Origin of the sequence: Bariatricus sp. SGI.154, from assembly GCF_050313795.1 — a bacterium.
In the GTDB taxonomy this organism is placed as follows: Bacteria; Bacillota; Clostridia; order Lachnospirales; family Lachnospiraceae; genus CAMBRQ01.
In genome coordinates, this window is the sequence record NZ_JBNPMC010000028.1 from 1 (window position 1) to 47,754 (window position 47,754).

The window sequence follows — 47,754 nt, forward strand, 5'->3', positions numbered from 1 at the left end:
AAGTTATTTATATTTGTGTCGTCCTCAACGATTAGTATATTGTTCAATATAAATTACTCCTTTGTCTGATGTTATCGTATAAAATGTGTAAAAACGTGTTCTTCCAATCCCGGAAATCCATATTTTTCTTTTCCCAAAGCAATACTTTTTATGAGAAAGACCATATTCCTTGCCAGAACACGCATTGTCTGCAATCCTTCTTCGTCCTGCTTTGCCTCGCCTACATTTCTTCCATGCACACTATTCCAATATTGGCTGGATGCTACGGGCATTCCTGTAATAGTAAAATACTTATTCAATTCATCAAACGTCGCAGAACAGCCTCCACGCCTTGCAACTGCCACGCTTGCCCCAACCTTCATCGTCTTATCAAATGGTGTACTGTAAAACAGACGATCAAGACATGCGATCAAAGTCGCGTTCGCAGATGCATAATACACAGGGCTGGCAATCACAAGCCCGTCCGCCTCCTTAAACCTGGCTGCAATCTGATTCACCTCATCATCAAATACGCAACATCCCTTTTCTTTACAGGAACAACAAGCGATACATCCCCTGATATCTTTGTTGCCAATCTGTACTGTATCCACTTCAAATCCTTCTTGCAAGAATATCTTTTCCATCTCTTTCAATGCAATGGAAGTATTGCCATTGCTACGTGGACTTCCGTTAATCATTAATACTTTCATTCTCTTCTTCCTCCTCTAATACTACTTTTATCATATACCATAATATACTCTTCTGCATTTTTATCAATAATCCTAAATTCCTTGCTTTCGGTATTCTTTATAAAGCAGAAAACTGGCAGAAACATCATCTCGCCTTTATTTCCTACTATTATACCTTCTTATTTACCACTTGCAATAGAAAAGGTATTATTGCATCTGTATAAAATACAATAATACCTTTTCTATGACATATTTATAGACTTCTATCTAGTAAGCAGGATGTCATGATTCACGGTCCGATAGAAGGCTTCCTGAATCTTCTTATAGTCCATATCAGGAAGTGTCATCAGCCACATCATTTTTGTAATCGTCGCTTCAAGAGTCATATCATAGGCCTCAATCAGGTTAAAATCTTTCTTAACCTTCTGTCCAACCTCATAAACCTCCATATTGCTGCCTTCATTTGCAACCTGCGTTGCCATCACCACGTATTTACCTTTCTCGTGCCATTCTTCCATCTGATGATAGAATTCTTCCACGATACTTGCCGGTATTCCTCCTACTCCAAAACTTTCCAACACAATGCAATCATAATTTGCAAATAAATAACTAAGCAATTCCGGCTTTACCCCCGGAACCATCTTCATGACACAGATACTATTCTTCATCTCGTGATAAAATTCCACACGCTTTCTATACGGCATCGTCGGGATATAACGTATCACCCGATGATCCTGGATCACCGCCGGATACGGAAAATTAATACTGGAAAACGCATTATAACTCTTCGCCCGCTCTTTCTTCGCACGGGTTCCAACGATTACTTTACCGTCAAAGACGATATTCACATCCTGCGAATCATCATCAGCAGCATAGACAAAACTATCCAAAAGATTCGTCTTCGCATCGGTCACCACCATATTAATTGGCTTCTGTGCTCCCGTTATAACAACCGGCTTCGCAGAATTCTGGATCATATAGGAAAGAGCTGCGGCCGTGTACGCCAGCGTATCCGTTCCATGAGCAATTACAAATCCATCATAACTATAGTAATTCTGTTCGATGGTCTCTACCATCATGCGCCAATGTTCTGGTGTAATGTTCGTACTGTCAACATTCATGATCTGTTTTGTATGAATCTCGCAGACATTTGCCACTTCTGGAATATAAGACAATAATTCTTCTGTTGTAAGCCCCGGCGCCAAACCTTGCTCTGTCTGCCTGGAAGCAATCGTTCCACCGGTACCAATCATTAGTATTCTTTTCATGATTCCTCTTCTTCCTAATTAATATATTCTGTGCATTCCCCATATTTGCATCAGAATTATCATAACAAAAAGCAAAGGCGCTTTCAACCACATAACTACTTATTTTTCTCTCTTCAGTTCTTCAAGACGCTTTAAGGTCTCCTGGAGGGCGAGTTCCATCTGTTTCAATTCTTTATTTTTCTGATCCAGTTATATAACGTACAGTATTCCTATCCATTTCATATAATTCTTTTGAAAACATTCCCATCACCTTCTCGATATTCTGACAGATCTCATATACCTGTTTATACATCGGCTTGAAATCCGGATACTTCTCGATTAGTGCAATAACATCTTCCGGACTGTCACTGCCAAGAAAAGTAAGCCATGCATCTAATCGTGTTTCTATACCTTTATTGTGATGATTTTTCAGATAGATGTCAAGCGGGATGAAGATGAATTTCTGTAGAAGTTCCAGTTTCATTCCTGTATTTGATATCTGTTGAAACTTATGAATATAGTTATCAGGAAAAACATGAAACTCACGAGAACTTTTCTCAAACAACACGATTGTATAGACACTTTTGATATGCTTATAAGAAAACGTATCTTTCGTCATCTTACGACGAACCATCTTATACTGTCGAAGCAAAAGATCTGCCGAGTAACAAGCACTTCTCTCTCCGGGAAACGCATATCCAATCTTCTGAATCTCTACATTGGCAATACTTCCGTCCTCCAACTGTACTACAATATCCATCAATAATAAAGACGACTCATCCAGACGTTCCGGATGAATCTCTGGGTCTAATAATGCCTTGGCACAAAAGTCATACAGCATCTTTACTCCCCTTACGCCAGTACAAAAATCAAGGAACTCCTCTTGATACCGTTCTTCCCAACTATCAAAAATCTCTGCCAGTCTTTCATTGCCGTAGATATCATCCAACACCTCCTTCCGACTTCTAATCATTGGGAAATACATCTGTAACTTACTCGTCATACACCACTTCTCCTTTTAATTTTGTATTTTTCATCGGGTAACTACTTCTAAATCGAAGCCTGAGATGCCTTGCGGCTTAGATCTATCCAGGAGTCAGATAAATTTTTTCACCTTTTTCTTTATTTAGTGTTATAATAGGAAATATACTTTTACAGAATATTGATAATTAACACAGGGAGGAATTCTCATGAAATTAGTAATTACAATGAGTCGCCGCTTCGGAACCGGAGCAAGCGTTATTGCAAAGGAACTTTCTGAAAGACTAGACATTCCCGTATACGACAAAGCATATATCGAACGGAAATTATATGAACACGAATACGAAAGCGAGGCGGAAGCCATCCGCAAACTTGCACGAAAACCATGCATTATTCTTGGACGCTGTGCTTCCGATATTCTTAAAGATCAAAGAAATGTCCTTAATATCTTTGTCTGCGCATCTATGGAAGACCGAATTCAAAGAATTATGAAATTGGAATCCCTTACTTATGAAGACGCAAAAGAAAAAGTGGAAAAAAGTGACGAAGAGCGTGCTGTCTATTATCATGAGCACACTGGAAAAGCCTGGGGAGATGTCAATGATTATCATATGATATTGGATACCTCAGAATTGGGCGTTGATAACTGCGCGAATATCCTTATGCAATATTTCGAACGATTAGAATATATTTAGAATTTCATCCCTGTTAATCATACTTTCTCTGATACTCCTTTCAGGACATGGAAGTTGGTTTATTTCTGGCTATAATACTGCATCAAAAAAGGAGAAGGAAAAATATAACGAACGGAAATTATGTCAGGTTACAGGCGGCGGTTTAGGGATTATCGCCGTCTTAGCATTAATCATGTGCATTTTTGAGAATCAATTACCTACTGATTTTATATATGTATTCCTTGTTATTATCTTTATTGATATTGCTGTAACTATGATCTTAAGTCATACCATCTGCAAGAAGTAAGGGCGCAATACATAATCGTATCACCCCCTTTACATACTAATAATCTATATCTATTCAATCCTACCGATGATAAAACGCTTCCATCGCTTCCCCGATATACTGTGCCGCGCCTTTCCCATAGACACTGTCCATTCCTTCTCTAACCTTTGCATCCGTTTTATAACACTGCGCCAGTTCCAGCATCAATTTTGACACATCTTTCATCTGATAAAGCTGCTTCGAGACAAAATCATATTCTCCTACCAGTTCTCTCACCTCGAATGAATTGACATCTGTCCCTTTCTTATCCGCAAGTTTCTGCTGCACTTTTCCGAGCCGCCTCTGATACGCCGTCATAATCTCTACATCTTTCGGCTGTTCTTTCACAGCTTTCATCATGCTTTCCTTATCTCCATACCATTCTACAACCTTCTGAAAATTCCGCTGTACCTGCTCACTTGCCGCACCCTTCACAAATTCATCATGGAATTCCACCATACTTCCATAGTGTTCTATAAAGATCTCCTTATGCCCCTCAGACATATTTTCAGTTATAGACTGATACAATGCTTCAATCTCATCCTTACTGAATACTTCAAAATCCATCTTATCCTCTCCTTTCAAAATGTCATTGATACTGTTAATCATCCGTTCCAAACGCTCTTTTTTCAATATCAGCATTTTCCTCTGACCTTCCAGTATCTGATTTCTATCAAGTCCAGGATTGTCCATGATGGTTCCGATATCCTTAAGCGGCATATCAAACTCCCTGAAAAATAGTATCTGCTGTAACCTCTGAAGTGCTTTATCGTCATAAAGCCGGTATCCCGCCTCGGTTGTAGCCGTTGGTTTTAACAGACCTATCTCATCATAATAGTGAAGCGTGCGCACGCTGATACCCGTTAACTCCGATACTTCTTTTACTGTTCTCATCCAATGCAACCTCCTGTTCTTGATGAATCTATCGTATTCTATCACGCGGCGTGAGAGTCAATGGGTATTTTGTAATTTCTATTTCTTTTTCTGATGGGCAGTGATAATAGTATAACTATAAGCATTGATTGTGATTTCACAATTCTCTATACCCACATACCAGTTTTTTCCTCTTCTTGTGATTGAAGCGTCTGGCATCTGAATTCTCTTTCGACACCAGTCAACTACATTTCCTACAGTCAACGAAAGATTTTTCTGAATCCGCTCTACTCCCAACTCCGTGGTATGTAACTTATCCAGATTAAGAAGCAATTCACATTCCCCTTTCAATATTTGAGCCAACTTCACTTTTCCAGTTATCTGGCTTACAACCAATTTAAAAACCTTCGTTCTTGGAATTGCTGCTTTACTAAAAGGGAATTCTTCTCTATGATAGTGCGCTACCAATAACTTCAACGCTTCATACTTTTCATCATCCGGAACCATCTCAATCTTTCCCCGTCCGATGACACTTTTATATTCCATGGTGCAGTAACCCCTTGAATAATCAGACACCAACTCATGTGAACAATCCATCTCAAAACTAGCCCGATTATCCTTCTCTATTAAACTATATTTTGTTCCTTCTGTTGCCCCATGGAAATATAAAACAATCTTCCCATCTTCTATCTGCATCCCAAAGTTAAGAGGCAGGATATATGGATAGTCACTATCATTCAGAGCCAGTCTACAGACATCGCATTCTTCCATTACCTTGATAATCTCATCTATATTTGTAATTTCTCTGTCACTTCGTCTCATTATGCTCTCTATTCCTCTCTTTTCTCTTACTTCTACTCAACTGCATCCCGAATATTAAGCACTTATTTCAGGACTTGTCCTATGGTAGGTTTTCCTACTCCCATCGTTCCACCAATTGATATAGATTGTTTTCATATTAATGTCTCTCCACTATGAATCGGATGCAATCTATCTCCCATAATCTCTTTCATAATCTCATATGCAATCTGTCCTGTACAGTGTCCCGTATAGAATATACTCCTCGTCTCCATTAAAGCATCTGCTATTTTCTGAATATTAGCAATATCTTCCTCAGTATATCCTTCCTTCTGCATCAGATGGAAACCACTGATTACAATATCTGGTTCGGAATGAAATATCTCTGCATACTTATCCAAAATATTCAGAATTCCATTATGTGCACAGCCAGATAATAAAATGCGCTTATCGCCTTGCGTAACAACAAGACATTGTTCATGGTCGAAAGTATCCTGGACAAAGACACCATCCACCTTTTTCTTAAGCTGCAGATTTCCTTTCGCAGGATACCTGGACCCTATAATATCCGTATATAAAAATAATTCATCATCCAATCTTAGGTCACTATCCACAGTCACACACTGTTCCAATTGTAAGATATCCTTATCAATGCCAATATATTTTTCCTCTTCACCTGTCAAATGATAATAGTCCAATCCTGCGGATGATTTTAAGTATATTTTTGCTCCTGGATTCAACTTGGCAAACGCAAGAATTCCACCTGCATGATCGTAATGTCCATGACTCAGAATCATGGTATCTACTTGGGTCAAATCTACACCAAGCACCTTCGCATTATACAGAAACATATCCGATGCCCCACTGTCCATAAGTAGTTTATGTTTCTCAGTCTCAATATAAAAACTCAAACCATGTTCATATTGACAATGTGGTTTTCCCGGTGTATTTTCAATCAGATTTACAATTCTCATCTTCCTATACTCCATAAAAAACATTTACATTTTTAGTCTGCATTCAACCCCTTCGTAGTGACGTGTCCCCTCATTCGCTTCATACGGAATATCTTTATAATAACGAAATCCCAGTTTCTCCATCACTTTCCCAGATGCCGGATTTTCTTTCGCATATCTTCCCACCAATTCTTTCACTTTTAGAACATTTTTCGCATAAGATATAATCTCCCGCATAGTTTCAGTGGCATATCCCTGTCCCCAATATTTCTTGCCAAAATTATAGCCTATCTCGAATAAGCCATATTCCTCCTCAAAATATACTAGTCCCGTTCCAATTAACTCATTAGAATCTTTTCTGACAACTGCCCAACGAAACCATTGCTCAGAAGATATCTGTCCCAATTCAAACTCAAGCCATTCTTTCGTCTTCTCAATGTCATGATGACTGCTCCAGAACATATACCTGGCAACATCCGGGTCGCTTTCCCAACATTCGAAGACCTCACTTGCGTCTTCTCTCTGAAAAGGTCTTAATATTAATCTCTCCGTCTCTAATATCGGTGTAACCATAAGCTTCTCCTCCTTAGATATTACCTCTATCATCATCTCTATACCTCATAGCACCTATGGCCATCCCTATGCACATTCCTATACTGACTCCAAAGCACATTCCCATGCCAATATTAGAAAATGCTGCGCCGATAGCAGCGCCAATCCCCGCTCCAAAGCACATCCCTATACTCATCCCCATAGATATGGAACTCCCTCTGCGTTCTTGTTCCTTTTTCCATTCCAGCGCATCCTGCTCTAGTTTCTTCATGTATGTGTCCTTGCCATCACAATAGCCATCGTTATCATAAGTAAATTGCGCTGCAAGGCACGTCTTTAATTCTGCATATTCTTTTGCTGTATCTGCATGACTTCTGAGATAATCTCTAACTGCCAGATGCCGATTAATTTCATTCTGATTACTCACCTCAAAGATGTGTACGTGATACGTACGATTATCTCCGCCTTTCATGCAGAAACGTCTGCCAGGGATACCGTATTCTCCCTTATATTCATAGCCGAGGCTTTCTAAATCCTCACGGCTTTCATCGACTAACGTAATGTCTTTAACAACTGGCATAATGTCAATAATCGGCTTCGCCTTCAATCCTTTTACAGATGTACTTCCGATATGATAGATGGCAGCACAGTTCTTTCCTAATGCACTTTTTATTCGCTTTTCCTCAACCTTATACATTTTTTCCCATTCAGAGTTATAATCTACAACTTCTATTTTTCTTGCCACAATCGGTCCTCCATCCCTCTTCCTTGATTCCTCTACTCATTCTACAATTTCAACGCATTCATCGGACACTCATCCACACACTTCACACACAGGATACATTCCGTTGCATTTTCTCTTTTTCTTGAATTACTTGTTACGTCTACATTCATTGGACAGACTCTCTTACACTTACCACATGAGATACATTTTTTCTCATCAACTTTTATACGCATAACAGCAAAATAACTCATCGGTTTTAAGAATACCGTAATCGGACAGAGATATTTGCAAAATGCACGATTATCCTTCAGTACAACCGCTAACACAACCCCCGCAGCATAGTACAATATATTGCCAGCAATAAAACTCCAGAACATAATCCGATTCAGGTCTGGTACATGAAGCAAGAACAATGCCGCAACAAATAACAGAGAGATGCCAAATGTAATGTATCGGAGATAACCAATCTTCTTTCTCGGACTCTTAGGCTGTTTATACGGCAGCAAGTCAAGAATCATAGCCGTCCAACAGGCATAGCCGCACCATCCTCGTCCAAAGAATAGAGGTCCGAATATCTTCGCTACAACATAATGGATAGTTGCCGCCTCAAACACACCTGAAAACAGGTAATACCAAAAACCTTCTATCTGCATATTCTCCCTGCTGAGCACCCCAAGGTAAATCAGCATATACAATCCCACGCCAAATTGAACCACCAGCCTTGCATGCTGATACTTCCGAATATACAAGAATAATCCAAAAGCAATAAAACCACCAATATATGTAAAATTAAACAGATAAAAGATATTATCAAGTGTCTGCCATAGAACGATTGCAATTGTTTCAAATATCACCAGCATAATCAATGGACCTGAATATTTTTTTAGAATTCTCACTTTTACCTCCTGTCATATTTTGTAACCTACAGGACCTACCACCGGATGCCTCGGCACCTCAAACTACTTACTATACTCATTCCTAATTGACTCTATAAATCCTTAATCCATCATATTCATCAATCAAATGAAGCATACAGTTCATCGGCTCTGTATCCTTATCCTGTTCTTCTCTCTCCAGTTCCTCATAATTCTCCACCATTAACTCATGCATTCTGGTCTGTTCGCGCAGATTACGGCTGATTGTTTTCACATCTTCTCCTAAGCCATAGATTCCCTTACAGAGTTCTTCCTTCCGATAATCCGTACCATAAGTCCAGCCCATCGATAATTTTTCATTCAGCCAACGCTCATGCTCCATAGGTCCGATAATATCCATATCAGTATCTGTAAACTGATCCAGCAATTCATAATCCACCGGCTTATCCGTATAGAAACAGTCAATTGCATCCAGATAGCCCGCGAATGCTTTCGCCTGCATAATATTAGACAATTTGTATTCCAGAGATAGATTTTCGAAACTTTCTTCCAGGCTTTCTGCAGACTCTTCTCTTTCCTTTATATCTTCAGGAACAGCACTTTGATATCTGCCATTCAATGCAACTGCAAAATTATATAAATGAATAAAACTGCTGTTTGACAGGTAAGTATGTGTTCTCCGGTTATTAGGAACAAATGCAGTATCCAGACTAAACCCAATGGAATCTCTTTCATTTACCCGTATAATTGTCTCAATATCCTTCACAAAACTTACTGGATCACCCGTCATCTTTCGATAAGTTCCTTTTGCCACATCTTTCTTATATTCCAGTTTGCTATCATAATAATACATTGCCTTGATATCATTTCCGATGAATTCCAGATCACACCACATAGCATGAAGTTCCCTTCTCGAATTCTGCCCATAAGAAGTACGGTCCCAACACTGTAATTCATCGCACAGCATCAGAATGTATGCCAGCGGATGCAGATTAACATCAAATGGAATATTGCGTTTTTCATCCCTGATATTCGTAACCGAGAACTTATACATGCTGTTATGCAATACAATGGCCGTCAGCGCATCCAGACAGGTCACCGTCATTGATTCCATTCCCATCATCTTTTCTAATTCTTTAAACAACAGGACTCCACTGAAATAAGCATGATCCATGAACCCTCCAAAAGCATCCGGCTCTTCTGGCTTTGGATTCAGCATCTCACTGCAAATTGTCTCTGAGGAACATCCATATACACTTTCCAGTTTATCCGCAATATTTACCGCCAGCACTGCATTTACCGTCTTCTCGCTTAATTGTCTTCCAAGAAGTTTTTCATAGTATGCTGCTTCTTCCTCACTCAGACGAATGTAATCCTGCACACCCCTATATGCAACAAACGGCACGCCTATAATAGAATTCCCATAATAGGATTTCACCTGCTCAAAAGGAAGTTCAAATGGATAGCCTATATCGTGGAACAATGCAGCAAGTCCCCAATATCTTATATAGTGATGAGCCGCTTCTTTTTCATCTGCAATCCGGTAATACTCCCGATATGCTTTTCTTATGATCTCATTCTTGTTGTAGATAGCAAGTCCCAATATAAATACATAAACAGAATGCGAATAATGATCCCTATGCTTCATAAGCAGAGCACTCGCATTAGACTCGAATTCCGCCAGCATCTCTATCATCTTTTTTGCCTTTCCATAATTGCCAAAAAACATCTCCAGATAACAGAAGTATACATCGAATGCATCCTGCGCTACTCCCGACCGCATGAATCTATGGATTGCCCGTTCCAAGCATAATCTGTCAATGTCCATCTCCATATTATAAGGAATCTGATGCGTTGACACACTCTTTCCCTCCAAATCCTGTAATGCACTCTTTGTATGATCAAAACGAAGTTCTTCACATAAGTCTCGGATGAAGCCCAGACATTCACGTTCAATAATTACTGATATTTTCCGTGTCCCTGTAATCTTCCGGTATGGTTGGATACGCCAGACCATACCTTTCTTTATTATGCTCCTGCATCATTTTTAACGCTGTATATCCCATTTTTCCATCCTCCAAGTTTTTTCAATTCTTTTTGCGAACTTGCCTGTATAACTGCTATCTTCATCTCTACTCTCCTCGCACAAGATACAATCCCCTTCGACTGCTTTGACAACTAAAATCTCTCCCGATGAATCTTCTCCAACGGCAGTTCATCCAATCGATGCGCTTCCGGATGTTCTGCAGGAACTCCCAGAGACAGAATTGCCTCCAGACAATAACCGTCCGGTACCGCAAGCAATTCTCTGATATATTCCTCTGTAGTCCTTCCATCAAAAGCCTCCCGAAGCCTACCTTGAATCCAGCAACTGCCAACACCCAGACTATCTGCCATCAGGTGCATATAGTAATGTGTTCTTCTCTTGTACAACAATCAATTCCCATGGTCTTCGATTCCTTCCTGATGCAGACAGAAGTCCTGCCTGTAAAATCTGTTCCAGTTTCTCCTGTGGAATCTTCTCTCCTGTATAGTTTCTTACGCTTCTTCGATTCATCATAATTTCTAACAATTTCATAACTTCACCACTTTCCAATATTTATATAGTTGCAATATCAAATAGCATTCTTATACTTACCTCTATCCTACCATAACTTGCCCCAGAACGTTCAATTTTCTTGTTCAAACTTTAAATATTTTCACCTACAAGATCCTCGCTTCGGATGCTTTGGCAACAAAATAGAGACTACAGCATCTGCCACAGTCTCTACTCATTTTTTATCTTAACAAAATGATTCCCTCTACAATCCCGAATATCCATAACTATTCACGATTGCATCCACTTTCTTTCCTTCCTTACACAATGGGCAGTCGTTGTTAGCATAGACCTGATATCCCGGAACATTCTTCTTTGTAAAGATTGCATGGATATCCATACCTGCAACTTTGGAAACTGCGCTGAATACCGCACACACTCCACTTACGCTGCCTCCATAGTAGATAACTGTATTAATCGACTGAAGCATCGTCTTGCCAGTATTAATGGAGCCGGCAAGAATCAATACATTCTGGCCGGAAACCATTCTCTTCGTATTGTCACGGAACATCATCTGTCCCAACTGATTCTGTTCCGGCGCAATCACCGAGATATTCTTTCCACGATTTTTTGCAATCTGACTAGGCTCTGCCAGCAATTCTGCAAGAAATGCACCTACAACTTCCATACCATCCAGACATACAATCGTATCAACATCTGCAGAAGACAAATAAGCCTCTGCCAATACTCTTGCTGCCTCTCTTGCATGATCACACCTGCATTTGATTGTAGATATATCGATATAAGTATTAACATGCGAGTGACTTCTTGCGAAATGTCCCTGCATAATCTTAATCCGTGCTTTTGGGTTCTTATCCGACCGCAGATCCTGTAACTTTACTTCCATACCTCCCGCTCCTTTCCTCTCTACAATACACTTTGTTCGTTGCCATTAAGGTGTCCTAAAAATGTAAGATTTACCGTTCTTTCATTTATATATCAATTTTACCATAATATTTCAAAAAATCCACTGTTTTATGAATAATTTTCAGAATTTTCTATCTTTTCACCATATCAAAATACTATTTTACATTATAGAAGATTTGCATCCAAACATTCTTTAATTCCAATCTAAGACAAAATACTTTTCCTAACAAGACATAGAAAAAGCGTACACCTCATTGTGGGATGTACGCCATATTTTACTTATATATCTGCTAAAGTATCTGCTAATTATGTATCTATAATTAGTTGTTGATCAGTTTGTCAGAATCGCTCCAACTATATAATTTTCTTACTTCCTCGCCAGTCTTCTCTGCCGGATGCTCTGCTGCAAGTTTTCTCATTGCTCTGAAGTGAGCCTGTCCGCCTGCTGCTGACATATCTAACAGGAATTCCTTAGCGAACGAACCATCCTGAATATCAGAAAGGATCTTCTTCATTGCTTTCTTAGTATCTTCGGTAATGATCTTCGGTCCTGTAATGTAATCACCATACTCAGCTGTGTTAGAGATAGAGTATCTCATTCCCGCGAAACCTGATTCATAGATAAGGTCAACAATCAGTTTCATCTCATGTACACACTCAAAATATGCGTTTCTCGGATCGTATCCAGCCTCTGTCAGAGTCTCAAAACCAGCCTGCATAAGAGCACAAACACCACCGCAAAGAACTGCCTGCTCACCAAAGAGGTCTGTCTCTGTCTCTGTTCTGAATGTTGTCTCAAGAACACCTGCTCTTGCTCCACCGATACCTGCAGCATATGCAAGTGCTTTGTCAAGTGCCTTACCTGTAGCATCCTGTTCTACAGCAACCAGACAAGGAACACCCTTTCCTGCCTGATACTCGCTTCTTACTGTGTGTCCAGGTCCCTTAGGTGCGATCATTGTAACGTCAACATTTGCCGGTGGAACGATCTGTCCAAAGTGAATATTGAAACCATGAGCAAACATCAGCATATTGCCTTCTTCAAGGTTTGGCTCGATATCTTTCTTGTACATTGCTGCCTGTTTCTCATCATTGATCAGGATCATAATAACATCAGCCTGTTTTGCTGCTTCAGCTGCTGTATATACTTTTAATCCCTGTGCTTCAGCCTTAGCCCAAGACTTGCTTCCCTCGTAAAGACCAATAATAACGTTGCATCCAGATTCTTTTAAGTTAAGGGCATGTGCATGTCCCTGGCTTCCGTAACCAATAATTGCAATTGTCTTACCTTCCAGTAATGATAAATTACAATCTTCCTGATAAAAAATTCTTGCTGCCATTTTGACATTCCTCCTAATTTGATAAATAAATTAATTTTTATTGTTAAACAGAGACAGGCGCAAAATCCTGCCCCCATTTAAAGGCTTGTTTCTTATTCAATAATCGTAACGTCCTTAATACCTCTGGAAAGTCCGGTAATACCAGTTCTTGCCAGTTCCAGAATCTCATATCCATCAAGCAGATTCAGGAAAGCATCCAGTTTTGACTGATTACCGGTAAGCTCTATCATCAAAGATTCTTTCTCGACATCCACAATCTTCGCACGGAAAATATCTGCAACAGAGATAATCTCTGATCTTTCCGCTGCATTAGCACGAACCTTGACCATGATCAGTTCGCGATATACGGATTCCTCCGGATTAAGTACCTTGATTTCAACAACATCCTCAAGTTTTCTCACCTGTTTTTCAATCTGGGATAAGATCAACTCATCACCGGATGCAACGATTGTAATTCTCGTGAATCTCGGATCAGCGGTTACACCTGCAGTGATACTGTCAATGCTGTATCCGCGTCTGCTGAATAATCCTGAGATACGGCTTAATACGCCGGGATTATTGTCAACTAATAATGAATATACTCTTTGCATACTGCACCTCTTTCTAAATGTATTCCAAAAACAGAGTGCGTTCTGTTTTTTGATCATAACAATATCTTTTGCTTTTGTCAAGCGGAAACCCTCTATCTTTTCATAAATTACGTTATTTTTCATAAGTTAGCCATGGAGCATTTTAGCAGAAATGAAGGATATCGGCTACTGTCTCGACGATGTAGGTGGCGCCGGCAGTCTCCAGTTCTTCTTTGGTTCCAAAGCCGTAAAGAATACCCAGGCAATCAATCCTCACTTCTTTGGCTCCGAATACATCGTGTTCGCGGTCTCCTACCATTAGCACGCTTGACTTATCCTGGATCTGGCACACTTCCAAGGCATAGCGGATGACTTCTGTCTTAGTGCCGCGGCGGCCGTCCAGTTCCATACCCGCAACGTAATCAAAATACTTGGAGAGACCGAAGTGTTCGATGATCTGGCGTGCAAAAGGTTCTGGTTTTGACGTCGCAACCACCAGGGTTTTTCCTGCATCTTTCAGTTTCTTAAGCATATTTTCGAATCCCTCATAGACACGGTTTTCGAAAATGCCTTTATCACGATAGTATTCACGGTAATATTCGATTGCCTGCCAGCCCTGTTCTTTTGAGAACCCATAATATTGTTCAAAAGACAGGTTCAGCGGCGGACCGATGAACTTATAGAGTTTTGTCCGGTCCGTTTCTTCAATTCCAAATTTTTTCAGCGCATAGATTACAGAATTCGTAATCCCCAATGATGAATCCGTAATCGTTCCGTCCAGATCAAAGAAAAATGTATCATATGTTCTGTGCATATCCTGCTCCTTTCTTATATCTATCTTACCGTTCAAAGCATACCTGCTGAATGCATATGCCATATAAGTTACCCTATCGTGCAATTATAATATTTTCTTTACATCTATGCAAGAATTTATTGCTAAACCAATGGAAAACTGCCGCCCGATAACCGAATCCCGGCTATAAGACGACAGTTCTCCTGATCATGGCTTATTAAAATAGGTTATTGTTATATATTATCTCTGGACACGTCCGGAAGCATCTCCTCCGGCAAGTTTTGCGACTTCGTCCATTGATACCATATTGTAATCACCCTCAATAGAGTGCTTCAGGCAAGATGCCGCAACTGCGAATTCAATCGTTGTCTGAGAATCATATCCGCTTAAGATTGCTGCGATCAGACCACCGCCAAAACTGTCTCCACCGCCTACACGGTCTACGATATGCATCTTGTATTTCTTGCTGAAGTAATAGTCTGTTCCGTCATATAACATTGCAGACCAGTTATTATCATTTGCAGAGAGAGATTCACGAAGTGTGATTGCAACCTTCTCGAATCCGAAACGGTTCGCAAGCTGCTTTGCAACATCTTTGTAACCTTCGTGATTTACTGTTCCGGTTGTAACGTCTGTATCAGCCGCTTTAATTCCGAATACATCTGCCGCATCCTCTTCGTTAGCGATGCATACGTCAACATATTTGCATAACTCGCCCATTACTTCTCCTGCTTTTGCCTTGCTCCAGAGTTTGTTTCTGTAGTTCAGGTCACAGGATACTTTCACACCCATCTCTTTTGCTGCTTTACATGCTTCTAAACAGATTGCAGCCACACCGTCATTCAATGCTGGTGTAATTCCTGTAAAATGGAACCACTCTGCACCCTCAAAGATCTCTTTCCAGTTGAAATCTTCAGAAGATGCTGTATAGATAGACGATCCGGCACGGTCATAGATAACCTTGGAAGGTCTCTGAGAAGCACCCTTCTCAAGAAAATAGATTCCTACACGGTCACCACCTCTTGCAATATAAGAAGTATCCACGCCATATCTTCTTAAAGAATTTACTGCAGCCTGACCGATCTCATGAGTCGGGAGTTTTGATACAAATGCCGCATCGAATCCATAATTAGCAAGAGAAACTGCTACGTTCGCCTCTCCACCGCCAAATGTTGCGCCCAACTTATCTGCCTGCACGAAACGATAATATCCTTCCGGCGCAAGTCTTAACATCAGTTCACCAAATGTAACTACTTTTTTACTCATTGATTATTTCCCTCTGCTTTCTTTTACAATCTCTACTGCTTCTCTTGTAAGTTCTTCAATCTTATCAAAGTCTCCTGCATCCACAAGATCACCTTTCACCATCCAACTTCCGCCACAAGCTACGATTCGATCATATGCCAGATAATCTCTTACATTGTTTTGGTTGATACCGCCTGTAGGCATGAACTTCATTCCAACATATGGCGCAGCCATAGCCTTAATCATCTTAAGTCCGCCTGCTGGCTCAGCCGGGAAGAACTTTACAACTTCTAGCCCATTCTCGATTGCCTGTTCGATATCGCTTGGGTTCGTGCAACCTGGTGTAATCAGGATTCCCTTTTCTACACAGTATTTTACAATCCTTGGATTCAGTCCAGGGCTGACAATAAACTTCGCACCTGCTGCTACTGCACGGTCAACCTGCTCTGTTGTAATCACAGTTCCTGCTCCAATCAACATATCCGGGAACTGCTCAGACATAATTCGAATCGCTTCTTCTGCTGCATCTGTACGGAAAGTAACCTCTGCACACGGAAGCCCACCATTACACAGAGCCTGTGCAAGAGGTGCTGCATCCTTCGCATCATTAAGAACAACAACCGGCACGATCCCTAATTCCTGAATCTTTTCTAATACTTCGTTCATCATAGTTTCTCCTTTTAATTTGATATTATTTTTCTTTCTCTTTCTAGTCCCAAGTTTCATATTATGGAACTCGCTTTCACAATACGAACTTCTTGATTCTAATTATACTCTATATCCATTTATTGTCAAGCAATTTCTCCACCTTTTTTTTTCTCAAGTTCTATACAAAAAAATCCCTATTTACTCCCACCCACAATCGTGCTACAATTCCACTAGAAAGCGAAATGGAGTGATCTCTATGGAAGAAAAGAACCCAATCCAGGTATCGGAGCGCATATTCCATACCATCGAATGCCTTGCAAAGTATGGTCCCATGGGACTTCTGGAACTGAGCAAGGAACTGAATCTGAACAAAAGCACAGTACACAGAATCCTGAATTCATTAATCTTCATGGATTACGTCAAACAAGACCCGGAAACTTCAAAATACAGTTTAAGTTTTAAGTTCTGCCATATCTCGAATCAGATTCTTGCCCAGAATAACATGATAGACATTGCCCGGCCATATATTAAAGAACTGGCAGAACAGACCGGCGAGACAGTCCATCTGGTCCAGATGGATGGTATCAATGCCGTATACATCGATAAAGTCGAAGCATCCAAAAATTCCGTACGCCTTGTATCAATGGTTGGGAAATCCATTCCCCTGTACTGCTCTGGCGTTGGAAAAGCACTGCTTGCTGACATGAGTGACGACAAGATTCAGCATATCTGGGAGCAAAGCGATATACGGAAACTGACCGACTATACTGTGACCGATTTCGACAAATTCAAAAAAATAATTGCCAGCATCCGTAAAGATGGCTATTCTCTTGACAATGAAGAGAATGAACTCGGCGTACGCTGTATTGCCGTATCCCTTAAGGATTATCGCGGAAAATCCCACTATGCAATCAGCATCTCCGCCCCTAAAGACCGGATGAGTGATGAACAGCTTAAGAATTTCCAAAAACTAATCCTTCAAATTAAGGACCAGATCCAATGGGAAATGGGGCAAAGGCATTAATGCCTCTGCCCCTTCTTTTCATAACCTACAGTTTTGCCACCGTCAACATTTTTTGGCGGTTTCGGTCTCCAGCAAAAAGTCCTGATCCATAAATGCTTTCATCGCACAAGCCTCCCTACACGTATTTCTTCAAAGTAGCGCGTACGGCTCCCGGACCCGCGGTCAGTTCTTTCAGATATCCGCATACAACATCTGCCATTTGGACTTCATACAGATCAACACCGAAGATCTGTGTCATCTTAAGCACTGGTGCAACTGCTGCTTCCACATCCTGTCCCTCTTTTAATTCCAGTCCCGCAACGTACGGGCATACTGTATCTTTCAACGGGTCTGGGCTTAACTCAAACTTATTGCCTTCATCATCCACGCCCATGAGATAACGCAGCCATCCTGCGAATACCAACGGGATCAGTTTCAGATCTTTCACATCCAGTTCAGGGGAAGCCTGGTATGCTTTGATCGTCTCTCCAAAACGGATTGCCAGTTTCTGTGAAGTATCAGTAGCAATACGCTGCGGAGTATCTGGCATGAATGGATTCGGGATACGCACATTCAATACGGTATCAATGAATTCCTTCGGATCCAAAACGCCTGGGTTCACTACAACCGGAAGTCCTTCCACATATCCAATCGTCTTTACCAGTTTCTTAAGTTCCGCATCTTTCATCTCATCAGAGATCTTCTGGTAACCAAGCAGACATCCATATACAGCCAGAGCTGTATGAAGAGGATTCAGGCAGGTACATACCTTCATCTTCTCAACTTTTTCTACCGTTTCACGCTCTGTAAACATCAAACCGGCTTTTCTGGTCCTTTTTCAAAATCATCTGCTACTGCCGGAAGGGTCTCGCCTCTTCCATTTACAAGACTGTATCCTTTCTCTGTAATCGTGAAGGATACCATCTGAAGAGAATCCTTACGGAAGATCTCTTTAAGGCGCTCGTACTCCGTATCATTCTCAGAATCCAGAATCAGGGATTCTACCACGCTTCCTACGATGGTCTTCTCTACATTACCATCTGCTTTCAAAGTAACCAGAAAGCTGTAATCATCATGTGGACGGTTCATCTTCTCTACGATCTCATAGTCAAACCCCTCTGCTACTACCAGACCACGATCCAGAACGCCGTCATTCAGAAGGTTCTGAACAACATTTGCCTGGAATGCACGGAAGATATTACCTGCTCCAAAGTGAATCCAGAACGGATTCTCCTTCGTAGCCTCTGTCACTTTTTCACGGTCGAACTGTGGAAGTGCATACCCCGCATCTTCCCATTGTTTTCTATCAGCAAGTCCTTGCGCGCTTAATCTCCTCATTATCTTGCTCCTTTCTGAATTGCTTCCCACAGACCATTCAGGTAAGTTGCTCCCAATGCACGGTCATAGAGTCCGTATCCAGGCATTGCCACTTCATCCCAGATCATACGTCCATGATCCGGACGGATCGGTCCATCGAATCCGATATCGTATAATGCTTTCATAATCTCATACATATCGAATGTTCCATCAGAAGACAGATGTGCTGCCTCTTCGAAATCTGTCGGAGAATTGAACTTCAGGTTACGCACATGTGCGAAGTGGATACGCCCTTTTAATGAACGGATCATATCCGGCAGATCATTGTTCAGGTTAGTTCCATAAGAACCGGAGCAAAATGTTACACCATTGTGCGGATTATCTACCATCTTCATCATACGCTGGATGTTCTCTTTACAAGTAATGATACGAGGAAGCCCGAATACACTCCATGCCGGATCATCTGGGTGAATCGCCATGTTGATATCGTATTTGTCACATGTTGGCATAATCTTCTCAAGGAAGTATTTCAGATTCTCAAATAGTTTCTCTTCATCTACATCTTTGTAGAGTTCAAAAAGTTCTTTTACATGCTCCATTCTCTCAGGCTCCCAGCCAGGCATTACAGTACCGTTCATATCACCTGCGATGGAGTCGAACATCTTCTCAGGATCAAGATCGTCTACTGCTTCCTGCGTGTAAGCAAGTACGGTAGATCCATCCGGACGCATTCTTGCTAACTCGGTTCTTGTCCAGTCGAATACTGGCATGAAGTTATAGCATACAAGATGAAGTCCTTCCAGAGCCAGATTCTCCAATGTCTGAATGTAGTTCTCAATATACTGATCACGCTCCGGCGCTCCTGTCTTAATCGCGTCATGGATGTTCACACTTTCGATACCTGCGATACGAAGTCCGGATGCCTCTACCTCATCGATCATCTCACGAATTCTCTCACGACTCCATACCTCCCCCGGCTGTGTATCATACAGTGTAGTGATTACACCTGTTACGCCTGGAATCTGGCGAATCTGCTTCAAGGTAATCGTGTCGAACTTGCTTCCATACCATCTGAGTGTCATTTCCATAATTTTTTACCTCTTCCTTTACTAAAAATGTTTGCGGTTCTTATAATTTTATTATATAAAATCCACCCCAAACTACCATAGCCGAAGTTGTTGTATACATTGCAAAAATCGTGGTTTTGTGATACGCTAAAATCACCTTAAGTATATCGGATTGCTTAAAGAAGAAATCTACCACATGTGAGGCATTCTTCATGAAAAAAAATCTGCAGACCGCATTCAACACCCGTCAATATATGCTATCCAAAGATTTCGAAATCTATTATTATAGTGACCATAATCTTTCAAAAGTAGACATACATTCTCACGATTATTATGAGTTCTATTTTTTTATAGAAGGTGATATCAGTACACAGATTGGCAAGAGCATCTATCCGATTCAGCCCGGAGATATTATGCTGATTCCACCTCACATTCCTCACCGACCCATCATACATAGCCTGGAGACTCCATATCGGCGTTTTGTGTTCTGGATCAGCCAGGATTACTACCAGCATCTTCTGAAACAATCTAATGATTATGCTTATCTGGTACAGTACGTTATGACCAGCCACGCTTATATCTTACACACCGATCAGATTACCTTTAATGGGGTTCAGGCCAAAGTTCTTCAATTAATCGAAGAAACGCAAGGCAACCGTTTTGGAAAGGAAGCACTGCTTCCTCTGTGCGTTAATGATCTGATCATGTATCTGAACCGCATACTCTATTATCAGAGGAATCCAGGAAAGCGAAATGCCGAAGAAAGTTCTCTTTATAGGAATCTTAAGATCTATATTGAAGATCATCTGGATGACGACCTATCATTAGAAATACTTGCCAAAGAATTCTATGTAAGCAAATACCACATTGCCCATGTATTCAAAGAGAACTTAGGCATGTCCATTCATCAGTATATTACCAAGAAAAGACTCGTTCTCTGCAAAGAAGCTATTCTTGGAGATATGAGTATTACAGAAGCATACCAGACATTTGGCTTCGGAGATTATTCAAGTTTCTACCGTGCTTTTAAGAAAGAATATGGAATCTCTCCCAAAGACTTTCGGGATATGAAGATTGTGGGATGTGACTGATTGGGTACAGGACATATGCTAGTTTGGGACGTAGTAAAATACACTTTTACTACGTCCCAAACACTACCTTTCGACATTATATTCCACATCATTCACCCTGACTTTTACGACATCATCCAGTTCAAATGTCTTACGGAACAGTTCATATTTTTCCATCTTCGTTATCTTTCCATCACTGCCGGTACGACCGCCTCCGCTGCCAGAATACCAGATTTCATCCGTTTCTTCTCCGTCATATCCCATATCCCCCTGCATGAGTCTTACACAGGTTCCATCCTTTCGTATCGCCGTCACCGTAGGGCAAAAATTCACATTTATAGCCTCCGCCGCTTCTCCTTGTGACCATCTGGACCGGCAGCCCTGCACTTTTATACACATTCCTCGAATTTCAATTGCTTTGATCGTAATTCCTTCCGGGAATTCATTCTTTTTCGGATTCATCTTAATGACTTTATTCATCTTATCCTCCACCCTGAAGGATATGCTTAGGATCTCATCTCCATGCTCCTTGAGCCACTCATCATCCGGAATCTTCGGAATATTGTCCGCATATTGCACCGTGCAGATATTTCCGCCGGCGTTCCATTCACACATAAAATATCTCTTTGCCCCATATTCTCCATATAACGTTACACTGCCACTCCCACTGGAACCAAATCCAAATATATCAGAGAACCCGATATTGGGACAACTGACACTATTTCTCACCGCATCGTTACTTTCTTCATTCAAGGCTTCCACCGACACTAATACACTCTTCACATCTCCATCTGCCAATACATCTTCAATTCTCAGGCAGTAGTCATCATTCTTCACTTCATAATTCTGATCCTGCAAACGATATGAATACTTAACCGCCGCTCCTGCGAGAATACATAGAACTATGACTATGACAATGGCAGCAACGGCTCGCTTGTGCCTATCAAGTGCATCTCTCCTAAATCTCCTGCATCAATTCACCTTTATAATTGGAACATCCGACTTCATTCGTATCTTCGTACAGATATCAAAGCCTGATTCATTAGGCAGATTCAAGTCCAGAAGTACTAGATCCAGCTAGCTGTTTCTCAAATACAAAAGAGGCAACATCCACGAAGTCTTCCGGGGCTGTTACCTGATATAAGGCATTCTCTAATAATTGCTTTAATTCCTGACGAATTACTGTCTCATCTTCGATAATCACAATATGCATAGTACGCTCCTTGTCCACTTAGGTACACCCCAAATGACAATTTGGGACGTAGTAAAAGTGCATTTTACTACGCCCCCAGTTAATTATTTCACAAGCAGGCTCTTGCCTGTCATTTCTTTTGGCTGTTCCATTCCCATAAGTTCGATCAATGTCGGTGCGATGTCTGCCAGGCATCCGCCTTCTCTCAACTTATAAGCCGGATCTGCATTTACAAGGATGAATGGTACTGGATTCGTTGTGTGGGCAGTGAACGGCTCTCCACTCTCTTCATCAATCAGCTGTTCTGCGTTACCATGGTCGGCACAGATGAACATCTGTCCGTCTACTTCCTTGATAGCATCGACCGCCTTGCCTACACACTCATCGACTGCCTCAATCGCTTTGATTGCTGCGGCTTCCACACCTGTATGACCAACCATATCCGGGTTCGCGAAATTAATGATAATTACATCATAGTGATTAGATTTGATTGCTTCTACCAGTTTATCGCATACTTCATAAGCGCTCATCTCTGGCTTCAGATCGTAAGTCGCTACCTTTGGTGACTTAACCAGGATTCTGTCCTCACCTTCATTCGGCTCTTCTACACCGCCATTGAAGAAGAATGTTACGTGTGCATATTTCTCTGTCTCAGCGATACGTGCCTGTTTCTTATCATTTGCTGCAAGAAACTCGCCAAATGTATTGGTAATCTCTTCTTTCACGAATGCAACCTGTTTATTCTCAATCGTCACATCATATTCGGTAAAACATACATACGTTGTCTTTACTCTCTCGCCTCTATCGAATCCTGTAAATTCATCATCACAGAAAGTTCTGGTAATCTCTCTTGCACGATCCGGACGGAAGTTAAAGAAGATGATCGAATCATTATCCTTAATCGTTGCAACAGGAGCGCCATCTTTCATAACTACTGTTGGAAGCACGAATTCATCCGTTGCATCCTTATCATAAGAAGCCTGGATTCCTTCCGGTCCGCTTACTGCCATCTCACCTTCACCATAAACCATTGCTCTGTATGCCTTCTCTACACGATCCCAGCGGTTATCACGGTCCATAGCATAGTAGCGTCCCATCACTGTTGCGACTTCACCAACGCCAATCTCCTGCATCTTTGCTACTAATTCTTCAACATATTCTTTTCCGGATGCCGGAGGTGTATCACGTCCGTCAAGGAAGCAATGTACATATACCTTTTCAACACCCTGTCTCTTTGCCAATTCTAACAGTCCATAGATATGTGTATTGTGGCTGTGTACGCCGCCATCGGATACAAGACCGAACATATGAAGCGCACTGTCATTCTTCTTAGCATTCTCACATGCTGCAAGAAGTGCCTTATTCTCGAAGAAATCTCCATCCTGAATCGCCTTTGTAATCTTGGTAAGATCCTGATATACGATACGTCCTGCTCCCATGTTCAGGTGTCCTACTTCTGAGTTACCCATCTGTCCGTCCGGAAGACCTACAGCCATTCCGCTTGCATTTCCTTTGACAAATGGATACTCTGCCATTAATTTATCCATAACCGATGTCTGCCCTTGCGCAACAGCGTTTCCGGTAGTATTCTCATTCAATCCATAGCCATCTAAAATCATTAATACTGTTGGTTTTTTGCTCATGTCTATTCTCCTTTTTGACTCTCTTTTTATTTCATCTCACAAAGCAATCCCTGCTCCATGAAACCAGTTACCAAATGCACCTGCTAATCATTACACACCACACAATTTATCGATCCATGCATCTGCCAGATCTATCCACTGCGCACATTCTTCCTGAACACCGCTTCCATCCTCGCGTTCTACCAAAGAATTGGCAAGGCTAAGACCGTGCTCTCCTTCCGGGAAAATATGCAGTTCAACCGGGACATTCACCTTGCGAAGCGCCATCGCCATCAGCAAAGAATTCTCCACCGGCACGGTTGCATCAGTGGCTGTATGCCACATAAAACAAGACGGCATTGTCTTTGTCACCTGTTTCTCAAGAGACATCGCATCCGCACATTGACTAAGTTTGTCTCCCAAGAGATTCTCAAAACTTCCCATATGGGCATATCTGGGATCAGAAGTAATCACAGGATAACTCAGCATAATTCCCTTCGGTCTCAGTTCCTCTGCCTTCGCCTGAAGTTTAGAACTCATGAATTCCTGATTCCAGAAGATGCCGTAACTCGCTGCAAGATGTCCTCCGGCAGATGCCCCCTGAACCACGATCTTATCTACATCAACACTCCATTCTCTGGCATGTTCATGTATGATCTTCATCGCCTGCCCCACTTCCAGAACCTGTGTTGGGAAACAGGATGGTGCTACCGAATAGCGCAGCACACACACATGATATCCCCTACTTAAGAAATGCATTGCAACCGGCTCTCCCTCCCGGTAACTGGTCATCTCATAACCGCCTCCCGGACAAATGATAATCATCGGCCTTTTCTGAATCTTAAGCAGCCGGTCATGCGGCGTATCCAGAATATAAGTCTCAAGCCTTGCATAATCCGCAGAGCCTTCTACCCGTATCGGAATCTCTTGATAAATCATAAAACAATCCTTTCCTCATGCCTTGGCAACCAAAAATCGTAGGGAGCGTATGCTGCCCCCTACGACTGAATTTACTCTTACTTGTAATTTACAATCTTACCAAAGTCAGCCTTCAGAGAAGCTCCACCAACGAGTCCTCCGTCAATATCAGCCTGAGCAAATAACTCTGCTGCATTGCCTGCATTTACAGATCCGCCGTACTGGATACGGATTGCCTCTGCTGTTGCTTCATCGTAAACTTCCGCGATGCATGCACGGATTCCTGCACATACTTCTTCAGCCTGTTCTGTTGTAGCTGTCTTTCCTGTTCCGATTGCCCAGATTGGCTCATAAGCGATAACTGCTTCTTTTGCCTGATCCGCTGTTACGTTCAGGAATCCAACTTTAACCTGCTGACGAATGAAATCCATCGTTACACCCTGCTCTCTCTGCTCCAGGGTCTCGCCACAGCACATGATCGGTGTAATACCATGCTCAAATGCTTTTAACATCTTCTTGTTAACTGTCTCATTGGTCTCTGCGAAATATTCTCTTCTCTCGGAGTGTCCAAGGACAACGTATTTTACTCCTGCATCTGTAAGCATTGCCGGAGAAATCTCTCCTGTGTATGCTCCGCTCTCTTCAAAATACATGTTCTCTGCACCAACCTCAATGTTTGTGCCTTTGCATGCTTCTACTACAGGGATGATGTCGATTGCCGGTACACAGAATACTACATCAACATCTTCGCTTGCTACTAATGGTTTTAATTCTTCAACTAATGCAACTGCCTCGCTTGGAGTCTTATTCATCTTCCAGTTGCCTGCTACAATTTTTCTTCTTGCCATGATATATTCTCCTAATATTATTCTTATATTATCTTTCTCAATAGATATACAACTTCGCCAAGTGCTTACTTATCATTAGCAGCTGCTACACCCGGTAATTCCTTGCCTTCCAGGAATTCAAGAGATGCACCACCACCTGTTGAGATATGTGTCATCTTGTCACCATATCCTAACTGGTTAACTGCTGCTGCAGAGTCTCCTCCACCGATGATTGTTACAGCATCTGTATCTGCAAGTGCTTTTGCTACTGCTTCTGTACCATGAGCGAATTTCGGCATCTCGAAGCATCCCATTGGTCCGTTCCAAACAACAGTCTTAGCATCCTGAACTGCTTCACAGAAGATCTTCTCTGTGTCTGGTCCGATGTCAAGTCCTTCCCATCCCTCCGGAATCTCGCCGGATTTTACAACCTTAGAATTAGCATCATTAGAGAAATCATCTGCGATAACTGTATCTACTGGAAGTAACAGTTTTACACCTTTCTCTTCTGCTTTCTTCAGCATGTTCAGTGCATATTCGCAGTAATCTGCTTCAAGAAGAGAATTTCCTACACTTCCGCCCTGTGCTTTAGAGAATGTATAAGACATACCTCCACCAATGATTAATGTATCAACCTTATCAAGAAGGTTCTCGATCACAGAGATCTTGCTGGATACCTTAGCACCGCCAAGGATTGCAACGAATGGTCTCTCCGGATTATTTACTGCATTTCCAAGGAAATCGATTTCTTTCTGCATCAGATATCCTACAGCTGCTGTATCAACAAATTCTGTCACCCCAACGTTAGAGCAGTGTGCACGGTGAGCTGTACCAAATGCATCGTTCACGAATACTTCGCAAAGAGAAGCAAGTTCTTTGCTGAACGCTTCGCCATTCTTGGTCTCTTCTGCTCTGTAACGTGTGTTTTCAAGAAGGATTACATCTCCATCCTGCATTGCTTCTACTGCTGCTTTTGCATTCTCCCCAACTACTTCCGGGTCTGCTGCAAATTTTACTTCCTGTCCAAGAAGTTCAGACAGACGAACTGCTACTGGTGCAAGAGACAACTCCGGCTTCGGCTCTCCCTTCGGTTTTCCAAGGTGGGAACAAAGAATAATCTTGCCGCCATCTGCGATTAATTTCTTAATTGTAGGAAGTGCTGCAACCAGACGGTTCTCATCTGTAATCTTTCCATCAATAAGAGGAACGTTGAAGTCACATCTTACAAGTACTTTTTTGCCTTTTACATTAATATCATCTACTGATTTTTTATTAAGCATTGATTTGCCTCCTCAGTTATATTTATTAAGGGTATGTATTGCCCCTATATTCTTGAATTTGATACTAAAAAGGGTCCGGTCCTTTATAAGACCGGACCCTTTGTGAGTCTTAAGTAAGGTAGTTCTTCGAGACCAGGCTCGACAATACCTCGCCAAGTTCCGAAGAACAGCATTCGCACTAAGGTCGAAAAGACCTCACTAAGTGCTCTATGCTAATTCAGAGAAGTATTTGATTGTTCTTACCATCTGGCTTGTGTAAGAATTCTCATTGTCATACCAAGATACAACCTGAACCTCTGTTGTTCCGTTGTCTAACTGGCATACCATTGTCTGAGTAGCATCGAATAATGAACCATATCTCATACCTACGATATCGCTGGAAACGATCTCATCTGTATTGTATCCGAAAGATTCTGTAGATGCTGCTTTCATAGCTGCGTTGATCTCATCAACTGTTACAGTTCCTTCAACAACTGCTGTTAAGATTGTTGTAGATCCTGTTGGGGTTGGAACACGCTGAGCAGCTCCGATTAATTTTCCATTTAACTCTGGAATAACAAGACCGATTGCTTTTGCAGCACCTGTGCTGTTAGGTACGATATTAACTGCTGCTGCACGAGATCTTCTAAGATCACCTTTTCTCTGTGGTCCGTCAAGTGTCATCTGATCGCCTGTGTAAGCGTGAATTGTGCACATGATACCAGATTTGATTGGTGCAAGGTCATTAAGAGCCTTAGCCATTGGTGCTAAGCAATTTGTTGTACAAGAAGCTGCAGAGATAACTGTATCTTCTGGCTTCAGTGTCTCGTGGTTTACATTATATACGATTGTTGGCAGGTCGTTACCAGCTGGTGCTGAGATAACAACTTTTCTTGCTCCTGCTTTAACGTGAGCAGATGCTTTCTCTTTAGATGTATAGAATCCTGTACACTCAAGAACAACGTCAACACCGATCTCTCCCCATGGAAGTTCCTCAGCGTTAGCCTTTGCATAGATCTTGATCTCTTTTCCATCAACAACGATAGAATCTTCTGTAGCTTCTACTTTGTCAGCTAAAGCATATTTACCCTGTGAAGAGTCATACTTTAATAAGTGTGCGAGCATCTTAGGAGATGTCAAGTCGTTGATTGCTACAACTTCATATCCCTCTGCTCCAAACATCTGTCTGAACGCAAGACGTCCAATACGTCCAAATCCATTAATCGCTACTTTTACTGCCATGATTAATTCCTCCTAAAGTTTGTTATTAACTGTTTATGCAGTCACCTTTTTGTGAAGCCTTTAACATCGTTAAATAATCCTCAACTGCTAATAATTGTACTAAATCTGATACAAAAATTCAAGAGGTTTTCCCATTTTTATGGAAGTTGGATAAATTTACTCGATCTTGCTGTGTATTCTGTATAATATTTGAACCCACATGCCTTTAATATCTCTGATACTTTATGGAAATCATAGGCGATATGCTCTGGCTTGTGAGCATCTGCACCAACTGTTATGATCTCTCCTCCCAATTCTCTGTATCTTTTTAATACATCCGAATGCGGATGCGCAAATGGCAGTCCATATTTTAATCCTGCCATATTTAATTCCAATCCTTTCTCCTTCTCAATCAAGGTTCTTAGGATCTCATCAATAATATCCGCAAATCTCTGGTAAGAATATTCCTTCTCCCGGTTCGCACCATACCTAACCGCATAGTCCAGATGTCCAAGCACATCATAATCCGAAAGAGTCCTCACATTTTCAAGCGTCGTCTCTAAGATCAGACGATATGCTTCTTCATCCGTCCTGTCACGGAACAATCTGCCCGCCGCCGGATCCGTATAGATGTCTTCACCATTCACCCTCTTATATGGAACACTGTGGACAGAACCAATAACCATATCAAACGGATATCTATCAACCAGTTCCTTATAATGTTCTCCCAGATAAGGACGAAGCCCCAGTTCAACACCGATCTTGATCTCAATCTGCTCCTTATACTTCTCTTTTAAAGGCACTAATGTACGAAAATAGGATTCCGGATCAAAGATATCCTCCGGTCCCCATTCCATATTATCTTTATCATAATGATCTGTAAAGCAGATCACCTCCAGGCCTTTTGCAATCGCCCCCTGAATCATCTGCTCAGGACTCGCTTCCGAATCACTGGAAAACGATGAATGCATGTGTACGTCTGCTCTCATTCTCTTTCTTCTCCTCCTATAATCGTTCCGCCACCCAGCACATACTCACCGTCATACAAGACAACTGCCTGTCCCGGAGTAATTGCCCTCTGCGGCTCTTCAAATACACACAGGATCTCGTCTTCTCCCGTCTTCTCCACCGTGCACCATGCACCTCGGTGATTATAGCGTATCTTCGCCCATACCCTCTTTTTCTCAGGCAAGTCCTCTACCGACATAAAATTCACCTGATTCGCTCTGACATAACGGGACATGGATTCTTCATTGGTTCCCACTACCACTTCATTCGTCTCAGGGCGAATCTCCAGAACGAACACCGGATGTCCCAGTGATAATCCCAATCCCTTTCGCTGGCCAACCGTATAATGGACAATTCCCTTATGCTGTCCCACAATCGTCCCGTCAGACAACACAAAATTACCGGGGAAACTCTTCACTCCGGCATTGTCTTCAATATAAGATGCATAATCTCCATCCGGCACAAAACAGATATCCTGACTGTCTGGTTTATGTGCCACCTGAAGTCCAATCTGTTCTGCCATCTTACGGATCTGCTCTTTAGAATAACTGCCTACAGGCATCAATGTATGCGCTAACTGCTCTTGGGTAAGATTATAAAGCGCATAGGTCTGATCCTTTGCATCTGTCTCTGATACGCGAAGTGCATATCTTCCGTTCGCCAGCCTGTCGATTCTTGCATAATGTCCGGTTGCTATATAATCCGCTCCGATATCCATGCTTCTCTTAAGAAGTGCCTCCCATTTCACATAACGGTTACAGGCAATGCAAGGATTCGGCGTTCTCCCATGGAGATATTCGTCTACAAAATAGTCAATTACAGATTCTTTGAATTCCCGCTTAAAATTCATAACATAATAAGGGATATCCAGAGATGCCGCCACTCGTCTGGCATCGTCCACCGCACTCAAGCCACAGCAGCCTCCCTGCTCCTCCTGAACGCTTTGTTCTTCCTCCTGCCAGATCTGCATGGTCACGCCTATAACATCGTATCCCTGCTCTCTCAACAGCCAGGCTGCCACGGAGGAATCAACTCCTCCGGACATCCCTACTACCACTTTTTTCTTCTCCATCATCTCTCCGCCTGAGTGATCGGTTGAATCTTCTATCCTGCTTCTCCCGACATACTCTTTCTTCGCTGCTTAATATTCCTCTTCTTCCTCTTCCTCGCCCTCGTGAATATCGGACTTTGGTTTCTCCAAACCTTCAATCTTGATTCCATGCTTCTCCGCATAATCCCACAGTGCCGCATGAATGGCTTCTTCTGCCAGCAATGAACAGTGTACCTTTACCGGAGGCAGTCCATCCAGCGCTTCCATAACCGCTTTGTTCGTCACTTCCATCGCCTCTTGAATCGACTTGCCTTTTACCAGTTCCGTTGCCATACTGCTGGTTGCTACAGCCGCACCACAGCCAAATGTTTTGAACTTAACATCGCGAATGATCTGGTTGTCGTCAATATCCAGATAGATTCTCATAATATCTCCGCATTTTGCATTTCCTACTGTTCCAACTCCACTGGCATTCTCTATCTCACCAACATTTCTCGGATGTTGGAAATGATCCATTACTTTTTCTGTATACATAATTATTTCCTCCTGTACATACAATTTATTATTGTTTTTTCACAAAATCCTCATAAAGCGGCGACATCTTTCTCAGATGCTCCACAATCTCTTTCAGGTTATCTACAACGTAATCAATGTCCTCTTTTGCTATCTCTTCATTCAGCGTCAATCTAAGTGAACCATGCGCTATCTCATGAGGCAATCCGATTGCCAGCAGCACATGTGACGGATCAAGCGAGCCAGAAGTACATGCCGAACCACTGGAACCACAGATGCCCTTCATATCCAGCATAATCAACAAGGATTCTCCTTCGATAAACCGGAAACTAAAATTCGCATTGTTCGGGAGACGATCTGTTCTGTGTCCATTTAATCTGCAATAAGGGATCTCCTTCATGACGCGTTCAATCAGATAATCTCTAAGTTCTGTTTCTTTCGCAGTTCTTTCCTGCATTGTTGTAACCGCACGCTTAACCGCTGTACCTAATCCAATGATCCCCGGAACATTCTCTGTACCGGCACGGCGTTTTCTCTCCTGCGCTCCGCCATGCACGAAAGAACGAATCTTCACACCTTTGCGAATATACAAGAACCCAATTCCTTTCGGTCCGTTCAGCTTATGTCCACTGGCACTCAGCATATCGATATGGCATTCATCCACATTGATCGGTACTTGTCCAAATGCCTGCACTGCATCTGTATGGAACAGGATTCCGTGCTCATGGGCAATCTCGCCAATCTCCTTAATCGGCTGGATCGTTCCAATCTCATTATTCGCATACATAACCGAGATCAGGATTGTAGTCGGACGAATCGCTGCTTTCAGGGCATCTAACTTCACCTTTCCATCCTCATCTACATCCAGATACGTAACCTCGAATCCTTTCTTTTCCAGATACTCTGCCGTATGCAGAATCGCATGATGCTCAATCTTGGTCGTGATAATATGATTGCCTTTGCTTTCATATGCTTCCGCCGTTGCCTTTAATGCCCAGTTGTCTGATTCCGAACCGCCTGCGGTAAAATAGATCTCGTTTCCCTTTGCTCCAAGCGCTTCTGCGATGATATCTCTCTGCTGGCTGATTGCTTCTTTATTGCCAGCCGAAAAACTATAGACACTGGATGGATTGCCATAGTTCTCTGTAAAATATGGCAGCATCGCCTCCACAACCTCCGGCGCAGTCTTTGTTGTCGCCGCATTATCTAAATAAATTAATCTTCCCATGCTTCTTCTCCTTCTTTAAAATTAGAATATTATATTATAATTTCTAGTGATTACATTTCTGCCCCTCGCATCCGCCTTCTGGGTTCAGCGACTTGCTCTCTCTTACCAATTCATCCAACATCATATGATTCACGGTATCGTTGATACTGTCATTAATCTTCTGCCACACATATTTTGTGACACATCCATCTGCCGCCATGCAGCCATCTTCTGAATAGTAAGCTGCGCATTTCACCGGCTCCAGGCTTCCTTCCAGCGCTCTTAGCACGTCTCCCACAGAGATCTCATTCGCCTTCTTCGCTAATATATATCCCCCTGTAGCACCACGGATACTATTCACAAGCCCCGCTTTTCGAAGCAAAGCCACTAACTGCTCCAGGTATCGTTCCGAAATATCCTGCCTTGCCGCAATACTGTTGATGGATACCGGCTCTTCCTCGCTGTATCTGGCAAGATCTATCATGGCTCGAAGACCATATCTTCCTTTTGTCGAAAGTTTCATTGACTCACCTTCTTTTTAATCCCTAGCAAATCGCTAGGATATTTGCTATATGTAGGATAGCACTGCTTTTTTGTTCTGTCAAGTCCTCTTATCGAATATATTATAGCAATACCCATTAGGAGTCTGCCATGTCACGAAAAAAAACTATTATCAAAGGCACATTTATCTTAACTATCACCGGGCTTGTCACACGTGTGATGGGCTTTTTTTACCGTATTTTTCTAAGCCATACTTTTGGGGAGGAGGGAGTCGGACTATATCAACTGGTATTTCCCATCTATGCACTCTGCTTCTCCTTAACCTCTGCCGGTATCGAACTTGCCCTGTCCCGCTGTGTTGCCGCCCGCATGACACAAGGTAGAAAACGAGAAGCAAAAGAGTTACTGTACACAAGCCTTGTCCTTACCGTCACTGCTTCCTGTATTGTAACTCTGATGATTCAAAAATATGCCTTCTTCATTGCAGCAGCCTTTTTACAGGAACCCCGTTGTGCCGACCTGCTCATTATCCTCTCCTATGCATTCCCATTTGCATCGGTACATAGCTGTATCTGCGGATATTATTTTGGGCTCAAACAGACAGGCGTTCCTGCAACTTCTCAGTTCATTGAACAGACCGCCCGGATTCTCAGCGTATATCTGCTCTATCTGTATGGCGTAAACCATGGGATTCAATTCGGAGTATCCATCGCCGTTGCCGGACTGATTGCAGGAGAAGTAACTTCTTCCCTGTTCTGTCTGCGCGCTCTCCTGGGGAAAAACGGACTTAGCCGCCTCTCTCGCCTTCGCCTGGCAGGATGTCTCAGGCACAGCCGCGAATTGCTTACACACGCGATTCCATTAACCGGAAGCAGGGTTCTTCTCAATATCCTACAAAGCATCGAGGCCGTATCTATCCCTGTAAAATTGCAGGCATACGGAATGACCCTCGGCGAGTCACTAAGCACCTACGGCGTATTAACAGGAATGGCACTCCCCTGCATCCTCTTCCCCTCTGCCATTACCAATTCCGTATCCACCATGCTCCTTCCTACCGTAGCAGAGATACAGGCATTAGACCACCGTAAGGAACTTTCAAATCTGATGAAGAAGGTTACCTATTCCTGCATCTTCCTTGGAAGCATCTGCTGCGTATGCTTCCTCGCTTTTGGAAAATGGGCAGGAACTCTGCTGTTCCACAGTCCAATGGCAGGAAATTACATTATCACCTTGTCCTGGATGTGTCCATTCCTGTATACGAATAATACATTAATCAGTATTATTAACGGGATTGGAAAGACAACGTTATCTTTTATTATTAATTCGACCAGTCTGGGGGTTCGGATTCTGAGCGTATTTGTGATGATACCTGTATTCGGGATTCAGGGGTATTTGTGGGGACTGCTGGCAAGCCAGGTGTGTATCTTTCTCTTTTGCTTATTATATTTGCAGTTTTACTTAGGGAAGGTGGCGCCTTAGGTGGGAATTTTGTTCTTGAAGAGTATATGTGAAGTGTACGGCAGAGAGGAGCGGTATGGGCGTTCATATCCGACTCCAATCGCCTACAATCCGTAGGTTCAAAAGAGGTCTGAAATTAGGCATCGACTATAGCGGACGCAAAATCTTGATGATTTTCCGTCCACGATAGTCTGAACTTCTGTACTGGTAGTACAGAAGTCCTCCTAATTTCAGACCTCTTTTTCACCAACGGCTTGTACGGCTCTTCTACGCATATGAACGCCCATACTGCCCCTCTCTGCCTGACATTCTTATGTGTAACTCTTCACGAACGAGGAGGATTCCTGGCGAGGATGTGGGAGGAAGGGTATCGGATGGATAACAGATTGGGAATGGAACGAATTTATATTCGTGAAATAAACAGGAGGTTTCTGTATTCCCCTACGCTTCCAATATGTTATCCCACCGATACCATTCCACACGCATCCCCGCCCTTGCACCGTACACCTCCCAACACTCCACTTTCTACATTAAATTCATTTAAAGCGTCCCCAGAAACATCTGCATCAGAACCGGATTCACATAGCACTCCAGCAAGATCCCCACTGCGATAAACAGCACCATGCTCACCGTCTTCGACAGATTCCATCTTGCTTTCGGATATGTAAAAAAATACCACAAGAGAATCATATAACCTGCTATGTAGAATACAAAATGTGGCATTAATGCAACCAAACAGAGAATCAGCCCTTTAAGCCCCATTTTCAAGACTGCGGATGTCATAAGCATCCCGCCTGAAAAGCCTGTCCATAGCAGAATAACTGCCACAACCACTTTCCGTAGTTTCGTACAGCCAAGTGCCCCAGCCAGTATGACCGGCGTAATTCTGATCTTTGCCACATACCAGATATACTCCACCACATCAATCTCTGTCTGACTATACTGATTCAGAAAAAAATCATTAAAAATCCCCATGCTTGTAATATAGTCTTTCGACATGAGATTCGCATACATGATTCCAAGGAAAAATCCCACCATGCAAAACAAGACTAAAAACTTCCGGCTCTCTCGTATCTTCACAGATGTTCCTCCCTTTGCCAAGATACTTCATTATATGCCGAGGAACGGATTATATTCTCTTTACTGCAAATATTTTGACTCGTATGCCAGAATCGCGGCAACAGTCTTCGAATCCTCTATCTTTCCTGTAAAAATCATCTCTTTTAATTCTGCAAGAGTATAGGCTTTCACATCTACATACTCATCTTCGTCCAGATGTTGGTGCGTTGGAATCAGATCCTTTGCCACATAGATTTCAATCTTCTCATTGCAGAATGCCACCGTAGTTCGAAGCGTGATCAGCCATTCCAGATTCTCCGACTTATAACCGGTCTCTTCTTCCAATTCTCTTCTGGAACACTCAAGACCCGGTTCATTCGGATCATCCAATTTGCCCGCCGGGATTTCCAACGTATATCGTTCCAACGCATTCCGGTACTGGGATACCATTAATATCCTTCCATCATCCAGAACCGGAACAACAGCCGCCGCTCCGTCATGATGGATATAATCCCAGTCAGCCGTATTACCATTGGCAAATTCCATGTGGTCCTTATATACTTTTAATATTGCGCCCTCATATACCAGTTCTCTTCCTGTACGTTTTACTTCATCACTCATCATTATATTCCTCCGAATTATATAAAAAGGATCAGCCACTAACAACTGATCCTTTCTTCCCATTTATCTTCTACTTGGCATAGTCTGTAACTCGTGATTCACGGATTACATTGACCTTAATCTGTCCAGGATATTCTAATTCATACTCAATCTGCTTAGCAATATCTCTAGCCATCAATACCATGTCTGCGTCAGATACTTGCTCTGGAACTACCATAACACGAATCTCTCTACCTGCTTGAATTGCAAAAGACTTATCAACACCCTTAAACTGGTTGGTGATATCTTCTAATTGTTTTAACCTGTTTGTATATGTTTCTAATGTTTCTCTTCTTGCACCTGGTCTTGCCGCTGATATCGTATCAGCCGCCTGTACCACACATGCAATCAGACTTTCCGGCTCTACATCGCCATGATGGGCTTCAACCGCATTAATAACCGTTGCAGACTCCTTGTATTTTCTACAAAGATCCACACCGATCTGAATATGGGAACCTTCCACATCATGATCTATAGATTTGCCGACATCGTGTAAAAGACCTGCACGCTTAGCGATTCTGACATCCAAGCCAATCTCGCCTGCTAAAAGTCCAGCCAATTGTGCTACTTCTATAGAATGCTTCAATGCATTCTGTCCGTAACTGGTTCTGAACTTCATACGACCAAGAAGCTTAATAAGTTCTGGATGAATTCCATGAACTCCTACTTCAAGAGCCGCTGCCTCTCCTTCTTCACGAATCATAGCCTCTACTTCTTTTTGCGCCTTTTCTACCATCTCCTCAATTCTTGCCGGATGAATTCGTCCGTCAACAATCAACTTCTCAAGCGCAATCCTTGCGACTTCTCTTCTTATTGGATCAAATCCTGATAATACAACCGCTTCCGGAGTATCGTCAATGATAAGTTCAACGCCCGTCATCGTCTCTAATGTACGGATATTACGACCTTCACGTCCAATAATTCTTCCTTTCATTTCGTCACTCGGAAGCTGTACAACCGAAATTGTAGTTTCCGCAACATGATCTGCCGCACATCTCTGGATCGCAGTAACGACATATTCTTTCGCTTTCTTATCTGCTTCTTCCTTCGCCTGCGCTTCTAATTCCTTAATCATCTTGGCAGTGTCATGCTTTACATCTTCTTCAACAGTTTTTAACAAATATTCTTTTGCTTGTTCGGAGGTTAGTCCTGAGATTCTTTCTAGTTCCTGTACTCTCTGCTGACTCAGCTCTTCTACTTTCGCTTCGCGCTGTCTCAGCTGTTCTTCTTTTGCTGTAAATCCTGCCTCACGCTTTTCAATCGCATCCGCCTTCTTATCGAGTGCCTCTTCTTTGGAAAGAACGCGCTTCTCATAACGTTGTAACTCCGCTCTACGTTCCTTAGTCTCTTTCTCAAGTTCATTCTTGTTCTTAATAGACTCTTCTTTAATTTCCAAGAGAGACTCCTTCTTTTTTGCCTCAGCCGTCTTCACTGCATCGTCAATGATTTTCCTTGCTTTGCTTTCCGCATTTCCAATCTTAGAATCTGCATTCTTCTTCAGATTAGAAACTGTCAAGAAATGACTGACAACTGCCGCTGCCACGATCAACACAATTGCCACAGCAATTAATATTCCATTCGGCACAGGAGCACCTCCTTATTTAGTTTTCATTGTACAAATACAACACTTAAATTTTATACTGTTTTCACAAATATGTCAAGCATTCCACTCAGAAACTTGTATCACTTGACGTACGTCCTCATAGCGGAATCCTTTACGCATCAGATACCCCGCGATTTTCTGCCTTTCTGCATAATCTGCGGTCTCCGGATCGAACTTCTTTTTTCTGATAATTGCTTCAATTGCGGCCCTGGAATCATCACTTTCATAGCATTCTTCAAATGCTTTTTCTATCTCTTCTTTTGTAATTCCTTTCTGACAAAGTGCAGCATAGATTTCTTTTCGGCTTTTTTTATCCTTACGGCTCTCAATAAAACTACAGGCATATTCCATATCGTTCACATACCCAAAAGACTTGACGTAAGCAATCGCTGCCTCTACAATATCGGAAGCATAGCCTCCCTGTTCTAATTTTGTACGAAGTTGGGATTCTGTTCTTCCCATATCACTTAAAAGATGCATTGCCCTTAACTTCGCCCGCTTCAGTACAACCTCTGTACGTATGGACTGATATGCTTCTTCATTCAATTCGCCATCCACCGCAATATGATAGCGAGACAGTTCGCCCTTATATAGGATAAAAGCGAACTGTCCGTCTAAATACACCTTATACTTTGTCTTTGTCACTGGTTCAAGTCTTGTGACTGTCATTCTTATTCTTCCTCTTTTGTCTTTCTCGTGCTAGTGCCTGCTTTCTTATTCTCCATCTTGGCATCTGCCTTATCTTCTGCTTTTGACCCATCCCCGCCAATATTATAATGTGCACGAATCTTTTTCTCCAATTCGTCCATAATCTCTGGATGCTCTTTCAGATAGATCTTAGCATTCTCGCGTCCCTGCCCAATCTTATCCCCATTGTAAGCAAACCATGCACCGCTCTTGCTCACCAGATCAATGCTGACCGCAAGATCCAGAATATCACCTTCCTTGGAGATTCCCTTACCAAACATGATATCGAACTCTGCCTCTTTAAACGGAGGCGCAATCTTATTCTTTACAACCTTCACACGGGTTCTGTTACCTACCATCTCGCCACTCTGCTTCAATGTCTCGATTCTTCTGACATCCATACGGATAGAAGCATAGAACTTAAGCGCACGACCTCCGGTTGTAGTCTCCGGGTTGCCGAACATAACGCCTACCTTCTCACGCAACTGGTTGATGAAGATTACCACGCAGTTAGACTTGCTGATTACCGGAGTCAGTTTACGAAGCGCCTGTGACATCAATCTTGCCTGAAGACCCACATGGCTGTCTCCCATGTCTCCCTCAATCTCCTGCTTTGGCACCAGCGCCGCAACAGAGTCTACTACAATAATATCCATAGCACCGGAGCGAACCATCGTCTCAGTAATCTCAAGCGCCTGATCGCCACTGTCCGGCTGAGAGATATATAATTCATCAATATCAACACCTATATTCTTCGCATATGCAGGGTCCAATGCATGCTCTGCATCAATAAATCCTGCAATTCCACCCCTCTTCTGTACTTCTGAAATCATATGTAATGCAACCGTTGTCTTACCACTGGACTCTGGTCCATAGATCTCAACAACACGTCCTCTTGGAACACCGCCAAGTCCCAGTGCAAGATCAAGGCTTAAAGAGCCTGTCGGAATTGTCTCTACTGCCACCTGCGCTGATGGATCGCCTAACTTCATGACCGTTCCTTTTCCATAATCTTTCTCTAACTTCGCTATCGCGGCATCTAATGCTTTCTTCTTATCTTCACTTGCCATAATCTAATCTCCTTTTAAAACACGAACGAATGTTCGTTACCTGGTTAATATACTATTATACTTACCCATAAATGTCAACACAATTTTTTTAAACCTATGAAAAAACTTACCAGTTTGTATAGATACATATACTTTATGTACTCGTATACTCATTCCTAAAATCCCTGGAACATCCTACAGACTTGTATAGATTACCTAAAATAGAAAATAGACTCCCTCAAGACTATCTGATTTCAAAATATCACACTTTCTGATATCCGTCAACCAATACCTGAAAAACCCTGCCGATAAAACCAGCAGGGTCTTCCTCTACACACTCACCACAATAACTTCGCACGCTTCCAAAGAAATCCTGTCTATTCCTTTCTCTACGCTTCTATTCTTATTCGAAAGCAACACTTCCTTAACCTTCTCCTTGAGTTCCACCGTCACCGCTTCCTGTCCAAAGTTCGCAAATACAATTGCGCTCTTCTCTTCCGTCCGTCTCTCATATGCAAAGATCTTCTCATCTTCTTCATACATCGGAACGAACTCCCCATATACGAATACTTCTTTCCACTCCTCACTCTTGCGAAGCCGGATCAATCTCCGATAATAATTCAAAACCGAATCCTCATCCTTATCCTGGACAGCCACATTGATCTTCCGATAATTCTCATTCACGCTAAGCCACGGAGTTCCTTTCGTGAATCCTGCATTTTCTGTAGTATCCCACTGCATCGGGGTTCTTGCGTTATCCCTACTGTACTTATAACATACCTCCAATGCCTGTTCTTTCGTAAGCCCTGTTTCCAGTGCAAGATGGAACTGATTATAGGTATCAATATCATCATAATCATTGATATCTTCTCTCCGGCAATTCTGCATCCCGATTTCCTGTCCCTGATAGATAAATGGAATTCCTCTAAGAAGTACGCTGACCGTTCCAAGCATCTTAGTTCCGTCAGGAGTCCTTGCATATTCAGGAAGATATCTGCTTGCTCCTCTTGGCTCGTCATGATTCTCAATAATATTTGCCAGATATGCCTTGCCTTGACACTCCAGCTGCGAATTGATAATCGCCCTCTTCCATGTCAGGAAGTCTACATCCCCGGTATCATACCATCCATGCTCACCGCTCGTCTGAACATGAGGCGCGAAATCGAACATCGTCGAGAAATATCCATCATCACCGACAAACTCTTCCAGTTCTCCATCCTTCATATTGAAGACCTCGCCAACCGTAAACGCATCATGCTTCGCGAAAGTCTCCCGTTTCAATTCTCCCAGAAGTTCTCCGATTCCCTCTACCTCTTCTACCATTCTGGTCGCACGGCACATTCCATCCGGTCCATCCGGTTCAAAATCAGGAAAAGCAAGATCCTTCTTGATATTAATAATCGCATCGATACGGAAACCTGCGATTCCCTTATCCAGCCACCAATTCACCATGCCAAACAGTTCTTCTCTTACCTTCGGATTCTCCCAGTTAAGATCCGGCTGTTCTTTGGCAAACAAATGAAGATAATATTTATCCGTGCCCGGCACTGGTTCCCAGGTACTTCCGCCAAAGTAAGAACGATAATTGCTTGGCGGATTTCCATTCTTACCCTTCACAAAATAAAAATAATCCGCATACTCGCCTTCCGGATCTGCCAACGCTTTCTTGAACCACACATGATCGCTGGAACAATGATTGATCACAAGATCCATCACAATCTGAATGCCCCGCTCCTTCGCCTCTTTAAGCAGCAGATCGAATTCCTCCATCGTGCCGAACTCCTCGGCAATCTTATAATAGTCTGAGATATCATATCCCTGATCTATAAAAGGAGACTGATAGATTGGAGAAAGCCAGATCAGATCAATCCCCAGTTCTTTCAGATAATCCAGTTTCCGGATCACTCCTTTCAGATCTCCGATTCCGTCACCATTGCTATCCATGAAACTCTTTGGATAGATCTGATATGCTACTTTTTCATGCCACCATTTTCTATTCATAGCTGTAACCTCCAACTGCTGTAATACTCTGATTACATTGTACATACCTTCCTCTCGTATTGCTTCTCTTATATTGAGAAATAATTACACTATTTTGACTTTTTCCGATACTCCGATGGTGTCATCTGCTTCAGTTGGAAGAAACGGCGGATAAAATATCCCATATTGTCATATCCGCACCGCATGGCAATCTCTATAATCTTGTCATCTGTCTCCAAAAGTTCCTGGGTAGCCCGATTAATCCGAATCTCATTAATATACTCCGTAACCGTCTTTCCTGTCGTTCTCTTAAAATAACGGCAGAAATACTGGGCATTCATCCCTGCCACCGCTGCGATCTCATCAATCTGTATCTTTCTTCCGTAATTATCATGGATAAAAGTAAGCACCCGTTTCATAGTATCGATCTTATAGGAATCTGATGCCTGTTCATCTTTCACATTCTCAAGGCAGCCGTTCTCATACAGACATGCCAGCATATGATACAGTTCTGCTTTTACCTTAAGATAGGCACTCAAATCCTTTTTCACAGCATTTTCATAGATTCTTCTATAGATCTGACTCAACTCATTCCAGAATGAATTTTTTTCATCTATGATGAGGGGCAGGCGGATCTTCTTATCCACCAGCGGCCGGATCATTTTGTGCTGGACGCCGTCATAATACTCAAAACTAAGCATATTTACATCGAATACAACCGCCTGTTCCCTGCCGCCTTCTTCCAGCCAGATTGAATGGATCTCTTCTGAGCCTACGAAGATCAATGCCGGGGCAGTAACTACCAATTCCTTCATATTGACGGACAGACGGAACGTACCTGATTCCAGACTGATAACCTCCGTCTCCTTATGCCAATGCAAAGGAACCGAATAACTCCCTACGCCTTCCCACTTATAGACAGCCAGCGGAAATTCTGTCGTTCCATGCACTGCATTTTCTTTTAACTTACTGATCTCCATACGGTTTCATGTCTCCTTTATACGGTATCTTCTCCAAAAACACTAATTTCTCGCAGTTCATTATACCGCAAACCAGTTTTGATGTACAGTTGGTCTCCGAGAATTCCTGACAGCAATTCTGACCGTATATCCGAACAATTCACACATAACTTACAAAAGCGCATCCTTCATAATCCATCTCAAGCACCATTCCATATCCCGCTGTTTTACCTTTTTGTCTGTCACAACATCATAAGCTGCAATCTCCTTACCATCCAGAAAATAGCGGATACTTCCAATCTTTTCGCCTACCTTCACCGGTGCCTCCAACGAATCCTCCACCTCAGTCTTGATCACAACATCTTCATCTTCCCTAAGAAGAACAGGAATCTCATCTTTCTCCTCAACATGTACCGGAATCTGTATCTCGCGTTCATATGGGTTATTTTCTTCTACTCCGCTTATCACGTTCACATCCGGCAGGTCCACATCCTCCCAGACGTCCCGGTATGCATAATTCGCAATCCCATACTCCATTAATTTCCTGGTATCTACCCACTTATACCCTTTATTGTTCGGCCACCCACAGGCAAGAAGAGCAACAATGAATGTCCTGCCATCCCTCTGAAGCGCACCTACATAGCAATATCCTGCATCTGCAGTAAATCCGGTCTTCCCCGTCAGCGCTCCATCCATCATATCCAGAAATGCGTTGTGGTTATTACAGGAAAATTGCCGGCTCCCCTCTACATTAGAAAATGAATACGTCTTCGTCCTTGTAATCTCCAGGAATTCCTCTTTACAAGGCGACTGTGTAATACAGTACCGCATAATGGCTGCCAGATCCCTGGCTGTTGTAGAATGAACGCCCCTATCATCACTTTCATCCAATCCATTCGGTGTGATAAAATATGTATTATTACATCCAAGTTCTTTCGCTTTTTGATTCATCATATCCGCGAATCCTTCTACCGAACCTACAAGCCCTTCCGCTATCACTACCGCACTGTCATTATGGGATTCTAGCATCAGGGAATATAGAAGATCTTTCAGATAATACTCCTCCTGATCCTGAACGCCAAGCCTTACTTTCGGCTGTCCGGCAGCATACCCGGAGGCAGTCACTACCTGCCCTTCCTGCATATTTTCCAACGCAAGTATGCAAGTCATAATCTTCGTCGTGCTTGCCATAGGTCTGATTATCTCTTCTTCCTTGCCAAATAAAACACGCCCACTATCAGCATCCATTAGCACTGCTGACTGGGCGTATAACTGCTCCGGCTCGTCCCCGCCTTCTTCTGCTTCTGCCTGGACATCACCAAACTGCATAAGCAGAACACATATCAAAAGACTGCACAATAATATTTTCTTTTTCATCCGCCGCACCATACATCACCATGTTATTGCAATATATGTGGGGACATATTCTCCTATTCCAAATAAATGAATCCTAGATATCCAGTTTCAACTGAATCTCTTCTTCTGCCTCTTCCTTAAAACTCTCCACCTGCTCCGGATTCAGGCTCGGAAGGTCGTCTACCGACTGGACACTGAATCTTCGCAGGAACTCCTCTGTCGTCCCGAACAGAATCGGCTTGCCCGGTGCTTCCAGACGTCCCCGCTCGCACACCAGATTGTATTCCACCAGTTTATTCACGGCATGGTCTGACTTCACACCCCGAATCTTTTCAATCTCCAGTTTTGTAACCGGCTGCTTATAGGCAATAATCGACAACGTCTCCAGCAGGACATCCGTCAGCACATATTTCTTCGGCTGCTTTGCCACACGGATCAGGTACTCATACATCTCCTTCTTCGTACACATCTGAAATGCATCCTCCAGTTCAATAATGCGTACCCCCCTGTCCTCTGCCTGATATTTATCCATCATTCTATGTATAATCTTCCGGGTGGTATCCTCATCATGTTCAATCGCGGAAGCAATCTTATTCAGTTCAACAGATTCTCCCATCGTGAAGAGAACCGCTTCTATAATTCCTTCTAATTTACTAATCTCCACGCTTTCCATACTACCTTTCCATCCTCAAGTTCATCCTTAAGTTCTATCCCCGACCATTTATCCTGGACGTTATCATAATCTCATCAAAGGGCTGCTCCTGCTCAATCAGGATAATTCCTTCCTTCATCAACTGCAGAATTGCAAGAAACGTCACCACAACCTGCGTCTTGGAACACTGTTTCTCCAGCAATTCCCGGAATCCAAACTTCTTATGGTTTTCTGCATACTCTGTAACATACTGGAGTTTGTCAGGAAGCGTCACCTCTTCCTTCTCAATCTTGCCAAATTTGCTGCGGACAGGATCAATCTTATCCACCTGCTTCTTCATCACATCCCGAAAAATACGGTTCAATTGCGCAAGCGTAACATCTCCAAGCAAGGCATCCAGATCTACCGGTTCTACATATTCTAATACTTCCGTCGGAATCGTAGGCTCCTTGTACATCACCTGCTCTCCCTCTACCTGTCTGTCCCTCAATTCATAGGACATGTATTTATACATCTTATATTCCAATAACTGTTCTACCAGTTCCTGTCTCGGATCCTCTTCCTCTCCTTCTTCATTTACTTCTTTCGGAAGAAGCATTCTGCACTTAATGTCAAGCAGTGTCGCCGCCATAACCAGAAACTCGCTCATGACATTCAGATCTTCTTTTTCCATGGCTTTGATATAATCCATATATTGATTCGTGATCTCTACGATTGGGATATCATAGATATCAATCTTATTCTTATCGATCAAATGCAGAAGCAGATCCAGCGGTCCTTCGAAGACCTGCAGTTTTACCGGAATTCCCATAAGTCTCTCCCCATTACCTAATACAGTACATTATCCAATCTATCACTGACATTTTCACTTGTCTGTTTTTCAATGTACTAATTGCCGCAATTGTATTATTATACAAGAATCTTCCTGTTTTCACAAGTTCTATTCCGTATAAATCTAAAACTCTGGCATATTTTATTCGCTATTTTCTAACTGAACTATGGGCATTGGCAATACATTGCCTAGCTCTCACCAAATTCCAATACAATCAACTCTGCCGGATTAAAAAGACGGACAGGCACTGAATGAGTTCCAAGTCCCTTACTTACTACGATTGCAGCATCGTTTTCTTCGTATAGCCCTCCCGAGTATCTCGGAAATAATCGGAAGTCCGGAGCAATTACGCCTCCAATTCCCGGAATCTGTGCGACTCCCCCATGATAATGCCCTGACAGAATCAAGTCTGCCCCCCATGCTTTGTACGCTTCCATATATGCCGGATGATGCGCCAGAAGAATCTGATAGGCAGAATCTGACAGACCGATCCGTTCTTCTACCTCCTCCTGCTCTACTCGTCTCGCCCGAAAACGTTCATATCCTGACAGCGGAATCTCTAAGCCCGTTATCTTGATTCTAATATCATCCCAGCAGACTTCTGCCGACTCATTCTCCAGAAGATGAATCCCTGCCGCCACAAGCCTGCGTTTGTAATCTTCGTAAGACTGTTCATATTCCTCAGGATATTCCTTTAACTTCTGTTCATGATTGCCGTTAGCACAGTATACCTCACAGATTTCCGGAAGTTTCGAAAGGAACTTTAAGGTCTGCTCGTAAGAACATCCATCAGCCCTCACAAGCATATCTCCGCCGATCAGTATCATATTGGGATGTTCTCTCATAATTGCCGCAAGCAATTCTTCATTATCCTTTCCATAAGAACAATTATGAAGATCACTTAAGAACACGATTTTCCTTGTTTTCTTAAGTTCCTTTAATTTTCCGGACTTTATCTGATAGGTTGTCACTTGAAAATAATGTAGTTCGCGGAGATTCTCTCCTATCATCAATACGAGCAGAATCAGAATAATCATTACTATCGTTTTCAATCATTTCTCTCCTTTACGCCTTGAATAATTATATAATTATTCCTGTTAATTTGCAAATATATATGGTAGAATAATTCATTAGAAATAATTAACTATATAAGGGAGGTTTTCTACATGACAGTACCAGAAAGAATCTCTGCCCTTCGTTCCTTAATGGAAGAAAAGGGTTATGATGTATATCTGATTCCAACAGATGACAATCATCAGAGTGAATACGTGGGAGAACATTTTAAAGCAAGAGCATTTATTACCGGATTCACCGGATCTGCCGGATCTGCTGTAATCACAAAGACAGAGGCTGGACTTTGGACAGACGGAAGATATTTTATCCAGGCTGCCCAGCAGCTTGACGGAAGCGGTGTTACACTTTTCAAAATGGGTGAGCCAGGCGTTCCTGCTCTGGAAGATTATATCGCTAAGGTGATTCCTGAAGGCGGCACACTCGGATTCGATGGACGAGTTGTTGCAATGGGCGAAGGTCAGGCTCTGGAAGCTGCACTTGCTCCAAAAAACGGAAAGATCAACTACTCCGAAGATCTGATTGACAAGATCTGGGAAGACAGACCGGCACTATCTGAAAAACCGGCATTCGCACTTGGGGAAGAATATACCGGAGAAAGCACTACAAGCAAACTTTCCCGCATCCGTGAGGCGATGAAAGAGGCTGGTGCCAATGTTCATGTACTGGCTGCTTTGGACGATATCTGCTGGACCATCAACCTTCGCGGTGACGATATCGAGTATTTTCCGCTGCTTCTGTCCTATGCGATCATCACCATGGATGACATGAAACTCTACGTAGACGAACGCAAACTGACACCGGAGATGAAGGAGAATCTTGCAAAAGATAATATCTCTATCCATCCATACAATGCAATCTACGAAGATATCAAAGCATTAAAGGCTGAAGACAAAGTATTGGTAGACCCATCCAGACTGAACTATGCAATCTACAACAACATTCCTTCCGGAGCAACCGTAATCGAACAGATGAACCCGGAAGTTCTTATGAAAGCAATGAAGAATGACGTGGAATTGAAAAATATTATCAATGCTCACATCAAAGATGGTGTTGCTATGACCAAGTTCATGTACTGGCTGAAGAAGAATGTTGGGAAAATCGAGATCACCGAGATCAGCGCAGCAGAAAAACTGGAAGAATTCCGCAAAGAGCAGGAAGGCTACCTGTGGCAGAGTTTCGAGCCTATCTGTGGCTCTGGAGAACACGGCGCTATCGTTCACTACGCTGCTACTCCTGAAACGAATATCCCAGTTGTAACCGACGGCTTATTCCTTACCGATACAGGCGGCGGATATATGGAGGGTTCAACAGACATCACAAGAACCTTCGCATTCGGCAAACTCACCAACCGAATGAAAGATGATTTTACAACCGTACTTCTGTGCAATCTGCATCTGGCACGTGCAGTCTTCCTCTATGGTACCTGCGGCTATAACCTGGATGTTCTGGCAAGAATCCCTGCATGGGAACGCGGTCTTAACTTCAACCACGGTACCGGACATGGTGTTGGATACCTGATGAACATTCACGAGGCACCTGCCGGATTCCGCTGTGCAATCCGCGAGAAAGAGAAGTCTCCATTGGAGCCGGGCATGGTAATTACGAATGAACCTGGTATCTATATTGAAGGCTCTCACGGTATCCGTACTGAAAACGAAATGGTGGTAAGAAAGGGACAGAAGACCGAATACGGACAGTTCCTATACTTTGAGCCAATCACTTATGTTCCGATCGATCTGGATGCGATTAATCCTGATATGATGAAACAGGAAGATAAGGATCAGTTGAATGCATATCATGCGAAAGTGTATGAGATTGTGGCTCCACATCTGGATGATGAGCAGAAAGAGTGGTTGAAAGAGTATACTAGGGCTATTTAAG

General features: G+C 42.5%; 46 protein-coding genes and 3 pseudogenes. 6 read left to right on the forward strand and 43 right to left on the reverse strand.

The genetic code is table 11. From position 1 onward, the window contains the following. Positions 1–71: 71 nt before the first annotated feature. From ACQRBN_RS12260 to ACQRBN_RS12270, 3 genes are all read right to left on the reverse strand, one after another. The gene (locus ACQRBN_RS12260) at positions 72–689 is read right to left on the reverse strand and encodes a flavodoxin family protein (protein ID WP_427739283.1); all 618 of its coding nucleotides are present in this window, start codon (positions 687–689) and stop codon (positions 72–74) included. Between the two features lie 242 nt (positions 690–931). Further along, a complete protein-coding gene (locus tag ACQRBN_RS12265) occupies positions 932–1,936 on the reverse strand; it encodes an asparaginase (RefSeq protein ID WP_427739284.1) in 1,005 nt (334 codons plus the stop codon). Positions 1,937–2,108: 172 nt separating this feature from the next. Next, positions 2,109–2,918 (reverse strand): PD-(D/E)XK nuclease family transposase, encoded by an 810-nt coding sequence (locus tag ACQRBN_RS12270; RefSeq protein WP_427739285.1) that lies wholly within the window; start codon positions 2,916–2,918, stop codon positions 2,109–2,111. Positions 2,919–3,105: 187 nt separating this feature from the next. On the opposite strand from ACQRBN_RS12270, the gene ACQRBN_RS12275 reads away from it, so the two are divergent. Both ACQRBN_RS12275 and ACQRBN_RS12280 read left to right on the forward strand, forming a co-directional pair. Then, entirely contained in the window at positions 3,106–3,591 is a 486-nt protein-coding gene (locus ACQRBN_RS12275; RefSeq protein ID WP_427739286.1) for an AAA family ATPase, read from the forward strand. Between the two features lie 10 nt (positions 3,592–3,601). Then, a complete protein-coding gene (locus ACQRBN_RS12280) occupies positions 3,602–3,877 on the forward strand; it encodes a DUF3784 domain-containing protein (protein ID WP_427739328.1) in 276 nt (91 codons plus the stop codon). 60 nt (positions 3,878–3,937) lie between these two features. Here the strand turns inward: ACQRBN_RS12280 and ACQRBN_RS12285 are convergent, their stop codons facing one another. The 15 genes and pseudogenes from ACQRBN_RS12285 to ACQRBN_RS12355 form a co-directional block, all read right to left on the reverse strand. Next, positions 3,938–4,789, reverse strand: coding sequence for a MerR family transcriptional regulator (locus tag ACQRBN_RS12285; RefSeq protein WP_427739287.1), 852 nt, complete (start codon positions 4,787–4,789; stop codon positions 3,938–3,940). Positions 4,790–4,867: 78 nt separating this feature from the next. Next, the gene (locus ACQRBN_RS12290; RefSeq protein ID WP_427739329.1) at positions 4,868–5,122 is read right to left on the reverse strand and encodes a DUF3781 domain-containing protein; all 255 of its coding nucleotides are present in this window, start codon (positions 5,120–5,122) and stop codon (positions 4,868–4,870) included. Between the two features lie 24 nt (positions 5,123–5,146). Then, a pseudogene (locus ACQRBN_RS12295) lies at positions 5,147–5,590 on the reverse strand (pyridoxamine 5'-phosphate oxidase family protein); the annotation flags it as partial. A gap of 131 nt (positions 5,591–5,721) precedes the next feature. After that, on the reverse strand, positions 5,722–6,540 hold the full coding sequence (locus tag ACQRBN_RS12300) for an MBL fold metallo-hydrolase (RefSeq protein ID WP_427739288.1): 819 nt from the start codon (positions 6,538–6,540) through the stop codon (positions 5,722–5,724). Between the two features lie 24 nt (positions 6,541–6,564). After that, a complete protein-coding gene (locus ACQRBN_RS12305) occupies positions 6,565–7,092 on the reverse strand; it encodes a GNAT family N-acetyltransferase (RefSeq protein WP_427739289.1) in 528 nt (175 codons plus the stop codon). 13 nt (positions 7,093–7,105) lie between these two features. Next, positions 7,106–7,816: a GrpB family protein gene (locus tag ACQRBN_RS12310; protein ID WP_427739290.1), complete on the reverse strand. Its 711-nt coding sequence runs from the start codon at positions 7,814–7,816 to the stop codon at positions 7,106–7,108. Between the two features lie 41 nt (positions 7,817–7,857). Continuing rightward, positions 7,858–8,655, reverse strand: a complete 798-nt coding sequence (locus ACQRBN_RS12315; protein WP_427739331.1) for a 4Fe-4S binding protein — start codon at positions 8,653–8,655, stop codon at positions 7,858–7,860. Positions 8,656–8,773: 118 nt separating this feature from the next. Continuing rightward, entirely contained in the window at positions 8,774–10,531 is a 1,758-nt protein-coding gene (locus tag ACQRBN_RS12320) for a hypothetical protein (protein ID WP_427739291.1), read from the reverse strand. Between the two features lie 317 nt (positions 10,532–10,848). Continuing rightward, positions 10,849–11,248 (reverse strand): annotated as a pseudogene (locus ACQRBN_RS12325) (nitroreductase family protein). Between the two features lie 223 nt (positions 11,249–11,471). Next, on the reverse strand, positions 11,472–12,113 hold the full coding sequence (locus ACQRBN_RS12330) for a phosphoribosyltransferase (protein ID WP_427739292.1): 642 nt from the start codon (positions 12,111–12,113) through the stop codon (positions 11,472–11,474). Between the two features lie 340 nt (positions 12,114–12,453). After that, entirely contained in the window at positions 12,454–13,473 is a 1,020-nt protein-coding gene (gene ilvC, locus ACQRBN_RS12335; protein WP_427739293.1) for a ketol-acid reductoisomerase, read from the reverse strand. A gap of 92 nt (positions 13,474–13,565) precedes the next feature. Then, a complete protein-coding gene (gene ilvN / locus ACQRBN_RS12340; protein WP_427739294.1) occupies positions 13,566–14,063 on the reverse strand; it encodes an acetolactate synthase small subunit in 498 nt (165 codons plus the stop codon). A gap of 142 nt (positions 14,064–14,205) precedes the next feature. Beyond that, entirely contained in the window at positions 14,206–14,856 is a 651-nt protein-coding gene (locus tag ACQRBN_RS12345; RefSeq protein ID WP_427739332.1) for an HAD family hydrolase, read from the reverse strand. A 219-nt stretch (positions 14,857–15,075) separates the two neighbouring features. Then, positions 15,076–16,101 (reverse strand): PfkB family carbohydrate kinase, encoded by a 1,026-nt coding sequence (locus ACQRBN_RS12350; protein ID WP_427739295.1) that lies wholly within the window; start codon positions 16,099–16,101, stop codon positions 15,076–15,078. 3 nt (positions 16,102–16,104) lie between these two features. Continuing rightward, entirely contained in the window at positions 16,105–16,749 is a 645-nt protein-coding gene (locus ACQRBN_RS12355) for a bifunctional 4-hydroxy-2-oxoglutarate aldolase/2-dehydro-3-deoxy-phosphogluconate aldolase (RefSeq protein WP_427739296.1), read from the reverse strand. 235 nt (positions 16,750–16,984) lie between these two features. On the opposite strand from ACQRBN_RS12355, the gene ACQRBN_RS12360 reads away from it, so the two are divergent. Next, positions 16,985–17,752 carry an IclR family transcriptional regulator gene (locus ACQRBN_RS12360; protein WP_427739298.1) on the forward strand — a complete coding sequence of 256 codons (768 nt, stop codon included), beginning with the start codon at positions 16,985–16,987 and terminating at the stop codon, positions 17,750–17,752. A gap of 115 nt (positions 17,753–17,867) precedes the next feature. Here ACQRBN_RS12360 and ACQRBN_RS12365 read toward each other — a convergent pair. Then, positions 17,868–19,069: pseudogene (locus ACQRBN_RS12365) on the reverse strand (hypothetical protein). Continuing rightward, complete coding sequence (gene uxuA / locus ACQRBN_RS12370; RefSeq protein ID WP_427739299.1) at positions 19,069–20,136, reverse strand: mannonate dehydratase; 1,068 nt, start codon at positions 20,134–20,136, stop codon at positions 19,069–19,071. The pseudogene ACQRBN_RS12365 and the gene uxuA overlap by 1 nt, the downstream one beginning before the upstream one ends. 191 nt (positions 20,137–20,327) lie before the next feature. Between uxuA and ACQRBN_RS12375 the strand changes: the two genes are divergently transcribed. After that, positions 20,328–21,206, forward strand: coding sequence for an AraC family transcriptional regulator (locus ACQRBN_RS12375; protein ID WP_427739300.1), 879 nt, complete (start codon positions 20,328–20,330; stop codon positions 21,204–21,206). A gap of 63 nt (positions 21,207–21,269) precedes the next feature. Here the strand turns inward: ACQRBN_RS12375 and ACQRBN_RS12380 are convergent, their stop codons facing one another. The 12 genes from ACQRBN_RS12380 to ACQRBN_RS12435 form a co-directional block, all read right to left on the reverse strand. After that, positions 21,270–22,043: a DUF4179 domain-containing protein gene (locus ACQRBN_RS12380; protein WP_427739301.1), complete on the reverse strand. Its 774-nt coding sequence runs from the start codon at positions 22,041–22,043 to the stop codon at positions 21,270–21,272. A gap of 184 nt (positions 22,044–22,227) precedes the next feature. Next, a complete protein-coding gene (locus ACQRBN_RS12385; protein WP_427739302.1) occupies positions 22,228–22,398 on the reverse strand; it encodes a hypothetical protein in 171 nt (56 codons plus the stop codon). A gap of 83 nt (positions 22,399–22,481) precedes the next feature. Next, a complete protein-coding gene (gene gpmI / locus ACQRBN_RS12390) occupies positions 22,482–24,020 on the reverse strand; it encodes a 2,3-bisphosphoglycerate-independent phosphoglycerate mutase (RefSeq protein WP_427739304.1) in 1,539 nt (512 codons plus the stop codon). Positions 24,021–24,110: 90 nt separating this feature from the next. Continuing rightward, positions 24,111–24,938, reverse strand: coding sequence for an alpha/beta hydrolase (locus ACQRBN_RS12395; RefSeq protein WP_427739305.1), 828 nt, complete (start codon positions 24,936–24,938; stop codon positions 24,111–24,113). 77 nt (positions 24,939–25,015) lie between these two features. Continuing rightward, entirely contained in the window at positions 25,016–25,765 is a 750-nt protein-coding gene (gene tpiA / locus ACQRBN_RS12400; RefSeq protein ID WP_427739306.1) for a triose-phosphate isomerase, read from the reverse strand. A 65-nt stretch (positions 25,766–25,830) separates the two neighbouring features. After that, on the reverse strand, positions 25,831–27,024 hold the full coding sequence (locus ACQRBN_RS12405; protein WP_427739307.1) for a phosphoglycerate kinase: 1,194 nt from the start codon (positions 27,022–27,024) through the stop codon (positions 25,831–25,833). Between the two features lie 207 nt (positions 27,025–27,231). Beyond that, positions 27,232–28,245 (reverse strand): type I glyceraldehyde-3-phosphate dehydrogenase, encoded by a 1,014-nt coding sequence (gene gap / locus ACQRBN_RS12410; protein ID WP_427739308.1) that lies wholly within the window; start codon positions 28,243–28,245, stop codon positions 27,232–27,234. Positions 28,246–28,382: 137 nt separating this feature from the next. Continuing rightward, entirely contained in the window at positions 28,383–29,213 is an 831-nt protein-coding gene (locus ACQRBN_RS12415; RefSeq protein ID WP_427739310.1) for a histidinol-phosphatase HisJ family protein, read from the reverse strand. Further along, positions 29,210–30,304, reverse strand: a complete 1,095-nt coding sequence (gene mnmA, locus ACQRBN_RS12420; RefSeq protein ID WP_427739333.1) for a tRNA 2-thiouridine(34) synthase MnmA — start codon at positions 30,302–30,304, stop codon at positions 29,210–29,212. The genes ACQRBN_RS12415 and mnmA overlap by 4 nt, the downstream gene beginning before the upstream one ends. Positions 30,305–30,373: 69 nt before the next feature. After that, positions 30,374–30,817 carry a Fe-S cluster assembly scaffold protein NifU gene (gene nifU, locus ACQRBN_RS12425; protein WP_427739311.1) on the reverse strand — a complete coding sequence of 148 codons (444 nt, stop codon included), beginning with the start codon at positions 30,815–30,817 and terminating at the stop codon, positions 30,374–30,376. Between the two features lie 28 nt (positions 30,818–30,845). Next, positions 30,846–32,024 carry a cysteine desulfurase NifS gene (gene nifS / locus ACQRBN_RS12430; protein ID WP_427739312.1) on the reverse strand — a complete coding sequence of 393 codons (1,179 nt, stop codon included), beginning with the start codon at positions 32,022–32,024 and terminating at the stop codon, positions 30,846–30,848. 43 nt (positions 32,025–32,067) lie between these two features. Next, positions 32,068–32,526, reverse strand: coding sequence for an RrF2 family transcriptional regulator (locus ACQRBN_RS12435; RefSeq protein WP_427739313.1), 459 nt, complete (start codon positions 32,524–32,526; stop codon positions 32,068–32,070). A gap of 128 nt (positions 32,527–32,654) precedes the next feature. Between ACQRBN_RS12435 and ACQRBN_RS12440 the strand changes: the two genes are divergently transcribed. After that, on the forward strand, positions 32,655–33,983 hold the full coding sequence (locus ACQRBN_RS12440) for a polysaccharide biosynthesis protein (protein WP_427739314.1): 1,329 nt from the start codon (positions 32,655–32,657) through the stop codon (positions 33,981–33,983). 519 nt (positions 33,984–34,502) lie between these two features. On the opposite strand, the gene ACQRBN_RS12445 is transcribed toward ACQRBN_RS12440, so the two are convergent. The 11 genes from ACQRBN_RS12445 to ACQRBN_RS12495 all read right to left on the reverse strand — a co-directional run bounded on the left by ACQRBN_RS12445 (position 34,503) and on the right by ACQRBN_RS12495 (position 45,851). After that, positions 34,503–35,042: a stage II sporulation protein M gene (locus ACQRBN_RS12445; protein ID WP_427739316.1), complete on the reverse strand. Its 540-nt coding sequence runs from the start codon at positions 35,040–35,042 to the stop codon at positions 34,503–34,505. A gap of 60 nt (positions 35,043–35,102) precedes the next feature. Beyond that, positions 35,103–35,642, reverse strand: a complete 540-nt coding sequence (locus ACQRBN_RS12450; protein WP_427739334.1) for an NUDIX domain-containing protein — start codon at positions 35,640–35,642, stop codon at positions 35,103–35,105. A gap of 70 nt (positions 35,643–35,712) precedes the next feature. Continuing rightward, positions 35,713–37,266, reverse strand: coding sequence for a ribonuclease Y (rny, locus tag ACQRBN_RS12455; RefSeq protein ID WP_427739317.1), 1,554 nt, complete (start codon positions 37,264–37,266; stop codon positions 35,713–35,715). Between the two features lie 72 nt (positions 37,267–37,338). Further along, positions 37,339–37,953, reverse strand: coding sequence for a regulatory protein RecX (locus ACQRBN_RS12460; protein WP_427739318.1), 615 nt, complete (start codon positions 37,951–37,953; stop codon positions 37,339–37,341). A 2-nt stretch (positions 37,954–37,955) separates the two neighbouring features. Further along, positions 37,956–39,041 carry a recombinase RecA gene (gene recA, locus ACQRBN_RS12465; protein WP_427739319.1) on the reverse strand — a complete coding sequence of 362 codons (1,086 nt, stop codon included), beginning with the start codon at positions 39,039–39,041 and terminating at the stop codon, positions 37,956–37,958. A 309-nt stretch (positions 39,042–39,350) separates the two neighbouring features. Next, positions 39,351–41,021, reverse strand: a complete 1,671-nt coding sequence (locus ACQRBN_RS12470; protein ID WP_427739321.1) for a glycoside hydrolase family 13 protein — start codon at positions 41,019–41,021, stop codon at positions 39,351–39,353. 89 nt (positions 41,022–41,110) lie between these two features. Next, on the reverse strand, positions 41,111–41,980 hold the full coding sequence (locus ACQRBN_RS12475; protein WP_427739322.1) for a helix-turn-helix domain-containing protein: 870 nt from the start codon (positions 41,978–41,980) through the stop codon (positions 41,111–41,113). Between the two features lie 150 nt (positions 41,981–42,130). Further along, complete coding sequence (locus ACQRBN_RS12480; protein ID WP_427739323.1) at positions 42,131–43,336, reverse strand: D-alanyl-D-alanine carboxypeptidase family protein; 1,206 nt, start codon at positions 43,334–43,336, stop codon at positions 42,131–42,133. Positions 43,337–43,409: 73 nt separating this feature from the next. Then, on the reverse strand, positions 43,410–43,988 hold the full coding sequence (scpB, locus tag ACQRBN_RS12485) for an SMC-Scp complex subunit ScpB (RefSeq protein ID WP_427739324.1): 579 nt from the start codon (positions 43,986–43,988) through the stop codon (positions 43,410–43,412). Between the two features lie 34 nt (positions 43,989–44,022). After that, positions 44,023–44,778, reverse strand: a complete 756-nt coding sequence (locus ACQRBN_RS12490; RefSeq protein WP_427739325.1) for a segregation and condensation protein A — start codon at positions 44,776–44,778, stop codon at positions 44,023–44,025. A 209-nt stretch (positions 44,779–44,987) separates the two neighbouring features. After that, a complete protein-coding gene (locus ACQRBN_RS12495; RefSeq protein ID WP_427739326.1) occupies positions 44,988–45,851 on the reverse strand; it encodes a metallophosphoesterase in 864 nt (287 codons plus the stop codon). A gap of 114 nt (positions 45,852–45,965) precedes the next feature. Between ACQRBN_RS12495 and ACQRBN_RS12500 the strand changes: the two genes are divergently transcribed. Beyond that, entirely contained in the window at positions 45,966–47,753 is a 1,788-nt protein-coding gene (locus tag ACQRBN_RS12500; protein ID WP_427739327.1) for an aminopeptidase P family protein, read from the forward strand. Position 47,754 lies beyond the last annotated feature (1 nt).

What these genes read in the sequence shown, in the direction of transcription:
- ACQRBN_RS12270 (WP_427739285.1), bottom strand. Translation starts at nt 2,918, where the DNA reads ATGACGAGTAAGTTACAGATGTATTTCCCAATGATTAGAAGTCGGAAG.
- ACQRBN_RS12480 (WP_427739323.1), bottom strand. Translation starts at nt 43,336, where the DNA reads ATGAAAAAGAAAATATTATTGTGCAGTCTTTTGATATGTGTTCTGCTT.
- ACQRBN_RS12405 (WP_427739307.1), bottom strand. Translation starts at nt 27,024, where the DNA reads ATGCTTAATAAAAAATCAGTAGATGATATTAATGTAAAAGGCAAAAAA.
- ACQRBN_RS12440 (WP_427739314.1), top strand. Translation starts at nt 32,655, where the DNA reads ATGTCACGAAAAAAAACTATTATCAAAGGCACATTTATCTTAACTATC.
- ACQRBN_RS12490 (WP_427739325.1), bottom strand. Translation starts at nt 44,778, where the DNA reads ATGGGAATTCCGGTAAAACTGCAGGTCTTCGAAGGACCGCTGGATCTG.
- ACQRBN_RS12355 (WP_427739296.1), bottom strand. Translation starts at nt 16,749, where the DNA reads ATGATGAACGAAGTATTAGAAAAGATTCAGGAATTAGGGATCGTGCCG.
- scpB (WP_427739324.1), bottom strand. Translation starts at nt 43,988, where the DNA reads ATGGAAAGCGTGGAGATTAGTAAATTAGAAGGAATTATAGAAGCGGTT.
- ACQRBN_RS12330 (WP_427739292.1), bottom strand. Translation starts at nt 12,113, where the DNA reads ATGGAAGTAAAGTTACAGGATCTGCGGTCGGATAAGAACCCAAAAGCA.
- ACQRBN_RS12315 (WP_427739331.1), bottom strand. Translation starts at nt 8,655, where the DNA reads ATGCTGGTGATATTTGAAACAATTGCAATCGTTCTATGGCAGACACTT.
- ACQRBN_RS12375 (WP_427739300.1), top strand. Translation starts at nt 20,328, where the DNA reads ATGAAAAAAAATCTGCAGACCGCATTCAACACCCGTCAATATATGCTA.
- ACQRBN_RS12415 (WP_427739310.1), bottom strand. Translation starts at nt 29,213, where the DNA reads ATGAGAGCAGACGTACACATGCATTCATCGTTTTCCAGTGATTCGGAA.
- gap (WP_427739308.1), bottom strand. Translation starts at nt 28,245, where the DNA reads ATGGCAGTAAAAGTAGCGATTAATGGATTTGGACGTATTGGACGTCTT.
- ACQRBN_RS12275 (WP_427739286.1), top strand. Translation starts at nt 3,106, where the DNA reads ATGAAATTAGTAATTACAATGAGTCGCCGCTTCGGAACCGGAGCAAGC.
- ACQRBN_RS12395 (WP_427739305.1), bottom strand. Translation starts at nt 24,938, where the DNA reads ATGATTTATCAAGAGATTCCGATACGGGTAGAAGGCTCTGCGGATTAT.
- tpiA (WP_427739306.1), bottom strand. Translation starts at nt 25,765, where the DNA reads ATGGCAAGAAGAAAAATTGTAGCAGGCAACTGGAAGATGAATAAGACT.
- ACQRBN_RS12360 (WP_427739298.1), top strand. Translation starts at nt 16,985, where the DNA reads ATGGAAGAAAAGAACCCAATCCAGGTATCGGAGCGCATATTCCATACC.
- ACQRBN_RS12265 (WP_427739284.1), bottom strand. Translation starts at nt 1,936, where the DNA reads ATGAAAAGAATACTAATGATTGGTACCGGTGGAACGATTGCTTCCAGG.
- gpmI (WP_427739304.1), bottom strand. Translation starts at nt 24,020, where the DNA reads ATGAGCAAAAAACCAACAGTATTAATGATTTTAGATGGCTATGGATTG.
- ACQRBN_RS12285 (WP_427739287.1), bottom strand. Translation starts at nt 4,789, where the DNA reads ATGAGAACAGTAAAAGAAGTATCGGAGTTAACGGGTATCAGCGTGCGC.
- ACQRBN_RS12450 (WP_427739334.1), bottom strand. Translation starts at nt 35,642, where the DNA reads ATGAGTGATGAAGTAAAACGTACAGGAAGAGAACTGGTATATGAGGGC.
- ACQRBN_RS12305 (WP_427739289.1), bottom strand. Translation starts at nt 7,092, where the DNA reads ATGGTTACACCGATATTAGAGACGGAGAGATTAATATTAAGACCTTTT.
- ACQRBN_RS12460 (WP_427739318.1), bottom strand. Translation starts at nt 37,953, where the DNA reads ATGACAGTCACAAGACTTGAACCAGTGACAAAGACAAAGTATAAGGTG.
- ACQRBN_RS12385 (WP_427739302.1), bottom strand. Translation starts at nt 22,398, where the DNA reads ATGCATATTGTGATTATCGAAGATGAGACAGTAATTCGTCAGGAATTA.
- ilvC (WP_427739293.1), bottom strand. Translation starts at nt 13,473, where the DNA reads ATGGCAGCAAGAATTTTTTATCAGGAAGATTGTAATTTATCATTACTG.
- ilvN (WP_427739294.1), bottom strand. Translation starts at nt 14,063, where the DNA reads ATGCAAAGAGTATATTCATTATTAGTTGACAATAATCCCGGCGTATTA.
- ACQRBN_RS12500 (WP_427739327.1), top strand. Translation starts at nt 45,966, where the DNA reads ATGACAGTACCAGAAAGAATCTCTGCCCTTCGTTCCTTAATGGAAGAA.
- uxuA (WP_427739299.1), bottom strand. Translation starts at nt 20,136, where the DNA reads ATGGAAATGACACTCAGATGGTATGGAAGCAAGTTCGACACGATTACC.
- ACQRBN_RS12475 (WP_427739322.1), bottom strand. Translation starts at nt 41,980, where the DNA reads ATGGAGATCAGTAAGTTAAAAGAAAATGCAGTGCATGGAACGACAGAA.
- ACQRBN_RS12345 (WP_427739332.1), bottom strand. Translation starts at nt 14,856, where the DNA reads ATGCACAGAACATATGATACATTTTTCTTTGATCTGGACGGAACGATT.
- ACQRBN_RS12470 (WP_427739321.1), bottom strand. Translation starts at nt 41,021, where the DNA reads ATGAATAGAAAATGGTGGCATGAAAAAGTAGCATATCAGATCTATCCA.
- recA (WP_427739319.1), bottom strand. Translation starts at nt 39,041, where the DNA reads ATGGCAAGTGAAGATAAGAAGAAAGCATTAGATGCCGCGATAGCGAAG.
- ACQRBN_RS12260 (WP_427739283.1), bottom strand. Translation starts at nt 689, where the DNA reads ATGAAAGTATTAATGATTAACGGAAGTCCACGTAGCAATGGCAATACT.
- nifS (WP_427739312.1), bottom strand. Translation starts at nt 32,024, where the DNA reads ATGGGAAGATTAATTTATTTAGATAATGCGGCGACAACAAAGACTGCG.
- ACQRBN_RS12435 (WP_427739313.1), bottom strand. Translation starts at nt 32,526, where the DNA reads ATGAAACTTTCGACAAAAGGAAGATATGGTCTTCGAGCCATGATAGAT.
- ACQRBN_RS12350 (WP_427739295.1), bottom strand. Translation starts at nt 16,101, where the DNA reads ATGAGTAAAAAAGTAGTTACATTTGGTGAACTGATGTTAAGACTTGCG.
- ACQRBN_RS12300 (WP_427739288.1), bottom strand. Translation starts at nt 6,540, where the DNA reads ATGAGAATTGTAAATCTGATTGAAAATACACCGGGAAAACCACATTGT.
- mnmA (WP_427739333.1), bottom strand. Translation starts at nt 30,304, where the DNA reads ATGGAGAAGAAAAAAGTGGTAGTAGGGATGTCCGGAGGAGTTGATTCC.
- nifU (WP_427739311.1), bottom strand. Translation starts at nt 30,817, where the DNA reads ATGTATACAGAAAAAGTAATGGATCATTTCCAACATCCGAGAAATGTT.